The sequence below is a fragment of the Chryseobacterium sp. SIMBA_038 genome (genome assembly GCF_046535115.1).
GTDB lineage: Bacteria > Bacteroidota > Bacteroidia > Flavobacteriales > Weeksellaceae > Chryseobacterium.
This window is the reverse complement of record NZ_JAWRXH010000002.1, coordinates 461,371-519,041: the sequence shown is the minus strand read 5'-3', so window position 1 is coordinate 519,041 and position 57,671 is coordinate 461,371. Positions and strand designations below refer to the sequence as shown.

Here is a 57,671-nt window from a genome sequence, read left to right as displayed (position 1 = left end):
GGTAGCCATTGCCCATCCGTTGTTTTTACCCATTGATTTCCAAACTCAGCTTTTCTTCCCTGATAGCCGTTATCAGGAATAAAATTTTCAACAAAACTGTGCAAATTGTCTAAATAAGCTTTTGTATAAGGTCTTTTCCAACTCGCGATTAACAACCAGGAATTGGTTTCAGGAGTAAAAAACCAGGCTGTATAATCTGTTTTTCCTGTGCCATCAGGCTCTCCTTTTAATAGGAATTTGTACGTTACACCGGCTTTCCAATCGTATTGCAGGTAACTCTGTCCTCCAGAACCTTCATTTCCAAATTCTCCGGTCATCACATTCTTGCCTTTGCAGTTCAACTTGATTTTGTGATCTTCGGGAATAGCTTTTGGATCATCTGTAGAAAAAGGACTCCAGACAGAAAATAATACTCTTCTTTCAGTTTCAGAATTTACCTGAATTCCAAAATATCCATTCTGAAAACCATCAGCCATAAAATAAGAACCTATTTTGTCTTCTCCTTTCGGAATGGTGATTTCATTATAAAAATACAAAATATCTTTGCTGGTGGGGTTTGTGTACTTCAAATGGCAAGATGGTCCTCTTCTTCCCCAATAGTAAAAATTAGGATCATTACAGAAAATATTATCTTCCTCGGATAATGGATTTTCAAATATAATATGAGAAACATCCGCAAAATAATCTCCTGTCTTTTTTACACCTTGAAGATCCACTTTCACATATCCCGGAAGAACATTAAAATCTCCCACAGAATAGGTTTTATAAGAAGAATCTTTAATAGAAATCTTATGCGAAACGCCATTAACAGTAACTTTAATCACACTCTTTCCGGATGGAACTTTTGCTTTCAGGCTGAGGTGTAAAATCCCCCGATGACTTACTTTAAAATAAGTGCTGATTATCGTACCGGTACTTGTCCAATTCCCAAGACCATTTTTAGTAATTACTTCTGTTGAGCCTTTTGTTGAGGTTGTGATAAATGAATTTCCGGCTAAAGGAACTTCACCAGAGTAACGATGGTGATTCTGTATATTGGTTGCCATTACCATAGAAAATTTCAGGCATAAGAAAATAACATATGCACTGGTTAATAATTTTGTTTTCATTATTTGCTGTTTTAGTAAAAATAAAAACAAAACTTTCAAAATTTTTTATAGATAATTAAATTTTAATGATTTTGGTTAAATTCACAAAAGCACTGATTTTTTTGTTGAAGCCATTCATTGTTTTAAAAATAAATCTTTAAAATATTAATATTATGATCATTGTTTCTTTTACTGGTTTTTTATTTACTTTAGAAATATGAAACGAAATGAAAAAGAATATAATTTTCAATGCTATTGTTGTGGATATTTCACAATTGAAGAGAGAGGGAATTATTACATTTGTCGTGTTTGTTTTTGGGAAGATGATGGATGTAATGAAGCAGAAAGAATTAGTGGTCCAAATCACATGACTTTAGAAGAAGGACGAAGAAATTTTTTAAAATTTGGAGCTTGTGAAGAAAGATTTATAAAAAATGTTGAAAAAAATCCTGAAAATAAGTTTAGAAAAGATGATTTTTCAGATTAACAAAATAAACAAAAAACCACCGCAAAAAGCAGTGGTTTTTCTATAATAATTTAAATATTAAGCTTTTACAATATTGATAATAACCTCCATTGCTTTCTCCATACTTTCCAACGCAACATATTCGTAAGGTCCGTGGAAGTTCATTCCGCCCGCGAAAATATTTGGACAAGGAAGTCCCATGTATGACAATTGAGCACCATCTGTTCCTCCTCTGATCGCCTTAATTTTAGGCTCAATATTCGATTCTTTCATCGCTTTCGCAGCAAGGTCAATAATGTGCATTTTGCCTTCAAACTGTTGCTTCATGTTACGGTATTGCTCCTTGATCTCAACTTCAGCCGTTCCTTCACCATATTTTTGGTTGAATTCTACAACTTTTTGCTCCATGAATTTCTTTCTTGCTTCATATTTTTCTTCGTCATGATCACGGATAATGTATTGAAGTTTAGCCTCAGAAATATCAGCAGTAATATCCATTAAATGATAGAAACCATCAAAACCTTTAGTCGTAGCCGGAGTTTCATTTGCCGGAAGCAATTGAATAAATTCCGCAGCTAAAAGACCTGCATTCACCATTTTTCCGAAAGCATATCCTGGGTGTACACTCAATCCGTGGATTTTCACAACAGCACCTGCCGCGTTGAAGTTTTCATATTCCAACTCTCCAACCTCGCTTCCATCCATAGTATAAGCGAACTCAGCCCCGAATTTTGCAACATCAAATTTATGTGCTCCTCTTCCAATTTCTTCATCAGGTGTAAACCCAACTGCAACTCTTCCGTGCTTAATTTCCGGATGAGCGATTAAATATTCTGCTGCTGTTACAATTTCTGCACAACCAGCTTTATCATCAGCTCCCAAAAGAGTATTTCCGTCAGTTGTAATTAATGTCTGACCGATATATTGTTTTAAACTTTCAAATTTAGAAGAAGATAAAGTAAATCCTGTTGTTTGATTTAAAACTAAATCATTTCCATCATAATTTTCCCAAATCTGAGGTTTTACATTCTCGCCACTGAAATCCGGTGAAGTATCATAATGCGAAATAAATCCAATTGTTGGTTTGTCATCGTTTTCAAGGTTAGAGGGAACGTAGCCCATAATATAACCGTTATCATCAATCGAAACGTTTTCCAGACCGATCATTTTCAGTTCTTCAACAATGTATTTTGCGATGTCCCACTGTCTTTCTGTTGAAGGGGTAGTTTCGCTTTCTGCATCACTCGTTGAATAGATTTTTACGTAATTAATAAAACGGTTCAGTAATTTTTCTTTCCACAATTGGTTGAATTCTATTGTACTCATTAGATATCATAAATTTCAACAAAGTTAGCAAATTTGATGCTCAGAATACCTTATTTGGATTTGAATATAAGGTATTGAAAATATTAATCATATATAAAAGCTTGAAAATCAAAATAATGTTAGCTTTGCTTTAATCTTATATAAACTTGTTTAGTTTTATTATATTTGAGAAAATCAAAAAGTACCAATGTTTCTAACTGAATGTCCGAGAGATGCAATGCAGGGTTGGGGAGAATTTATCCCAACCGCAAAAAAAATAGATTATATCAACTCCTTGATGGAAGTTGGGTATGATATATTGGATTGTCTGAGCTTTGTTTCTCCAAAAGCAATTCCTCAGCTTGCTGATTCTGATGAGGTTGCCGAAAATATAGATAAATCTTTATCGAATACAAAAGTTTCTGCAATCATCGGAAATTACAGAGGTGCAGAAAAAGCGTTGAGGCATCAATCTGTTGATATTCTGGGTTTTCCGTTTTCTATTTCTGAAACTTTCCAGCATAGAAATACCAATAAAAGTCAGGAAGAAGCTTTTACTGAGATCATTAAAATGCTTGAATTGACGAAAAGTGAAAATAGAGAATTAAACATCTATTTTTCAATGGCTTTTGGAAATCCTTATGGTGAAATGTGGAAATGGGAAGATGTAGATTTCTGGGCACAAAGATTTTCAGAAATTGGAATTAAAAACATCTTACTTTCTGATACAACGGGAGTTGCAACACCAGAAACAATCTCTCTTTTATTCGATAAAATACCTTCAAAATACCCTGATATTAATTTCGGAGGACACTTTCATAACCGTTATGAAGATTCTTATTCTAAATTAAAAGCTGCTTACGATAAAGGCTGTAGAAGATTCGACAGTGCGATTAAAGGAATCGGCGGCTGCCCAATGGCGAAAGATGATTTGGTAGGAAATATGCCTACAGAACAGGTAATCAACTTCATGAGCGTTGAAAAAGTAGATCATAAATTAAATTTATTAAACTTCGAAAGTTCTTATAACAGAGCGAAAGATATTTTTCATTTTTGAGACATTGTTTCTTTTATTATGAGCGATTTCAGCCTGAGCTTGTCGAAGAATAATAAAATAAATATCAATAGGGGCGGGTTTTAACCCGCTCTCCTAGATTAAAAATTCAATTGGCTTTAGCCAAAACTTAAAAATTAACTCCAAAATCAACAAAAATGTCACCAATAATCTCACCATCCGAATTAAAAAATCTTCCAACTGAAAATCTCATCATCCTTGATGCAAGAGTAGGAAAAGACGTTTACAAAAACTACTTGGACAAACACCTCCAAGGAGCAAGATTCATCGATTTAGATAAAGACTTAGCTGAAATTGGAGAAGATGCAGCATTTGGTGGAAGACATCCGCTTCCAAGTGTTGAGAAATTTGCAGAAAAACTTTCAAATCTTGGAGTTTCGGAAGATTCTCATATTGTCATTTATGATGATAAAAACGGAGCAAATGCAGGTGCAAGAGCTTGGTGGATGTTAAGATCTTTTGGATTAAAAAATGTTCAGGTTTTAGATGGAGGTTTTCAAGCTGCTGAAAAAGAAGGATTAAAATTTTCATCAGGTGAAGAAATTTTTGAAAAATTTGATATAATTAAAAGAGAGAATTGGCTTCTTCCAACTTCGAGCTTAGAAGATGTTGAAAATGAATTAGTAAACAATTCTTCAACGGTAATCGATGTACGGGATGCTTACCGATATAATGGTGAATCTGAGCCTATTGATTTGGTGGCGGGGCACATTCCGGGAGCAATCAATATTCCTTTTTCTGAAAATCTTGATGAAAATGGAAATTTCCTAAAACCAGAAATTTTAAAAGAAAAATATTCAAAATTATTAGCAAACAAACCTGAAAATTTAATCATTCATTGTGGTTCAGGAGTTACGGCGTGTCATACGATTTTGGCTTTGGAATATGCTGGTTTTCATGTTTCTAAATTATATGTTGGCTCGTGGAGTGAATGGAGTAGAAGAGAAGGGAAAGAAATTGCAAGAGAGGTTTAATAAAAACATTTTCCGTCAAGTTTGTCATTCTGACGAAGGAAGAATCTCAATAGTAGTTGATAAATTCTTCACTCCGCTTTCGCTTCGTTCAGAATGACAAAACCTATAAACAAAATAAAAGGCTGCCAAAAAATTGACAGCCTAATTTATTTTTAATTCAATAATTAAAGCATTCCCAATTCAAACTTCGCTTCTTCGCTCATCATATCCTTATTCCAGCTCGGTTCGAAAGTAAGCTCTAAATCTACGCTTTTTACGTTTTCTGCTTCCGCTACTTTATCTTTTACCTCCTGTGGAAGCGTTTCTGCAACCGGACAGTTTGGTGTAGTAAGAGTCATAATAATTTTCACATCAGCATCTTCAGAGATCTGAACATCATAAATAAGTCCCAACTCGTAAATATCCACGGGAATTTCCGGATCATAAACGGTTTTTAGTATTCCAATGATTTCTTCTCCTATATCGGCAATTTGATCGTCTGTAAATTTCATTTTTTAATCTAGATTGATATTCCTTTTCAACAAATCTTCCTGACGCATTCGTCGGAAAACATTTGCCAAAGTTAAGACATCTTTTTCACAATAGTCAACTATTCTTTGCAAGTCTTTTTCTATGTAATAGATTGATGAAACCATTGAGCCGTCGATATCGTCTTTCGGAGTCGGAATTCCGAAAACGTGTGCCAGTAATTCTAAAGAAATGAAGCTTTTATAGTCTCCGAACTTCCATAATTCCATCGTATCAATATGCGGAATTTCCCACGGTTTTTTACCAAACATCTGGAAAGGAGTTGGAGGTTGCATTCCATTAATCAGAAATCGTCTTGCGATCCACGGGAAGTCAAATTCCTTTCCGTTATGAGCACAGAGAATCACATCACGAAGTCTTGGACTGTTAAAAATCTCGCCAAATTCTATCAGCAATTTCTTTTCATCATCGTTTGCGAAGCTTTTGATCTTTAAAGTATCGTTTTTTTCAACCATTCCGATGGTGATGCAGATGATTTTTCCGAATTCGGCCATAATTCCGGCTCTTTCGGGGTAAAATTCTTCTGCCGTTGCTTCATCTTTTCTCTGGAATCGTGTTTTTTTATCCCAAAGTTTTTGTTCTGTTTCCGGAAGTTCTTCCCAAGAACCTGTCCCCGGAACGGTCTCAATATCAAGGAATAAAACTCTTTCTAATGGAATGTTTTGTATCATTAAATTTTTTCTTTAACTAACTTAATCTAAACCTCATAGGTTTTTGAAACCTATGAGGTTTAATTTAAATCGGAATTTTATTAAATATTTTAAAATTAGCCAACCTGCATTCCATTTTTTGCGGGCAATGAAGGGGTTAAAAGTGTAACGTCTTTTTTATTTTCTCCATAAACTCCCAAAACCAGACACTCGCTGAAAAAATTGGCGATCTGTTTCTTTGGAAAGTTTACAATAGCTAAAATTTGTTGTCCAATAAGGTCTTCTTTCTGATAAAGATTTGTGATTTGGGCGGATGATTTTCTGATGCCTAAATCACCGAAATCAATTTCTAGCTGATACGATGGATTTCTGGCTTTTTCAAAATCATTTACTGAGATTATGGTTCCGCATCTGATATCTAATTTTTCAAAATCTTCCCAAGAGATTTCCGGTTTTACTATCATGATAATGAATTGATTAAGTTTTCTACTTCTGTTTTCTGTTCTGCATATTTGTGTTGAAGCTCAGAGTTTTCGCCCATTCTTCTGTAATATTCCAATGCTTTATTTCCGAAAAATTTTCTGTGAAAATCTGAAACATCAGGAATTTGTGGAAACACTTTATGAAAAAGCATTTCGTAATAAGCTTGAAATTCTCTTTCATTTTTATCCTCAATTACATTTCCGGGCGCTTTCTGTCTTACATGAAGCATTTCGTGGGCAACCATATTTAAGACAAGATTCAGATCAAAATCAAATATATTTTTAGGGATCATAACCATTTGAGGATGTCCCAATTCCCCTTCCGCTGTTAAAAGCATTGAGTTTGGTGAAAGTTCCTGTCTGAAACCAAAACCCGCAAAGTTTTCATGCTCTAAATCAAACGAGTGAATTAAATACTTTGCAGCGTCTAAAATTTGATCATGCTCTTTATAAGCTTCGAGATGTAGATTGATTTGTTCGAAATTCATTCAAAAATATGTTTTAACAAATGTATTAAAATATTAAAAACTTAAACAAGACTTCATGAAACATAATTTTTTCTTTTAATAATCAATTAGTTATAATTTTTTTTCATCTTTTTTCAATATTTCGTGCAAGATTTTTCGAAAAAGGGATTTATATAAATGAGTACTCAAAGTAAATAATGTATAATGAAATAATTAAAGTAATGAAGAAATTAACAGTACTTAAGGCTTTTATGGTCGTTTTGGTTGCATTTGCAGCGTTGTCTTTAACGTCGTGTAATAATGATAGATATGAACCTGTTCCTGTAAAGCTGGGAGATGTGAATGGCAACTATAAGGCAAGACTTTTTATACAGCAGGGAAGTAAAGGACCTATTGTTGAGAAAATTATCAACTTTTCGGCAAAGGATACGATAGTTGATTTTAAAGAGTTTCCGATCAGAGAAATTGTAAAATCTGTAGTAAAAGATCCTGTAAAAACGGATACGGCATTAGCCAAAATCGGTAAAGTTGAATATAAACTTAATTATACTTCAAAAATTAATACAGAACAGAATATTGTTGAGTTGACCTTTGCTCCTAAGAAATTGAATATCCAGATTCCTGTAGACGGAGTGACTAAAAATGCTGTAGTAACAGTTGTTGCTAAACAAAAAGGTTTTTTTGTAGGTCAAGATTGGTCGCTGAGATTCGGTTTGGTCGCAGAAAAGATAATAGTTGATGGTGTAGAATTAGCCCCCTTTGAAACCATTAAATATGATTTTCCGTATTCTATAAAAAATTAAGAGACGGATATCATGCAAGATAGGTTGTGCTTTGAAAAAAGGCAGCCTATTTTTGCATTACAATTAAATTAATCATAAAATCAGGATGTTATTGTAAAAATACATGGAAGAAAGTAAGGAGCAGATTTTGATAAAACGCCTTCATTTGAAGGAGGAAACTGCCTGGAAAGAGCTTTTTGAAGCTTATTCCGGAAACCTTACCTATGTGTGTTCGCGATACATTATCGGACAAGACGATGTGCATGATGTTTTACAGAACAGTTTTATAAAGATGTTCCGTTCGATTGATTCATTTGAATACAGAGGAAGTGGTTCTTTAAGAGCCTGGATAACCAGAATTGTGGTGACAGAATCATTAAAATATCTTAAGCAAAATTCTGATTTTAAAATAGTTGATGATGAATTTGAAATACCGGATCTCCCGGAAGAAGAACCCGATCTTCAGGAAATATCCCAAACAACGATCATGAAAATGATACGAACTCTGCCCGACGGTTACAGAACTGTTTTCAATTTGTTTGTGTTTGAGGAGAAGAGTCATAAAGAGATTGCCGGGATTTTGGGAATTGCTGAAAATTCTTCGGCATCACAGTTTCATAGAGCTAAAGCGATGCTTGGTCATAAAATAAAAGAATATAAAATGTCAAAAACAGCGCAATATGAGTAATCAGTGGTTGAATGAGATGCGCAGAAAAATGGAAGATCATACCGATGATGTTCCTGAAGGATTGTGGGACAATATTAAAGATGATTTGTTCTCCGAAGACGACAATGATAAAATTGCAGCATTTCCTATCATTGGAAATGATTTGAAAGCAAAAGACAAAAATACATCTACGTTTACATCTAAAAAAATAGTATACCGCATCAGTGCCGTTGCCGCTGTGATTGCAATGTTTTTTATTGGCGGAAAAATATTCGATTTTTATAATAATGAAAAGACAGATTCACCAAAAATTGCAAGTTCTAAGAAAGGAAATAAAGTAGAATCAGCGAGTTATTCTTCTGAAAATAAAAACTTGCCGAAAAGCGTTAATGATTTGATTGATAAAGATTTATTTAAACGAAATGCAATCTCAAATAATATCACATCAAATATAATTTCAACAAAAAATAGCTTTAATGAAATTTTTAAAAATGTAATTAATAATTCAGGAAATCAAAATCAAAATACGACAGCAGATTTAATTAATCAAAACAATCAAATTGCACAGCAGGAAAATGTAATTATTGATAATAATCAGACAATCAATGATATAAAAGAACCTGTTTCACAAGAAGAAAAAGATTTTAAAGATAAATTTGAGTCAATTCAAAAACAAAAAATCGCAAAAAAACAATCCAAAAAACCTTGGATGCTAAGTTTGCTGACAGGAAATACTTCAGGAAGTTCATCAGAACAATTTCCGGGATATGCTACCATAAGCGGAAGCCCGATGAATGTTGGTGATATGTTTTATGCAAGTAACGATGGAGATCCTTTTGTACAAGTTGTTTTGGCTAATCAAAATAAGGAAGTGGAAGCCAGAATAAGACATAAAGTGCCGGTTACTTTAGGCGTTTCAATGTATTACAGTTTAGGAAAAAAATGGGGAATAGGAACGGGAATTAATTATACAAAATTATCGTCCGAGCTTCGTTCGGGAAGTGATGCTAATTTAATAAAAAGCGATCAGTCGGTTCATTACATTGGTGTTCCGGTGCAGGTAAATTATAATGTAATTAAAAAAGGAGCTTTTACGGGATATGTTACTGCCGGAGCAGTTGTTGAAAAGGCGGTTGCAGGTGGTGTCACCACAAAGTATATTGTAAATAATGAAGTAAAAGAGGAGAAAAAAGAAGGATTGGAGGCAAAACCGGTTCAGTTTTCGGTTAATAGCGGGATTGGATTACAATTAAAAATTGTCAATAAAATAGGGATTTATGCAGAACCGGGCATCGGCTACCATTTCAAGGATGAAAGTTCACTCAATACAATATATAAAGAGAAACCATTAAATTTTAATGTAAAATTCGGGATTAGATTGTTGCTAGACTGATAGTTAATTCAGACTTCAAAAAGCAATATCTAAAAATAAATTAGGCTCATTAATTAATAAGCGCTATGGTTTTATTATGCCCAAATTTTAACCAAAATAAAAACTGATAAAATATTAAAAATCAATTCACTAAATAAATATTAACATGAAAACAAAACTAATTTTTTTAGCATTTTACCTATTTCTGAGCATTGTAAAAATACAGGCTCAATGTACCCCTACAATTACGAGTCCTAGATTGGGAACTATGTTTGCAGATAGAGTGGTTTTTTGTAATACAGAAACCGAAACGCTTTCTACAACTCAAACTTACGGAAGTTATCAATGGTACAAACAACAGTGGGACTGGCAATCTCCCAATCCAAATCCTTGGGTTCCGGTTCCGGGAGCAACATCACAAACATTGACGATCAATGGTGTAGATGATATGCTGTATTATTTTAAGGTTGAAGTTACAGACGGAGACTGCATTGCAGAAAGTCCGGCCATTCTTGCCGACGGATATGCTTATGGTCTGCCATATATGATGGCTAATTTTACACCCGGAACTTATGAAGAAGTCGGACCTGGAGAGTATAATGTTTGTCAGGGAGCAACTGTGCAACTTGATGATGGATTTCCTTTGTTGTATGGTGTTCATACTTGGTTTAAATGTGTCCCGAGCAGCAATCCTCCCTTGCCTACAGATCCTTGCATCATCAATGGAGCAACGGGCGATTCTTATATTGCTAATGCATCGGGCGAATATGGATTTTATGCTTGTACAGAATACTGTCCCGATCAATGTGAAATGTTGAGTGATTTCGCGTTTATCAAACTTAATTTCGGAAACTTTGGCTTCTGTAATCTCGCAACAGGTGAAATAAAACCGAAAGAAAACGCCCTGACATTATATCCAAACCCAACAACCCAATTTTTATATATCGGAAAAGAATCTGATAAAACATATAGTTCTATCTCTATCATCGATATGTCTGGAAAGCTTGTTTTACAGAAAGATAAGCATCAATATAATGTTGCCATTGATGTAAGCAGTCTTGTTCCCGGAACGTATATGATTGTCTCTAAAAGTTTAGACGGGAAAGTATATAAAAACAAATTTATAAAGAAGTAATAGTTAGTTTTTTAATAATTTATGTTTAGGTCGGTACAGAGTTCATCCCTGTGCCGATTTATTTTTTTAAGATAATGATGATTAAACCTAAATGTTATGAACTAAATGAAGTGTTTTCTAAAATAAAATATTAATTATTTTTACGGCAAAACACAATCATGCTGGTTAAAATTTACGGAAGTGCAATTCATGGTGTTGCAGCGCAGACGATTACTATTGAAGTCAATATAGATACGGGTGGAGTAGGCTATCATTTGGTAGGACTTGCCGACAATGCCATTAAAGAAAGCAGTTACCGAATTTCTGCTGCCTTAAAAAACGTAGGTTACAAAATTCCCGGAAAGAAAATCACAATTAATATGGCTCCCGCAGATCTTCGAAAGGAAGGCGCAGCCTATGATTTAAGTATTGCCATCGGAATTTTAACCGCTTCGGATCAAATTTTAGCTGAAAATATTCAGGATTATATTATTATGGGTGAACTTTCATTAGATGGAAGTTTACAGCCAATTCGAGGTGTACTTCCAATCGCGATTCAGGCGAGAGAAGAAGGTTTTAAAGGAATCATTTTACCTAAACAAAACACGAGGGAAGCTGCTATCGTTAATAATCTTGATGTGTATGGCGTTGAAAATATTAAAGAAGTCATTGATTTTTTTAATGAAGGAAAACCTCTTGAAAAAGTATTTTTAGACACCCGAAAAGAGTTTCAGGACAAAATTAATCTATTTCCTTTCGATTTTTCTGAGGTTAAAGGACAGGAAACTGCAAAACGTGCGATGGAAGTTGCTGCAGCAGGTGGTCATAATATTATTCTGATCGGGCCTCCCGGAAGCGGAAAAACAATGTTGGCAAAACGAGTTCCGAGTATTTTACCTCCTTTGACATTGAAAGAAGCGCTGGAAACAACAAAAATACATTCTGTGGCGGGAAAAATGGGAACGGAAACGTCACTCATGACTGTTCGTCCTTTTAGATCACCTCATCATACGATCTCGGATGTTGCCTTAGTTGGTGGCGGATGTGAATTTGCAAAGTAAATGCGATAACGCAAAGTAAATGCGAAAATTTGCAGACTAAGTGCGAATACAAATCCAGTTGAAAAAATCTGCTATTGAATTGGATTTTAATCCAACAAGGCATTTTTATAAGACGGTAGTATTTTGAGATTTTCAGCGATGGAGGTTTTAAAATTTCTTTATTTTAAATTTATTTCTCAAAATATCGTATCATTAAACAAAGTTTCATAAATTTACAATGTATGAGTTTAATGTAACAAAATATGAAAATAGGATATGCACGGGTTTCAACCAAAGATCAAAATTTAGATTTACAAATTGAAGCTTTAGAAAAAGCAGGCTGCGAAAAAATTTACCAAGAGAAAATTTCCGGCGCTACAAAAAATCGTCCGGAGCTCGATAAGATGATAGAGCAATTCAGAAAAGGTGACGAACTTTATGTTTGGAGATTGGACAGATTGGGAAGAAGTTTAAAAAATATTATTGATCTTGTGTTAAGTTTAAGCGATAAAGGAATTATTATAAAAGGTCTTGTGGAGGGTGTAGACACTTCCACTATTAATGGCAGATTATTTCTAAATCTCATGGCTTCTCTGGCTGAATATGAACGAGAGTTGATAAGAGAAAGAACCAATGCTGGCCTGCAATCTGCAAGAGCTAGAGGAAGAACGGGAGGAAGGCCAAAAGGTTACACTGCGGAAACAATATCCAAACTGCTAATTTTGCGCTCTATTTATAAAGATCCGACAATGCGTCCTGAAGATATTTATAAACCATTCGGATTGACTAGAGCTACGTTTTACCGATATGCCAAGATTCTTGATAATCATACGGATGAAGAAATAAAGAAGATGGCAGTAAAAAATGATCTACGTTAATACATTGCGTAGTAGCAACGTATTTTTGAATATTTTCTACCTTAAATAATATTATAGTGAAAAAATGGATTACCATAATTTTCCGAAAGATTTGTTAAAGTTCAAAGATCACGTCATGACAACACAAGAATTAGACGTTTTCTTTTCTGATAAAATTTATTTAATTTTTGAATGCTCTACTGAATTTTCTAAAAGTTCGACATTCTTTTCGTTCAATCTTTTTTCCAGCCATCTTTTGAGCTGCAGCTTGTTAACATCATTACCTGAATAAATGAGAACAAATTGTAGCCGCATACTGTCTGTATGGGAATACTGTTCTATTTTGCCGTAAGATACGTTGCTTATATCTGGGTATAAAATTTGAATTTCTTTCGACAAGGTAGAATCGGATACTTTATAACTATCAAGTTCAAGGCGGAGATTGGAAATGGCAATATCCTTTTCTGATAAGTTGTTGTTATTTTTATTAATCTCACTAAGAATTTCGGATTTTAAATCAGAATTGTTTTGTCGGATTGTAAGCTTAGTGTTGGCAAGCCCGTTATCTGTAAGAATCTTATTATAAGATTCAATCTCGCCTGCTGTAAATTTTTTGTTCAGAAATGCAACATCTATTGTTTTTGGATCTGTATTATAATTTAATTTTTTATAAATTAATGTATAACCATTTTTTTCAAACTCTTTCTGAAGGAAAATATCTGCGGTCTTAGTAAATTTCTTTTCATTAAAAAGGTTATATGCGAGATAAGAACTTGGTACAATCATAATGATGATAAGAAAATAGATGCTATATTTAATCCTTTTTTCGTACTTACTGTCAACAATTGAAGATGGATAATGCAGGTATTTGACTACCAAAAAAGTTGCGATGCAGATAAAAAAGCAGTTGATCGTGTATAAATAAAAGGCACCAAAGAAATAAGAAAAATTAAAAGTTGCCAGACCAAAGCCTGCTGTACACAGAGGAGGCATTAAAGCTGTTGCGATGGCTACCCCAGGAATTGGATTTCCTTTCTCAACTCTCGTTATTGCAATGACACCGACCAGACCTCCGAAAAATGCAATGAGCACATCATAAATATTGGGTGCCGTTCTGGCTAAAAGTTCTGATTGGACATCTTTAAAAGGACTTATGTAGAAATAAAATGCAGATACCAATAAGCTCACCACTGTTGCTATCAAAAGGTTTTTAAATGACTTTTTGAGAAGTGGAAAATTATAAGTTCCTAATGCAAAACCAGCTCCGACTATGGGACCCATCAAAGGTGAAATAAGCATCGCTCCAATGATCACTGCGGTTGAGTTTACGTTGAGACCAACGGATGCAATAATGATTGCACATGCCAAAATCCAAAGATTAGAACCTTTAAAAGAGATATTGGAAGTCACATTTTCCAATACTTTATCTTTTTTTTCTTCACCATTATGAAGATTGATAAAATTAAATATATTATTCATCTGTTTCTGTCGCCTTTATTTCTTTATTTAGAATTATGTAGCCAATTATTCCTCCGATAATAGATGCAGCGAATATACCAATCTTTGCCTGAGTCTGGTACTCTTCATTGCTAAATGCTAATGAGGTTATAAAAAGTGACATTGTAAAACCAATAGACGCAAGAAAACCTAATCCTAACAGATTGCGATTATTCATGCCTTCAGGCAATGCTGCAATCTTCAGTTTAACGAAAATCCACGAAAATCCCACAACGCCAAAGATTTTACCCAGTAGAAGACCTAATGCTACACCTACTGCAATATTCGTTTCGAAAAGACTGTTGAAATCAATATCCAGAGATACTCCTGCGTTGGCTATGGCAAATATCGGAATGATGACAAAAGTAACAATCGGGTGCATGGCATGTTCTAATCTTTGTAATGGTGGTGTAGCTGAAATAGTCGCTTCGCTTATTTCTTCCAGTACGTGCAACTGGTCATTAGTTAAAGTTGGCGTGTTTTCCGATGGGTCAATATTTTTAAATATTGTCAGATAGGAGTTTATTTTTGCGATAAAAACCGTCTCTTTTATTTTAACATCTGCAGGAATCGTAAATGCAGCTAACACAGCAGCAATCGTTGCATGAACCCCTGAAATTACGAAGCATGTCCATACTCCGCAGATCCCCAAAAACCCAAAAAAGAAAATAGATCTAATTCCCATCTTATTTCCCAAGTACATAATAGCTAAAATCAGTAAACCAATCCATAAATAAGTCATTTCAATGTTGGAGGTATAAAAGAATGCGATGACTAATACCGCTCCCAGATCATCTACAATCGCCAATGCAGTTAAAAACACTTTTAGGGAAAGTGGGATTTTTTTTCCTAAAAGAAAAAGTACGCCTAATGCAAAGGCAATGTCAGTTGCCATCGGAATTCCCCAACCTTTATGCATCTCTCCTGAAGGATTGAGGAATAGAAATATTAAAGCCGGCATAATCATTCCGCCAAAAGCCGCAATAATGGGAAGCATGGCCTTACGGGTATTTGAGAGTTCTCCACCTATGATTTCCCGTTTCAGCTCTAGTCCTACAACAAAGAAGAATATGGACATCAGACCGTCATTAATCCAGTGATGAATGGTAAAATTAAAAAAAATATTATCGTTCCGGCTAAAACCAAAATTTTGTTCCAGAAAATGATGATAAGCCACGGATAACGGTGTATTAGCTAGAATTAAGGCAATAACAACGCTTATACCCAACAGTAATGCGCCAGATTTTTCCTGCTGAATAAATCTTTGTACGGGTTGCGTTATTTTATCAATAGGTGTATTATGGTAATTGTTGGTCATGGTTTCTTTATGGGTATGGCAAATTTATGAATCTAAAATCTATTTCTACACGAAACACATTTTTTTATAATTTACTTGTTTATTATTATAGCCTTAAAATAGCGGTTTACAAGCATTTGGGGTTAACAAAGAATCTGCAACATAGTATCTATATATACTAAAATATATCTCACTAATAACATACTTCTAACTACTCTCAAACCCATGTAATCATTCCAAACGGGAAAATTTGGAGACAATAAAAAAGAGAGCCTACATTAGTAAACTCCCTATAAAAACACTAAGGATGAAAAATAATAATTTTATTTCCCAAAAATAAGCTTATTATCCGATACTTCTTTTACTGCATTTCTACTTACACTCCATTCTGTAGTTTTATTATTTTTTCTGAACTCTCAACTTCAATGCAACTATTGCTTGTTTGAATGATATATTATCCTAAAATCTAAATTAAAATTATTTGCACAGCATTTCAACTGTATAAATTAGAGTTATTTTAAAAATTGATAATTATTTCACAAATTGATTACTAAATCCACATGCTACAATAATACTCATTTTGTAATTTAAAACATTGATATTTATATACTTATAATTTGTAAGTAATTATGCAGTATACCTCCTTTACGATTTTGGAGTTAATTTTGCAGCACAGCTTTGGAAATTTAAAATTTTAGATATATTATTTCTCCTAACTGAGAAATTCTTGATTCTAAGGACACAATTCATCACTAAGAAAAAATTTATTAAACACTAAATTTAAGGAAATGAAAAAAAAAATTTTACTGCTATCAGCGATAGCATTTTCTGGATTATCGATTGCACAAGTAGGTGTAAATACTCCTGATCCAAAATCTACTTTTGATATTACTGCAAAAAATCCTACAGGTATTACCAGAACAGCAGAAGGACTTTTAGTACCTAGAGTTGACAGGCAAAGAGCTCAGTCAATGACAGGAGTTGAAACATCTACTCTAATTTATGTAAATAATGTTGCAACTGGTACGCAGACTGGAACTGCTGCCCAAATAGATGCCACAGGATATTATTATTTTAACGGGACAATTTGGACAAAGATGATTAATGATCCTGCGTTATTTGCAGACACGAGTATTTATGAAAATAATGGAACTCTTTCTGCAAATAGGACTGTTAATCAGACTGATAAAACATTAGCTTTTACGAATACAGCAACGACAGGAACAAGTCATTTTACAATTGATGGAGCTACTTTAAATGTTGATGCGGTAAGTAACAGAGTTGGATTAGGAACCAACGCACCCCAAAACAGGCTTCATTTAGGAGAGGATGCTCCAGCATCAGTTACCGATGCAGCGGGTAAGAAGCTGGCAGTTTATAATAGTGCAGCAGGAACATCTTTCTACGGTCTCGGAATAAGTTCAAATACTCTGCAAATGCATGCAGGCTCTTCGCAAGATGCTGCGCCAGCGATGGCACTGACAAGAAGTGGTTATTTAGGTTTAGGAACAGCCGTGCCTACAACTAAACTTGAAATAGTTTCAGATAACGAAGGAGGAACAGTAGGCAATGATGTTAATATCAGAGGGTATGGAACCTCTAAAAACCCAGGTATTTTCCTAAGTTCAGCCAATGGTACAGCAGCAGCACCGACTAATCTTGCCAATAACGACATTATCGGCACAATCCAGTTTAATGCTAGAACAAATAATACAACAACTACAGGTTCTTCTATTAGTTCAATATATAAAGGTAATGGGACAACCAATCTTACCGACCTTACTTTTAATACTTCAAATTCAGAAAGATTAAAGATTGATGAAACAGGTAAAATAGGTATTGGTATAAGTTCTCCAACAAATTTACTACATGTTAATTCCTCAACCTCAGGAGCTGTAAAAATTACAGATGGCACGCAAGGAAGCGATAAAGTTCTAACATCTGATGCAAATGGTGTGGGTACTTGGAAAGCACTTCCTGCTGCAACCGTAGATATAAATATTTACAAAGACAATGGTACATTAACTGGAAACCGAGTAGTTAGTCAAAATACAAATACACTTGCTTTTACTGCAAATGCTGTTAATGCATTTTCAGTTGACGGTAGTACACTCTCTGTAGATGCTTTAAATAACAGAGTAGGAATTGGAACTAACGCTCCTTTATCTGTATTGTCCGTATTAAATCCTACGCCAGGTAATACAATCGATGCTTTTTCTTCAGGAATAAATAATTGTGGTGCCCCGTGTGGACAGGGTACCGCAAGAAACATGACTTTATTTAATGCAAACGGTACCAATTCTCAGTTTGCAGGAATAGATTTTATTCCCGCTATAAACGCAAACGGTATTAGTGGCGCTTCTATTAAAGGGATCGACAGGAATGTAGCAAACGGATATGCAGGCTTAGAGTTTTATACAAGAAATGCATCTGGATATGCGCCAAGAATGACTATAAAATCATCGGGAAATATTGGTATAGGAACTCAGGCACCCACTAATCTGTTTCATGTGGAATCTACAACTAACGGTGCTGTAAAAATTGTAGATGGAACACAAGGCGCTAATAAAGTATTAACTTCTGATGCTAATGGTGTAGCAACTTGGCGGTCTCCATCTGCAACAACAGATACAAGTATATATGCTGGCAATGGAACACTTACTTCAAACCGTATTGTGTCGCAAGGATCAAACATTTTAGCATTTCTAGGAACTTCAATAAATGCTTTCTCTATTGATACTGCTACCTTTTCTGTTGATGCAGCCAATAACAGAGTGGGAATAGGTACAGTTACTCCGACTAATACGCTTGATATTCGCTCAACTACAAGTGGAGCTGTGAAAATTCAGGATGGAACGCAAAAGGCTGGTTATATATTGACATCTGATTCAAATGGCGTAGGGACATGGAAGCCAACAGCTATAGCTTTTGGTGCTTTATCAATACCTGCGATAACATATTCTCATCCTGCAAGTTATCCTACAGCAAAATATACGGGAGTACCTATAACTTTACCGCCAGGAAAATGGCTGTTAAATGTAACATTAGGAATTGAATTTATAAATTCGGCTACAGATTCATATGTTAAAGGAAGTAATTTTATAAGGTTTAGGTTAGGAAATACAACAGCAGACATGGGAAATTCAACGTTTTCGCCCGATGCAATTCAACCTAGATTAGCATCAGCAGGTTTTGCAAAATCTGAACAAAGAGGTATGGTAGTTGGTAATTTAGCTATGAACAATAATAGCGGTTCCAATAAAGTTTATTATTTATTTGTAGATAATGTCTCCAGTACGGGAGGTGCGGTAAATTTCGATGTCAGATTTGACTGGAATGAATCATCTATTACTTATCAACAAATACAGTAATAAAATAACAAAAAAAATTGCCTTGACTGTAATGTTCAGGGCTTTTTTTATTTCTATAGATTATTAATCCATATACTAAGATCTTCTTCGATCTCCAGATTCAGCTTCTTTTTTAGACGGTACTTCTTTGTTTGCACCGTTCTCACAGAAATATTTTCACAATCAGCAATGTCTTGTGTTGTGAGATTAAGCTTTATTAAAGCACATGTTTTAATATCTTTAACAGTCAGTAAAGGGTAGAGTGTTTTCAGTTTTTCAAAAAAATCAGGATACAAATCTTTAAAACGAGTTAAGAAAAATGGATCATTTTTTCTAGCAAGCTTTATTAAACCTTCAGTGTTTAGCGTAAGTTTATTTTTAAGAATATCAGTTTCTGCAACTTTTTTCTGTATTAATTGATCTTGATTATGATATTTTTTTTTGTATTCTTTGCGAATATAGTACAATGAGAAAAGTGAAATGACAATAATTAAAGATATTAGTAAATATAATTGTAATTCTTTATTTCTTCTTTTTTTATCTTTCTCTGCAATTACATTTTCTATGGGAATATTCAAACTGTTCCTTTCTGCAATATTTATGGTATCATTTATATTACTGTATTTTTCTAAATATTCATTTGCTTTTTCTTTATTATTGAGCAATTTATATGTTTCTGCAATAGTTTTATAAGCATCTCTACTGTCACTTTTACGCTTTGTTTTTTTAAACAGCTCTAATGCCTTTAGATAATATATGAGGGCATTTGCATAATCTTTTTTCTCAGTATATAGCTTGCCGTAGATAAATAATATTCTGGATTTTTGATATATTGGATATCGATCTGCAATCGTTAATGCCTTTTTTAAATAGTACTCAGCAGAATCTAGATGTTTCTTTTCCCTCAAATTTCTTGACGCAATAGTTACATAGAGTAATGGTTCAGGACCTAGTTTTATGCATTCATTTTGCATTATATACATAGAATCTACCATATTTAATTCCTGAAAATTATCGAGTTTCCAGGCATAATCATAATATAAAATACTGTTTCTACTTTTTTTCTCTTTTATTTTTTTTGCAAAACTAACTGACTTATTAAAACTTTTTAAAGATTCTATAAATAAACCTAAAGCATAATAATTTCGCCCATATTGTGCATATAATTTAGAATTGAGAAGATTATTGATCGTTCCATTCATTGCTCCTTTTGCTCTATCTAAATAAGTTAAGCTTTCTTTATATCTGTTTAATGTACATAGTGACTTTGCTATGTTGATATAGATTGTAGTAAGGGATTCACTATCATGATATTGCTTTGTTAATTTTAAATGATATCCAATATTATTTTTAGCATAAATAAGATTGATCATTATAATCTAATATAATATTTAAAGATAGTAAATAATACAGTATAAAAAATTTACATTTTTAAAATAAAGCTTAGAAATAAAGTACTACATTTACACTTAGAATAGATTTTAAGTTATTGAAAATTAATTATATATAGCTTATTAAGTAGAAATGCAGTATACTTTTTCTGACTCAATTGATTTATGTTTGCAAACTGAATAAACAAATACTAGGTAAGAATCATTATTTATATTATATACTTTAGATTCTAGAAACACAGTTTTATAAAAATTTATTAAACACTAAATTTAAGGAAATGAAAAAAACTATTTTATTATTGTCTCTGACAACATTTTCAAATTTATTAATTGCACAAGTTGGTGTAAACACTACTGTACCCAATGCAACATTGGATATCACCGCTAAGCAACCAACAGGAAACTCTTCTATTGTGGATGGGCTATTAATTCCAAGAGTAGACAGATTGAGAGCGCAAAGTATGATAAACATCCCATTATCTACTTTAATCTACATTAACGATATTTCAACAGGAGTTCAGGCTGGAATCACTCAAAATGTTGATACTATTGGATATTACTATTTTAATAATTTATCTCAGTGGACAAAACTTGAAATAAATACACCGTTATTAGATAATGCAGACGGAACCTATACTTACACTTCTGAAAACGGAATATCAACTACTATAAAAGGTAAGGGAAGCTTGACTGGAAATGGCGTTTTAGAGGTAAATGCAGGTGCAAATGCTCAGGAAGTTTTATTTAAAGATGCTTCTATTAGTATTAAAGGTGGAGCTAATGGTCAAGTACTAACAACAAATACAGGTGGTACTCCTTACTGGCAGACAGTGAGATCAGTAAGAAGAACAACATCAGCTCTCATTACCGTTGATATTGCAAATGATAACATTATATTGGTAGATGCTAGTACTTATAATGCCTCAACACAAGTGCAGGTAAGATTTATTTCCCTCCCATTCTATCAGGGCTATGTGGGGAAGGTTTTTACTATAAAAAGAGTAGATGATGGTCCTGCGACCGTTTATATTACTGGATCAGTTAGTGGAGCACCTACCATATTTGACGATATCGAATCGCAAGTTATTGTTCCACCTAAAACAGCAATTCAGCTGGTAATGGAATCAGATGCATTAACGGGATTTAAATATCAAACAATATCTAAAAATTAGTGACAATAATGTTGTAAAATGTAATCTGCAAGTTCATCAATTATAATATTCATATTTTGTAATTTATAACTGCAATATAATACATGTTTATTTTTTTTAGTTGTTGCTAATTTATAAGGGATCTAATTAAACATTAATCTCAAAATACGATGGTAACTATGTGGTGGGTGAACTTTTTTCAGCCAGCTGTTTACAGATCTTTTCGACGGTGTCAATACATTGATTGTAGCAGAAAATAGTGGCAAATCACAATTTTTCATTTTCAAACTTGCAAAGTCTTCCTGCAGCCAGCTGTTGCTTGAAGAAATATCAGCCGAAGCAGGGATCAGCATATATCCTAATCCCGTACAGAATATCCTAAAGATAAGCGGTAAGGAACCTCTCCGATCGTTGGAATCTACTCTTCAGCTGACCAACTTGTAAAAACAGACAGTTTAGGTTTGGAATAAACTTCAGTTGGTATAAGTCATTTAAATAAAGGTATCTATTATATAAAATTGAAAACCACCAAAGCTTCGGTAAGCGAAAAATTTATAAAGAAATAATCTAAGTCTGATTGGAATTAAAATGCTAATATAAAGTCCATGCAAATATTGTTTGAGCTGTATTTTCAAAATAAATACAGATGTTTGTCGTGTCCTAAAAACTTTTAAAATGTCGAAAATATAAATATGAATGAACCGGGAACTGTACTTGCTAGGAAGCGTAATTTGTTTCATTTGTAAAATTATCTTATTTCTATTTAGGGCCGTGGTGTATGCTAATTGTTTGGTATATAAATAAACCGATGTTTTAAATGACTAGGTAAGTTTAATACTTTCCACCATATGGAAAAACATTAATTTTTAATTCAGAAATCTTATGTTTTTTACCAATTTCTAAATCTCGGCCGGCAGATGGTTTTTATGTTAAAAAAAAATTATCTATCCCATCGACTTTAAAGAAGCTTTCACTAAGGACAACTAATTACAGCACTTACTTGTAAGCCACCCATATCATCTACGGTAATTCTCCTACAGTTATTTCCTGAATCTTTTATAATAATACCACTGCTTGGATTTGAAATGTAAAAATCACCATCTAAATGAAGCCTAGATTTAGGCTCATGAACACCAATTCCTACATTCTTTAAATTTGTAACTATCATTGCTTCTTTTGTCCTGTCATTGATATCAGATGGCTGTTCAATATAAAAAGAGAGCCCGCTAACATTCATATCATTAATATAACTAAACCCACCTAGTGATATTCCATTCTGTGCGTTTAACAAAGAATCTGAGAAGGCATATGTTCCAGTTACAGATCCGTTACCTAGATTAGAGGTAAGGATTGTCACTGCAAAAGGAGTAGTGGAGAATCCGTTAGAACTCGCTGCCTGAAGTGTAGGTATAGATGTATTTTGTGTACTAGGGGCAATATATAGTCTTGAAGTATTGATATCGATTCCATTTAATGATACCTGTCTGTTTGTATTGATGGACATTGCCAGATTATTATTTGTTTTCACATTAAAAGGTAGATTATTCGAGGTTCCTATATAATTACCTGCAATGGTTCCGATATTACCTCTTGAATCCCAGTTCGTCGCTGGAAAAAATATATCCTGTGTCCACTGATTTCCATCAAATCCCATAAATGAATTTATATCTTTATTATAGAGAAATAAACTAGTACTTGGATTTTGTATAGCATTTACTTCAGTATTACTAAGTTTTGGAAACAAAACTCCTTTGGACATTGTTGAAATATCCAATGCTGCGCTCTCGTCCGGACTGGTTGTTCCAATTCCCACTTGACCGAACGTAAATCCCCCAATCAAGATATGTATAAAGGTTAATTTAATTCTATTCATATTTAGGGACATGTTATTGAGGTGGTCTGTAAAACTCCTGCATTATCTATCGAAACTTTATAGCACGTACCGTTAGGTGAAGTCATCACTACTCCAGAACCAATTGCACTTAAGTAAATATCTCCGCCCGCTACATTGAGTTTTGATGAAGGCAACGAACTAAAACTACCGTATCCTATATATACATTTTTATTAGCACCAATAATCATAGCATCCTTACTTTGATCATCATGATTACCTGGATGGCCACCTGTATAAAAGACAATTCCCTCGGAACCTAATAAACTCGGCTGACGACTGTACGCTATACCGCCTATTGTATTGCCTGCATTGGGATTAGTAAAAGAAAATGCATAATTTCCCTGGATTCTACCGGAAGTTCCCGAATTATTACTTGTGATAATATTCACAGGATATGCTCCTGTAGAATCATTATTTACAGTAGCCAGAATGCTTGGATAAGACGTACCGGCATTTGATCTGCCTACAAAGAGTCTTGGTGCATTCAGATTTCCTCCATCTATATTTACTGCTCCGGATGAACTTATTGACATCGCCTGTTGATTATTTGTTCTGAAGGAGAGTGGAGTATTATCAGTGGTTCCAAGAAAATCAGTATTAGGGTTAGTATTCGAATTTCCCGAAGTTGCCCATTTTGTGGTTCCAAAAACGTCTTGTGTCCATTGTATACCATCATATCCAAAAAACTTATTGACATCATTATCAAAAACCAATAAACCGGTAGCTGGATTTATAATGGAGTTACGCTGAACTGTACCCATTCTAGGTAACAGAACCCCTTTTGTTGTAGATGCAATATCTAAAATTGAAGAATCATCAGGGGTGACTGTATTAATTCCTACTTGTGATAGTAAAAATAATGGTGTAAAAACAAAAATAGTATCATAAATTCGTTTAAAATAAATGTTTAATTTCATATTTTCAATTTAGTGTTATATAAAGTTAATAATTAAATTCTGAAGCTTATAATTTTAGATATAAAATTCTATATAAATATTTTCAGGAAAGGTTCAGGTTATCAATCTAAATCAAACTTTTTAAGTACACCTTTTGGAGTATGAATTCCAATTGGAGCAAATGTTTTAGTAGAAAATATTATCAGAGATAACAGTAATTTTTTTTTCATGCCTTTTAAATTTTTAGTGTGTTTAGAATCGTACCTCGATTTCGTTAATTGACTAGTATTTTTATTTTCGTCGAAATTATTGTGCAAATTTATATTTACTACCTCTAAAAAATACTACTTAATATATACTTTAAAATTTTTAAATGTTTGATATACAGATTCTTATTTATTAAAAATGAAGTTAATACGTAGTAGTTTGAATATTTATATTTTTTAATTTTATTAAAATTTAAACGAATGTTTTTCGCTATTTTTGAATGTCATGATTCAAATACTATGTTAAAAAATATATTTATCATCATATTAATTCTTACATCAATTTTTTATAAGTCTCAGAACTTGGAAGACCTAGACAGGGTAACAGAAAACTATATAGACAAAGCGAAATATCGGGAAGCTATAGATTTCAATATTGAAAATCTTTTAAAATTCAAAGGCAGCAAAAATAAAGAAGGTATTATCATGGTCTATATAAATATTGCCAAATTATTTTGTGTCTTAAATGAGTATAAGGAAAGTTCAAAATACTTTGAAGAAGCAAAGACTAATATAAAAAATGTTAAAAATCCTCTTTTAGCGGGAAAATTATATTTGGAATATGGGATTAGTAAATAGTTAATTAAATAACATTAGCGGAATTGTGTATTGCGTAAATTTTGACGTTATGTGTGATTTTGAACAACCAACACAAGAAAAGAGATTATTGTAAAATATTTTTTTTTATATAGAGTACAAGGATACTTCTTTAAGGGCTTTTACCTACAAGCGTTATTTTTTTTACTTATTAAAATATAAAACCAAAGATTAAACTAAAAAATCTTTGGCTTAAAATAATATTTTAATTGAAATAATTATGTGGTAAAAACTGGCAGTAACAAGTGAATGAAAACTTACTCTGCCAGTACAAACACAAAAATGAAAATAAAACATTTTTAAAAAAAGTATCTGAAATAAATTATTTCTTCATAAATATTCAATATATATATATCATTTAGCTTCCTATTTCATACGATATTTATAATCTGAAATTTGTATTTCCTGATCATATATTTTTAATAAGATTTAGTAAAAGCCAAAGGATTTAAAATTCCCTTTGGCTTTAGAAGATATTAAAATTTGTAGTATTATTTTTTATTTATATAATCTAAAAACTCATCAATAGAAGATGTTCTTACAAGAATTTTTCCTGTATTATCTAATAAGAAAATGGTAGGTGTCCCTGTAATCGCATATTTCTGAAAGTTTTCTCCTTTTATATTTTCATAATCCCAGAATTTATCTTCCCAGGGAAGATCTTTTGCTTTATTTTCAAATGTATACTCATCTGGGTCTGCAGAAACAGAGATAATCCTGATCCTTTTATTTTTAAGATCATTCATATAATCAGGCATCTGCATAAGAAGATGCTCACAAGGTCCGCATCCCGAAGCATAGAACAAAAGCATAGTTTGGGAAAAATTTCCATTGGCCATCTCCTTACTTTTTAAAACAACATTATTATCATGAACTTTAAAAATAAGTTCCGGAGCATAGGTACCCGGAGCAGCCTGCATATAAACTGCCAGAACGCCGTTAAAGTCTTTTATTTTTCCTGAATCTCTTACATGAGGTGCTATAGAATTGATGTAATGTGCTCTGTTCTGTCTCGTAAGAGCAAAAGCAGTTTTTCTTGCAAAATCAGCATATTGAGCCGGATCTGTTATTTTTTTACTAATCTTCTCAAAATCATCTGTAAAGGCAAAAACATCGTTGATCTTACTGCTATGCAGATTTACCCAGAAAGTAATGACCTTTGACCAATTTCCTGAATTATAAAGCGTCTGCCAATCTATTTCATCCCCAATAAATGAGACAGCTTTTTCTGCTTCTGCTTTAGTATAGTTTTTTTTAGTTTCGGATAGTAATTGATCGATGCTCATTGATTTTGAATCCTGAAGCGAGTCTATTTTTATCGTTTGATGAAAATTTTCATTATTTTGTTCTGCAAAATGAGTATTTACTTTCAGATTTTGAGCTTTTAATGACGAAAAAGAAATTCCTGATAATAAAAGAGTAATTGCTATTTTATTAAACCTTTTGTATGGTTTTGAAAAGTTCATAAATTTTAAATTTAATTTCTGTGTTTCAAATATTGTTTTTTAAATACCGGACAAACAATGTCACCTGTCCGGTATTTAAAAATATTTATATGAATTTATCCAAGAATTATGGATAGGCACACTGTTGAAGCGATTGCTTCCAGACTGTTCCATTAGGGCATGTAAAATATGTTGGAACAACTGTATCTATAGGTACCCCTACACAGTTAGGTGCACCAGGGCTTCTTTGACAAGATGCACAGACTACATATTTATGAGGGTTTTGAAGAGCAAATCGGCCTGGCTGTCCTTGGCAATTATATATTTCATATTCTGATACTATTCTTGTCAATATGCAGTTCTGTCCTCCGATATTAATTGTAAAACTTGCTGTACCTGCGGAAGATGGAGTTCCTGTAATGGTATATATTAACGTTCCATTTCCATTGGCAAAATTTCCCGCTAATAATGTAGCAGTTAATCCAGTTACACCTGTTGAAGTAACGATTTGTCCTGGATATGAACCACCATTTCCTCCTGTATATGATATTATAGAAAAAATATTTGATACTGCAACTCCTTCCAATAAACTTCCATTATTACTAGCTCCCGCACAATCCAGCGTTGTAATAGCTCCTGCGGAGGCTATTACCGCTCTTGTGATATTACAAGTTTGCCCTCCGATATTGATTGCAAAACTAGCCGTACCTGCAGAAGAAGGAGTTCCTGTAATGGTATATGTTAGAGTTCCGTTTCCATTGGCAAAATTTCCTGCTGACAAAGTAGCTGTTAATCCAGTTACACCTGTAGAAGTAACGATCTGCCCTGAGTGAGAACCTCCGTTTCCTCCTGTATAAGAGATTACTGATGAAACTCCTGAAGCAATTGTTCCGCTTGTTAAGGTTCCATTATTGGTTGCACCCGCACAATCCAGCGTAGTAATAGCTCCTGCGGGCTCTGTTACCGTTCTTGTTAAAATACAAGTTTGCCCTCCGATATTGATTGCAAAACTAGCCGTACCTGCGGAAGATGGTGTTCCTGTAATGGTATACGTTAGAGTTCCATTTCCATTTGCAAAATTTCCCGCTAATAATGTAGCTGTTAATCCAGTTACACCTGTAGAAGTAACGACCTGCCCTGAGTGAGAACCTCCGTTTCCTCCTGTGTAAGAGATTACTGAAGAAACTCCTGAAGCAGCTGTTCCGCTTGTTAAGGTTCCGTTATGAGTAGCATCTAAACAATTTAGGCTTACAATTCCTGAACATTTTGACACCCATCTTGATGCATTCCAGTTTTCCATGCAGTTGATCGTTGTATTATAGATCATCAATCCGGGAGGTGGTGATGTTATCGCATCTCTTTGTATCGTGGACAATCTGGGTGGCAGAAATCCCTTATAAGGAGAATCTTGCCCAAATATAATATTAGATACAAGTAATAAATAGAATATAATATTTTTTTTCATTCTAATATTTTTCTATTAATTATAATTTATCCATGTACTTCCGTTGTAATATTGCATCATATTATCAGTTGTATTATATACCATAAGCCCGGGAGGCACAGGTGATGTAATCTGATCTCTTTGTGCTGTAGTCATTCTTGGAGGTAAGAAACCTTGGGTCGTAGATGATAATTCTAAAATTGCATTTGGATTAGGTGTAGTGGTTCCTATACCAATATTGCCAGCAGATTTAATGGTCATTCTTGCATTAAAGTTTTCGGCATTTCTTGTACTGAACTCTAATCCTGAGTACCCGTTTGCTGCATTTCTATCTATTCCTTTAATTGATGCTCCTGTTATTCCTTCTGCTGTTATCGAAGGAATAAAATCTATACTTCCAAACTGCGAGTTAGTTCCATTCTTATTGAATATACTAATATTTCTTGCTGTTCCCTGTCCACATGGTGCCCCGCAATTATTTATTCCAACAGAAAAGGCGTCAACTGTATTTCCTGGTCTGGAATTCACCACAGACAAAATCGATGATGGTGACTCGGTTCCCATTCCAACTCTATGGCTAGCTGCATCTACAGATAAAGTAAATCCATCTACAGAAAATAAATTTTCTACTGATCCAGTGAACTTTAATGACTTATTTCCTTGTGTAACCGTACGGTTTTCTGAAAGAGTACCATCAGAATTATAGATATTAGTGTTAATCTCTGGATCTTGATTTAATTTGATCCATGCATTATCTTTGTAATAATAGTAACCAACCTTATCTATATTAATAGCATTTCCGGTTTGGGAACCTGTGGAAACACTATTAATATAGATTAAAGTAGGAACTTCTATATTTTGCATAGATTGGGCTCTTTGTCTGTCGACCCTTGGGATTAAAATACCTTCGGTAGAAGTTGATGTTCCTGTAGCATTTTTTGCGGTTATATCAAAAGTTGTTTTAGGATCTGGAGTATTTATCCCAATTTGGGAAAATGCAGCAGAAGAAAAAGTCAGCATTGATAGCAAAATTATTCTTTTTTTCATTTTTTTTTGATTTTTGCATTTGTTTTTAAAAGCTTTTCTCTGAAAATAACCGGTATCTTTTCTTTGAAATTCATAAGAGAATATTTTTTAATTTATATGATTTTTTATTCTCCTTTTTTTGTTAATTTTTTCTGTTAACCTTGTGTGTTTAGAATCGTATCCCGATTTCGAAAATTGACTAGTATTTTTTATTTTCATCGAAATTCTTGTGCAAATTTATATTTACTACCTCTGAAAAATACTACTTAATATATACTTCAAAATATTTAAATGTTTGATATACAGATTTTTATTTATTAAAAATGAAGTTAATACGTAGTAGTTTGAATATTTATCTTTTTTAATTTTATTAAAATTTAAACGAATGTTTTTCGCTATTTTTGAATGTCACGATTCAAATACTATGTTAAAAAATATATTTATCATCATATTAATTCTTACATCAACTTTTTATAAGTCTCAGAACTTGGAAGAACTAGAAAGGGTAACAGAAGACTATATAGACAAAGCGAAATATCGGGAAGCTATAGATTTCAATATTGAAAATCTTTTAAAATTCAAAGGCAGCAAAAATAAAGAAGGTATTGTCATGGTCTATATAAATATTGCCAAACTATTTTGTGTTTTAAATGACTATAAGGAAAGTTCAAAATACTTTGAAGAAGCAAAGACTAATATAAAAAACGTTAAAAATCCTCTTTTAGCGGGAAAATTATATTTGGAATATGGGATCTATTATTCCAGATTGGATTTGGATACAGAAGCTAATAAAAACTTAAATAAAGCGATTCAGTATTTTATAAAAGCAGAAGATTCTGAAAAAAAGCAACATTATCTATTTTCATGTTATATTTCAAAGTGGGGATATTTTGAATATATCAAGCAGAAGGATTCTTCCTTAGCAATTCAGAAGAAATGCCTAAAAGAATATCCGAAGGAAGCGATGGTATATAATTTAATTACTTATCGATATATTTATTCTGATACTAATGTGGATTCTGTTAAATATTATCTGAATAAGTCGAATTCTCTATCTCCGAAAGGATATTCGAAAGGTTTAGTTTTATTGTATACTGGTGAGTATTATACCTTGCAGGATGATTTTCAAAAAGCTCTTGATTACTATTTTGAGGCTTTGACTGTTTTCAAGCAATTAAATAGAAAGGTGAGTATGTTAGATGTTTACAAAAGAATCAAATTAACGTACAGTTATCTAAAAAACAAAGAAAAAGACGACGAATATGCTATTATATATGAAAGATTAGAAAAAGAAATAAGGAATGATAAAACAAATTCTGCCGGATATGCCATACAAAGATTAGTTTATGAACAGGAAGAAGAAGATAGATCGAAAAGAAACAAATTGTATATTGTAATTCTCGCAATGACGATATTATTTTCTGCAATTATCTATTTTCTGCGTAAAGTTTATTTAAAAATGCAAAAGAAAAAAGATGAGCTTCTAGAGAAGAAAGACGAACTTCTGGAGAAAAAAGATAAAACCCTCAAAAGAAAATCCATTGAAACCCAAAATCTTAAGAAAAGAATAAATGCATCTTTTGATAAACTTGTAGAATTAGCTAAAAGCGGGGATCCTTTTTTTCTTACAAAATTTAAAGAAGTGTATCCTGATTTTTATAAAAAATTGATCGCAGATCATCCTGATCTTACGGAATTGGAGATTAAATTCTGTGCTTACTTAAGACTTAATCTTAACAATAAAGAAATCCTGCAATACGAAAATGTAACCATCCGAACTTTGGAAACCAGACGATATCGACTCAAAAAGAAGCTAGGACTTTCAGCTGATGTAGATCTTGCAAAATGGATGATGGAATTATAGAAACTTTAATGATTATGATATTTTTAAAACATATAAATATTATAATTAAATGTCAAAAAACGGTCAAAGAATTGTAACTATCTTTTATAAAATTTTAGTAACAATCTTTAAGTTAGTATATATTACGAACTTTTGCGTTGTTTTGTAATAACACTATCATTATTGCAGGAGTATTCTTTAATTTTGTTCTAAATCTATAAAGTCTAGTATTTTGATATTTAACGAACATAAATTCTAGATTTTATATTTATTCTCTACTGACTTCATACTTATCATTATCATGCTCTGATAAAAATTTTATAATGACTTTCGTATTATTACACTATACTTTGAGCCTTCTTAAAGATACCCATGCATAGGCTCATTAAATTTATACATCACTTAAAGCATTATTTAAAATTACTACATATTTACTGCATTTTCAAATTTAATATTCTATTTATCAGTATTATATATTTATAAAGCATAATTGCAGTAGTTTATATCTCACCTAAGAAAGATAAATTTGTTTTATCATTATGTAAAACTTAGGGTTAACAAACAAATTATTTTAATGTTAAAATTATTCTTTAATAAATAGTATGCCAGCAGTAATATCTTCCGGACTTCAATTTAATTAAGACACGTTTTTTATTACTGCTTTTAATGGAATAATATTATATTTTCTTGAGTTTAATTCTAAGGATTTTGTTTTCCAGTTTTATTTATTTAAAATTGTTGTTAATAAACAAAGTCTCAAAAAACGATGGGTTCTCCAATTGGATAGATTGTCAAAGAAGTATAAGTAGAAACACAGAGTTTTCTGTGAATACAGCTATTCCGCTTAATTTTACAACTTGGTTGCATAAACAAATAAACAGGAATTCTCCATTAGGCGATTTAGCCAGAGATATGGAAAAAGATACTCACTGGCCATTATATGATGATCTTGAATCATATAATATATATCTATATTCTAAGGGTGTTTCCGGTATCGTCTCTATTGTTTTGAAAAATGCATGGAGAAGCTATAAAGCTTATTTGAAAAGAAATTTGCATCCAAAAGAAAAAAAAGCTTCTAAACCTTCAATCAGAAATTCTGATCCTAGGAAAATAACAATAGTGAAAAATGTTAAACCTATTCACTTTGATAAAAGAACACCCGAAAAATTTGATATTGGAGATAAAGCTTGGATATCATGGAATGGCAGAAAAGCTCTGCCAGTAACAATTACTGAAGTGACAGACCGTAATTACTCATTTAAAATTGAAAGACCATTAAAGAATAGAGGTGATATTCATTTTCTTTTTTTAGATGAAGTACGAAGTACTCCAGAACTTGCTTGTATTAATCATGTGACCTGATAAATATGTCAAGGAGTTAGATGATTTGAAGAATATTTTAATTTTTTCTAAATATCTTCAAAAATAGATTTCATATAAAAAGTCCTAACTTTCTAAGTTAGGACTTTTTATATATTCAGTAAAGTATATTTAATTTATCTTACACTGAAATTTTTAAATTATTTTAATAAAAAACCATATATGTAAAAAGATTGCGCAGCACACTGTTACCTTTGAGTATTATTTCAAATAAGATGAAATGGAAGTAGTAAATTTAATTAATGAGATTCTGAACGATTTTTACATAAAGACAGATGTAAAGTATAAAATACACAAATCTGTAAACTTGTCTTTAGTTAGATATTTTAATTTTAGATTAAAATATATTGCAAAAGTTCCAAGAAAAATAATGATTTCAAAGGAGCTTTTAGTATCAATTAAAAATCTTAAAAACTTAAATATTTTGTCTTTACTACAGATTTTTGATAGAGCGAGTAAAGGTCTGGATCTAAATCCATTTCAAAGTAAACAGTCTTTTAATAGTAATGTTCATGATAGCTTGTTTAATGATTGGGCGATACACCATCTCCATATTTCGCATGAAAAAGTTACTGATCAAGATTTCTTTAATAGGAGAACTGGTCCGCTATTATTTGTGAGATTTACTGATGATACTGCATACTTTATAGATATAAAATCTCATAATGATAAGAATGTTTGGAGTAATAGGGATTTTATTAGAATCTTAAAAAACAATTGGCCGAAAAGTATCGAAAGATTTGAAGCAGGCTTCAGAATTTATCCTGATTTAGATGACTCAGATATTGGTATTTTAAGAAAGAAAGGTTTTTTATTCGGAATAAATGTGGATGATAAGTCTTATCTTTTATTAGGACATGGTCAAGCAACTTTCGGCGATAATATGATGGCGAGTGAGCTCGCAAATAATGTTTGGAGGTGGGTAGGAGAAAATAGAAACTTAATTTAAAGCGATAAGTCATTATTTAAAAAAAAATTAATGGAGCAACTTTATATGAATTAGGAAGAAGAAATACTTCAAACTAAACAAACTAGACAAAGCTTAAAAAGCTTTTAATTACAGTATATGAATAGGTAATCTTGTCTCGTATAATACTAACAATAAATTATTATCAATGAAAAACACTAATTCAAAAGAGAATACCAAAGGTCTATTATATTCAGCTTATCATAAACTATATAGTGCTTTAAGCAGCTTGGAAAAATTTGAAAAAGGAACTAATTTTTTCGACAACATCTCTCACTTAGATAATTTTTTTTCTGAGTATAGGAATGTGACATTTATGTTGCAAAAGTCATTAGCACATACACAATTTCTCAAAGTTTATGAAGAAAACAGACAAAAATATCTGCTTAACGATGTATGTAAGTGGCTTATCGAAAAACGCAATGAGGTTTTGAAACAACAACCTTTTGATTTAGAGAAAAGAATACGAATTGTTGTGTATACTACTAATAACAATGTAGCTTTACCTGAATTGTCTTTTACAATAGAAAATGATGTAGAATTTTCTACATTGATTGACTCAATGCAAAATTTTTTCATAAAATTTAATTTGATTGAAGTAATGTTTTCTGCTGAATTCTCATTTTATGAAAGGGGCAGTAATGAAGAGTTATACGACAATTTCATATCCGGTATTAATAATATGAAATTATTTATGAAGGCAATGAAGGAAGCGCTAAACGAAAATGATACACTGTCTGACCAACTTGAAAAAAAGATTGATGGAATGAATTTTCATCGTATTCCGAAAAATATGATGCTGATTGATGACTATGTTTTTTATGCAAGACAAAATCGATTTAAAAAAGCTTCAAGAGCAGAGCTAAGCCTCGGAACAAATGATCAAAAAGTGCCGATAACCAATTTTGAAAAAATGTTTCCAGGCTCAAATGATTTATTTGACAATTTTATAATGATGCATCTAACTATCTTTCAAATGCAAAACGAACTTATGCCAACCTGCTTAATTTTCTACAAGGATCAAACAATGCAATTCATGTCATTCGATAGCTCCATAAAAACGACAGTCTACAGAAAACTTAATGAAATAGCAAATCGTATTGAAACAGAAGGAATTGTTGAAGTTTTTTATGTTGGTGAAATGTATCTGTATTCTAATAACGAAAATATTCTTAATTTGGAAAGCAGCGAGAGAATAAAGCATAAGCATTCCGAATCACTTATATTCTTCAAAGCAAGCCATGATGAGTTGACAAACTGTTGCTATTTGTTTGATTCAGACAAGATAGATGATATGGAATATATTGTTTCTATTTTGCATCAAAAGGAGTCTGAGATTAAAAGTTTAGCATTTATGAATCCGGTAATCAATGAATTTAAGCGGCTAAACGTTAAAAAATAAATATTACCCTTTTTAAAATTAGTAATATGAAAAGGGTCATCTACAATACAAATAATAAATGCTATTATGATTAAAGCTTTCTAAACTTTTGAAAATAATTCTTAAATAAATATTATTAATATGGATATTAAACATGAGAAAATTACAGTGCAAAAATTAGTTGATATGTATGAAGATATAAGATTTATCTTTTCAGATGCATTGAATATAGTTAAGTCTTATGGATATGATGAAAACAAAGATTGTCGAACTGTTTTCTATAAACTTGCAGGTCAAGCAACTCAAACGAATGTAATCTTATTTCATCTAATCGATGAACATTTTGGCGATCTTGAACTGTGGAATTTGCAAAAATTTGAAAATGAAGAACAAAAACAAATTTTCTTGAGAAATCAATTGGATTTTATTGTGTCTGATTTAAGAGAAAATTTATTTGTAAATATCTTTTTACGATTTGAAAACTTTATAAAACTAATAGCAAGAAGTCAAGGACTAAGCGGTGAAAAGTTGAATAAATTGGCAAAAGATTTAATTGATAAATTAGGAATAAATATTCAATACAAAGATTTAGTTGATTTAGTAACTTACATTAGAAATACTATCCACACAGAAGGATTTCATACGAAACCTGATGTTACAATTTCATACAAAGGACAAGATTTTGAATTGAAGCAAAATAATCCAGTTACATTCTATAATGAGGACTTTCTACATTTTTTGATAAGTGAAATTAGTGAATTTGTGATGACAGTTATTAATACAAAGGACATCAAATCTATTCCATTAATTGAGCATACTTATGTGGGATTGAATCATATTTATGATGACGAAATATGAATTTAGATATTATTAATAAAATAATTTTAAAAAATGATAATTCAAAATAGATTGTTAGAAGAACTAGATACCATATCCAGAATTATTTTAAACGCAAAATCAAGTTTTGATGTAGTATTATTTTTGAATAATGATAATCATAAAAAGGCTAATTTAATAAATCATGAAAAAATTTCAAGTGACTTCTTCAGGTTTGTTGAAGTGAATTTCCTTCGAATCACAATAATTGAATTATTTAAACTATTTAGTTCAAATAAGAATGATTATTACTCCTTTTATTCCTTAAGTACTAGATTTAATTCGGGACAGAAATATGACAAGCTAAGTATGTCTAATGACACTCTTAAAAGTATACGTCTGTTGCTTAAACAAGCAAAAAAAACGATTAAGAAGTTAATGGATTTAAGAAATAAAGTTTATGCTCATAGTGATCAGGATTTCAAAAATTACATTGGAATTATGGATGTCAAAGAAATTAACAATCTTATTTCAATTTCTAAAACAATATTTAATAATTTCTATTCTGAAACCTGTAAAAAAGAGTTCTTTTTTGACTTTCCTCTTGGTACACCTATTGATGATTTGGAAAAATTATTTTACAAAATTGAATTTCATACTTTAAATTATGAAAGCTTTATGCTGCAGCAATACGATCAAATGAATAAATTTATAGAATAGTGAATTTTGATCAAGCATAATTAATATTCCAATTAAAAACTAATATTAAACATAAATGGAGTTAAAACATAAATTAACCAGTACACCTGAGCTATTTGAAATTTATAAATCTGTATATATTAAAATCAGCACTTCCTCTCATTCTATTAATCGTTATCACTATAACGATTGCAGAACTCATTTTTATAATAGGCTGCTCACTGATGTTGAAACAACAATGCTTTTAGTTGAGTTGCTAGCTACACACTATCCTAATATCCCATCAATAGAAAAATTTGAGTTTAAAAGTAATGAAGAAATGGCTTATTTTTTAAACTTAAAACTTAGTGCAGCTACTACTACTATAAGGGAGAGTTTATTCCAAAAGGTATTTTTGAGATTTGAAGGTTTTGTCAGAACGATAGCAAAATACCAGAGTTTAGAGAATCATAAACTTCTTATAACTATTGAAAAACTTATTAAACATTTAGATATTAATACCAAGTTCTTAGAATTTTCAAAACTACTACTTTACACTAGAAATACTATCCATTTTGAAGGATTTCAGACTAATTCCAGTATTAATATAGAGTATAATGGAATAGAGTACCAATTTATAAAGGATAAACCATTAGCCTTTTATAATATTGAGTTTTTATCATTTTTAATTACAGAAATAGATTGTTTTATATTAGCAATCATAAATTCTGATTGTATTAATAAGGTAAATTTCATAGAGCATATATCAACTGGAATAACTCATAACTTTATAGATTAAAAAAAAATAACTTAATCCATAAACCAATTTACTGTTGCACTGATTGTAATTTCGAATAATACGAATTATCAAAAAGCTACGGCAATAGCTTATTTTAAACAAAATTTTGATGATAAATACAGGAAAAAAACTAGAGGAAATAATCTCAATGCTTAATAATTTCCGATCAGAGATAGGAGCTTTATCTAGCTTGGGTTTATTGAATATTAATAAACACGCTGAAAATTTTATTAAGCGAATTTTAAATCTTACATTCAATCTGGAGTTAGACAATTTAAATGATGGAAAATCTAACTACCCAGGATTAGATTTAGGTGATACATATCAGAGTATTGCATTTCAAATAACCGCTACTAAAACATCTGAAAAAATCGATGAGACACTTAAAACATGTTTAAAATTTAAACATTACGAAGTATTTTCAACAATAAAAGTTTTCATTCTTACTTCAAAGCAAACATCGTATACAATAAAAACGAATACAGAGCCACATTTTTTATTTTCTTTTGCTAAAAATATTATTGATTTTGATGACTTATTCAAGATTATTGAACATCTTGATCCTATAAAGATGAACGCATTATTTGAGTATTTAAAAACGGAACTTAAACAAACTGTAGACGCTTTACATGGGAATAATATTGAATTAAATGAATGCTTATTAGAGACGGTTAACACTAGAGATCAGCTAGGTTTAAATAATCATTGTCACTGGCAAGCAAATCTTAAACTAATTTCGGAAAAAATTTCAGTTCCTGAGATTTATAGACGGCTAAATGAATTTTTGCCAAATGTCGCTACAAAAAATATGTATTTACCGACGTTTGATGAAATATTAAGAAAAAGCCATTCACGTACAGAAATTGCTTACGAAAGTAATCCTGAAGGAACACATGATGAAAATTACTACTACGGAAATGCACTACAAATTAGGGAGTCTTCAATTTCAATTGAGAGAGTAAATTATACTGATCGTGAAATTTTTCTTAATCTTCTACCAGAAATGATTTCTTTGATAACAAGCATTTTATTTTTTGCAAAATATGCTAAAGGAAACTTTGAAATAGAGATCACGATTCAGTTTGAATCTAACACTACATTATATTTTAATCCTGTCCGTTCACTTGTTCATGAACAAGTTTTCAATACCTTTATTTTAGATAGTCCATTTAATTTAGCTTTAAGTATTTCTGATGTCCACGTAGAAACCCTAACTGATTTACTTCAGAAGATTATGGATGCTTTTATCGCAAAAGGAACAAGTATCATATCTTCAAATCCATTTTTTGAAGTAAAACGTGACATAACGGAATTTGTAATTGGAAATATAAAATCTGCCTTGGATGTACAGCAATGACAGTAAATAAAAATTCCTAAAACAGCAATTTGGCCTTTCGTTGATAACACTGGAAAGCTTTTTCTTAATAAACTTTCTTAGAATTATCGTTACTAGATAAAAGATGGCAGTGTTAAAAATCGATCTATCTAAACATCAACATTATGCATAAATGCCATGTGTTAGAAAGTATATGCATACTTATATATGTTTTATATAAACTCATTACGTAAATTTGGATATTAACTGTAATGTTAAAATAGATCATGATGATAAACAAACATAAACAGGATTACCTTAATAAAGAGGTTTTTAAGTATATATCAGCAATACAAGTTGTAACATTTGATTCAACTCCAATTTCACATAATGGTTCAATTTCACAACGTAATATTCAAAATTTTACTCCTTTTGAGAGTGAAGAAGTTATTATTTCTCAAAAATTAGGTCAAACGGTAGTTAGCAAAAGTTTTAATTTAGTAAAAGAAGGTATATCTTTTCATATTACTGAATCTGATTATCCAAACTATCTGAATTTTATTAATCAAATCTATAAAGACAAGAAAATTAGCGATTTAATAAGTTTTTCATTTTTAGAGAAAATTGTTTTTAAATATATTATAGATAGTAAAAGAAGTAATCAAGCTTCCAAAGACTTTTGCAATTACATTCTTGATGAAATAAACAATTCTGTAAAAGAATTTGAAGTTCATTTTAAAATTCTCTATTTAGATATTGAAAGTAACTTCAAGCTTGGGAATGTAAATTTCGAGTATGTAGGTGAAAATTATTTCAAAGGCAACAGACAACAAGAATATTACGAAGATTTCAGAGGAAATGTTCTTGTTTCTACATTAGTAAAAGCAGAAAAACAAAAAGCTCAAGAAATAGCATTTGAAAAGTGTTCATTAGCAGTCGATTGCCTTAAATTGTTTTTTGATATAATTATTTTCCCAGAAGAAAGACTTAGCTTTGATATTGATTCTAGAACTAAAGAAAGTGATGAAAATTAAGTAATTTTCTTTGAAAATTCGGACAGAAGTAAAATCTCAATTAACAATTTTAGAATTCCAACTCACCAAAATCTAAATAAACAGCAATTTGATATTTTCGAAAAAAGAGGAATTTCTAAATTTAATTTATTTCTTAAACAGATCGACGAAAAGGAAAATTTGACTGAACTGGATTTAACAATTGTCAATTCTATCACATTATTTGCAAAAGCACTTTATCAAAATAATTTGAACCAAAGAGTAGTTGAATTATTTACTCAATTAGAATCCTTAGTTTTATCAGATTCAAATGAACCTATTTTGAACAGCTTAACAAAATACATATCAAAATTAGTAACAAAAAATATCGAAGAGCGGAAATTTATTATCTCATTACTAAAAGAAATGTATGGAATCAGAAGCTCGTATGTTCATCATGCTAAACAGCGAGAAATAAACATTCAAAATTTAGGTAAATTTCAATATTATATTCATAATTTGATAACTGTATTAATCGAACTTTCTATATCGCATATCACAAAAGATACGATCCTAAAAGAAATTGATGATGCAATTCTAGCAGCCTACTAATAACACTAGGGTTAGCTGTGAGAATAAAATAGAAATAGGTAAATCTCAAAAAACCATCTTAAGCATGTAAAAATTGTTTAGGAGATATCATGTGACACATCCGTCTTTATCAAATATAATAATCGATCAATGAAAAGTTTTTCATTGAACATAGAGTTAATAGCATCATTACGTAATTGATTACTAAAAAAATATGAAAATATGAAAAATAATCTAGTCAACGATGAAATTTCAGCCGAATACTTTGGATATATTGAGCATATAATTATTGAAGAATTATCTGAAAAAAACGAAATAGATTTATTAACTAATTTCAAATTAAATAAATTTTTGCGAGAAAAAAATATTCGGCTAGATTTATCGGCATATATCGCTAAAATGAGCAAAAGCGGATTTGTTAGAGTCGAGGGAACAAAGCTGAGCTTAATGATGGATGATAATTTTATGGTGTAATTATTTGATATCTTTTAAAAATTTCATGGAAAATCAGGAATATAAACTTTTAACAGATGTTGGGAATAGTTTTCATACTGCACTTCCCATCTCAATAATTTGCAAATTGCGTTGGAATTTCAAATACTATAATGGAACTGAAACTATCTGTAAATATGGTTATTTAACAGAGTCTGTAGATATCCACAAGACATTCCTGCTAGTTACAAAATCTCCGATTATTATAAATTCTGTTCAATTTTTGAAGATACAATTCAAAATATCCATAAATTTATAACCAACCAATTTTAGCAATCAAATATAGAAGAGATTATTCAGAATCTAATCCATTCCTTTGATTGGGTCAAAAAAAATTATTATATGTACGACGAAATTATTAAGAAACTTGAAGTGGGACCAGCTGTCCTAATGCTGGGTCAAAAATATCTTTCCTTAGAAACTGGTGTAGACCCATTTCTAAAAATGATTTCGAAAAAATACAACAATCAAGATTTTACGGAATCCTACAGCTCCATCCTTGAGTGGAATATTAGTGAAGATACATCAACAGTATTAAGCTGGATGTATCGGCTCAGCAAGAGTATTCCAACTCCAGAATGGATAACATCAATTGCAAAAATTCCTTGGTCCTCCGTTTATACGTCAGCATTTGACACCATACCGACTCGGGCATTCGAAGCCGACTGGCGTACTGTTCAACCGATTTACGATGAAAAATACAGAGTTTCGGATCCGAGAGATAAAACAAGCCTTCACATAACCTATCTTTTCGGTGGAGTTGATGATCATGATATCAATAAAAGACCTCCATTAAAAAAAAGTGAATATTTAAGGAGAAAGCCTATTGTCAATGGCTTGCTAAATAGGCTACCTACCATTATAAGCCCCAAAGGAGTCTTAATAATTGATGGTTATGATCTGCATGATGAACTGCCTTTTGAGGATCTTGCAAGTATCTTATACAACTTAGGGCCACAACAGGCTCTACTTTGCAGCTGTGGAGATCTTTTAGAAAATGAAATTGTGCAAGACTTAGTTGCATCTGGAAAACTGCTTACATATCCCGGGAAATTCAGTGAATTGTTAAATGAATGGGTGTCAACAGGTACGATAGGAATATATAAGCCTACAGAGGAATACTATCTTGGCAGATGGCTAACTCTTTCGGAAAAACGCATAAATATCCCGCAAGAAGTCTATAATGCGATATCCAAGACCGCTACCATCATTGATGATGAAACTTTCAATCAAGAAATAGATATCGATGACAATGTTGAAGACTTTAGAAAATTTCTTTCAAACTCTAATGCAATCCCAGCCTGGTTTGGATATCCAAAAAATTATGCTTTCAAACGAACAGCCTATAAAACTCTAAAACAAAAGGTGCTAGAGAGAAAAAAAGATAGTGATTTAAAAGATATACCGATTATTTTTCATGGTCAATCGAGCAGCGGCAAAACCACATCATTGGGTCTATTAGCCTATGAATTAAGGACGGAGAATTATTATCCAGTTTTATATATAGAAAAGAGGTATCAGAAAATCGATGAAACAGAAATAGATAAGTTCTGCATATGGCTGGAACAAAACGGGGCAAAACAGACCATCATCATATGGGACGGTATGCAGGATAGGCTTTTTTACGAAGGTCTATTAAAGAAATTAAACACAAGAGGACGCAATATAGTTTTGGTTGGCAGCTCTTACAGTACAACTGAAATAGTAGGCAATAAAAATGCTGTGGGATTGGTGGAACTTCCTATCGCACTGAGTGCAGTAGAGAAAACCGAATTTCAAAAATTCCTCAGGAATTTTGACCCCATAATCAGCAATATTATAAGTGGAATAAATGAAACTAATTTTTTGGCGATGATGTACAGGTACATTCCTGAAGCCAAAGGAAAAATTTTTAGGGGATTAGCAGGAGAATATGAATTCTTCACTAAAATTCTTGAAACAAAAACGCTTGCAACCGAGCAACAAACCACCCAGTTATATGATGCAATGCAGGCTGCAGGATTTCAGATAGAGCCTGAATTATTGGATTTAAACCATAGTACCGAGATCGGTCAGGAGATGCTTACATTGGCAGACCAACTTATCTTTTCAGTGATGGTGCCAGGAAAGTTCGGCTTAAACGTCCCCTTTGAGCTTTTACTGCAAATAATTGGATTTGACACGTTCTATTCTTCTCTATTTAAAGTCCTTAATGAGGTTGATATTATTAAATGGTATGATGTTGGACCTGGAGAGTTGTTATTGGGGCCAAGGACCGCATTGGAAGCTACAATTTTATCCAGATATCTTGGTAAGATTGATGTCGAAGTGTCAATAATAAAGCTTCTACTAAGAAATATCAGATTAAGTTATGGGCAGTTTGGGGAGCCAAACTACCAGATCCAGTTTGCTATTGACCTCTTGGATAAGATTGGTCCAAATTCGGATAACAGTCCTTATAGGTCATATTTCTTTGAGATTGCAGAAGAGTTAAAAGAACTTCGGGAAACGGGATACGCTTACCATCCGAGGCTAATTTTAAAAGAAGCATTTTTTCTACGTGAACTTGTAAAGAAAATGGGGGACGAAACTTTTGAAGGTTTTAACCAACAACAATTATTAGATAGAGCAGGATACATAGTTACGGGTGCCTTGGAAGAGTTAAATTCATTTTCAGAGAAGTCCATACATATGTTCTTAACTGTAGAATTAGGTTCAATATACGGTACAAAGGCCTTCCAGTTCGCGAAGAATGGTAACCCTATTCTAGCTAAGCAAGCTTACTTCGAACTTAGAAATCTTTTAAGCATCGGATTTGCTTCTAATCCGGAAAATTACGGAGCCTTAGATGTTATCGCATGGTCAACAATGGATTTACTTGATCTGGAAGTCTTTGACGAAGAAGAAAAGCTCGAGGTACAGTCTGATTTGGCCTATTTATTTGAACGGGCTGAAGTTGAAGCGGTAAGTGAGCGGAATCAGAAAAGATTTGATGACTTACGTTTACGTTTCAATGATTTGATCAAAAATGAAAAAGTTGCAGAATCTGTCTTTGAAAAACTAAAAGCCGATGGCCACGCATCAGGATTTTACATGCGGGCAAAATCTATAATCGGACTTTATAAGCCCGAAGACCCAAATTTCACATTAAAAAACCAGCTTGTTTACGCATATTTAGAGGAAAACTTTAATTTTATAAAAAACGACAGCAAGTGTCTTTTTTTACTATTCAAGTCCTGGTGGTTCGTCAAAACGCAAGCCACATTCTTTACCAGAGAAAAGCAAACAGTAGCATTTTCGGAGGACAACTGGCGCTATTGCCTACATATCCTCGAAAAACTTGAAGGTGCCGAGACTAATTTTTCTACCACGACCCTTTACATTAAAGCAATAGCTCAGTTTCATCTGGGCCTTTACATTGATGCAAAAGAATCATTCACAATTTTAGAGACGGAAACGAGCTATTCGTTTTATGGCGGAAGAAGAATAAAAAAGTTCTATTTGGCTTCAAATAGCGATGGAACTCCTAAAAGATATTCGGGACGTGTAAGGGCAAATGTATCTGCTGCGATGAACGACAAAAGAGGGACAATGCATATACCTGATATAAACATGGACATTCCCTTTTTGCTTTATGATTTCAGGCAATCAAGTTATCAGAGGGGGGATAGAATCTCATCTCTATACATTGCATTTAATTTCAGAGGACCAGTTGCAATAGAATCTTAAATCTTAACCGATGACAAAACTGCAAACGTTACATGACAGGGTTAAGGTTCTTATCGATCAAATTAACTCTCTTACTCAGGAAAAAACTTCAAATACAATAGTATTTTTTGAGAACATTACTATAACTATAAATTTTAATTCTGCAGGCGCATGTTATAGCGAACTTATAAACTGGGCATACTCATTATTTATTGAGGTCTGTGGACCAAATGTTAAATTTTTTGAGGAAAGAATGAAAACCAATGATAAAGTTGGTAACTATTCTTCAACACCTAGATTGGTGCACACCCTACGTACCATTAAAAACCATAACTTAGATTGGGATAAGCCTGATGATTTCTCCAAAAAAAACTATGCAGAGGAGTGGTACAACAAAACTGTAGGGAAAACACAGCTCGTGACCGATGATGATTATATTGCGTGCTCAGAATCTATTCTTACACAGATCCTGGAATATCTGACAGCACTATACGAGTGCATAATAATAGATGTATCCAACGAATTTTACGGTGAAACAATTTTACCTGCATGGCAAAGGCGGAATGATAGGCACTTTAGCAACTTTGATTTTGAGCAGGTTTTATTGGATCAACTTCAACTTTATGGTATAGATGCTTTTCTTGATACAAACAAAATTACCAAGAGAGAAATTGATAAGTGGAGATCAGAAATCAAGGATCTTAGGGACGGTTTTGATTTTAAGATTGAGGCTGCCCGTATAATCACCAGATATATTTTGGACCAAAAATATTCTCCGGTAGATCAAAAAGACTTACTTGACAGCGGCGCTGAAAAAGGTAAAAAACTGATGGAAATACACAGTATTATTAGAGAAGAATTTTATAAGAACCCACGTTCAAAAACCGAATTGATCGATTGGGCTAAGGAAAAGAATTTACTCTGATAATGGTTGTTAGTCAATCTATAAACCAATCCAAAAGATACTTTTGGAAAGTATCTATACTTTTTCTTGTAGACAAATAGAATTACTCCTGTTATTTCTATGCCAAAAAATAGAGAATTAAATGATAAATTAAAAAAAAATCATGATGAATACTAATAAAATTTCAATCGGAAAAACCACTGATTCCTTCGAAGAACTTCAAATCTTAAGTCAAAAAGAGGCTGAGAAAATAGCGGAAACACTTGAAATTAAAGAAGGAGAAAAACACATATTTCAATTTTGGACTTCCGATTTTCCAGAATTAATTTGCGAAGCTGTATTTCATAAAAATATAGAAGGTAATATAGAATGCAAACTTGATTTTGAACAAACAATCTTGTAAGCAAATTATGCTTGAGAGAAACGCAAAATCAATCATAACAAATAAAAAAAACGATACAATTTAGAGATATATAATTATTTGATGTCTTTTAAAGATTTCATGGAAAATCAAGAATATATAATTTTAACAGATGATCGACCTCCAAAAAGTGCCTTATGAAAAATAGCCCTAAAGCATAGTTTTAAGCCACTTTAAATTGTCTTTCAAAACGGTAAAAGCATTTACTGAATCTATTAATACGCTGAAAGTATAGCTAACCAAGGAAAAGTACAAGATCAATATGGAACAATAAATTGAAAACCTCTACAGAATTGAGACGGTTTTCATGTTGAATTCGTAAAATAAGTGCTTCCAAAAGAATAGAGATATTCTAATAACTATGGTTCAGTTTCCTCAAATCCTTCAGCAAAAAAATCTTTCATAGTAATTCCAAGCGCATTAATCACTTTAGCTAATGAGCTGAAACGCAAGTCCTCACCTTTTTCATATCTGCCATATTGAGCTCTGGAAATATTATGTTCATATGCGAAATATTCATAGCTTGAATAACCTTTGGCAATTCTCAGTTCCTTTATTCTTTTCCCTAGCTTTATCAGAACTTCTTCTTTTGAAAAATCGCTTTCTTCCATGCTTGTCTACTTAGAGACTACAAATGTTAGAAATAAGCACTGAATACGTTACCACTAAAAAGATGTATCTAATTAGTGGCTTTTTTAATTTTAATTTTTATATTTGAGATATATTTTAATTAAAGATCCTTGAGTAGGATATTATTTTGTAACAAATCAAATGCTTTAATATGTTATTATTACTTTCTACTGCAGCTACAAAAACTGATGGTTCATTGTTCTTCAAGATAATTTTATTTATATATTTTATTCCCTCAATGATTGCTTTAATTAGAATACCGCTTATAAAGTTTAGATTTATTACGGTCTTACTTATTAATCTCTTTTTTGGATGGAGTGTTTATGGATGGTGGATAGCATTTTACAAAGCTGTGTCAAGTTCAAAAGAATAAATTTTAGTTCGACTTTTTGAGAGAAAGTTATTTATTCAAATAAATTAAAGTACTTGTTGAAATATGGTAAAAGTGGTCTTAAAAATACCTGAAAGCGAAATTAATCCTCTATTAAGTAAACTTGTAAAACTGGGGGTTAAGGACATAAAAATTAAAGAGAAGAGAAAAAAAATAAACATTTTTCGATATAAAAATATGGTTGAAAATCTGGCTAATCACGTGGGAAAGTAATTCTACTATCATTCATAAGAATATGAGAAAATAGCCTCTAATTTTTTTTGAACGTTGCGATAGCATAAGTCAGATACTCTTTTTTCAAACACGGTACCATCTTCTTTAATTTCTTTCTCTTCTAATCGAGTTCCCCCTTTGTTATAGTTAGTTGATTGTGCGAGCAATATTCCAGAAGACTCTTTTGAATCGACTATCTTTTTCCAGTTGTAGCTAAAATCCTTTACAATTTTTGAGATATTATTTAGTGCAATATTATCTATCTCGCTTAAATTAGCTTTGTAAAAAATTTGAATGCGATCACTATAGCAATCAGATCCTAAATATGTGGTGTAACCGGAATGATTTATCAGTTTATAGATTTTAATTTTTTTATTATCAATCTCTTCTCTAATTACCTGAAATCTTACTTTCAATTTTTCCACAATTGATTTTATCATAAGAAATGAATTTTCATAATCATCATTTTTATCATTATTTTCTTCTTCTTTTTTACCTCCAGAAAGACCTCCGGAATTTGAATTTGGATCTGGAATTCTTCTATTAAATGTACCAAATTGAGAGTCTTTCGGGTAAAGAGGAGGATTGCCGTTTCCTTTTTCTGAATTTTTATGAACTATTGAAAGGTTTACAATTTCGCTTAAAAGGTTGTTTCCGGATTGGATGAAACTTTCGGCTAAGTCGTTGTTTATCCCTTCATTTGTAACTGTGGAGCTTTTTTTCTTCTTTTTTCTTTTTATAGGAAAACTCGCTGTATTTAATTTAGATGGATTGTCCGATGTTTCATTGGACTGTGAGCTGTCAAAGAAAACAATATTGTCACTTTCATAAAGATCTTTAAAATTATTCTCATGTTTGATTCCAACTATTTCACTTGCAATAAAAAATGTTTTATCACCTACATTTTTGTAACTACCAGTGATGATTAGCTCTAATTTTTCTTTTATAGGGACTATAAAATTGTAAATATTTTTAGTTCTGTCAGATATAACTTTTTGATAGAGATTAGCTTGCATTTTAGTTAAGTTCATCATCAAATAATCATCTTTTGAAAATAAGAAAAATGACAGTGCTTTTGCCATTGATTTTACTTCATCAGTGCCAGTCTTTTTTAATGAAATTTCACCAATTTTCAAATTATCTATTTCCTTTGTGTTCCATTCAACTAAATCTGTTAAACCTGTTAAATCTGCCTGAAAGAGATTCTTTATTATTAAACTATTTACCAAGAAAAAAGCTTGACCAATTACTACAGATGGAATAATTACATTTATTGGCTTATTCTCTTTATTATTTTTTTCAAAAGCATAATATTTAGTTCCGATCGATTTTGGTGAATTGAATAATAAATCATCCTTTTGAGATGTCACAAAATTGCAGTTTTGATAGCTTTCAAGTGAAACTGTAAAAAAGTAGTTTTTTTTCTTTAATTTTTTGCCTTTAAAATTGAATTTATCTCCAATTTTAAGAAGTAATAAGTTTTTAATATTTACTCTATCATAATCGACATATTGAGTTTTTTCAATAGGATATCCGTTTTCATACTCTATGATGATGTGTTCAAATTCAATCTCGGTATAAATCTCAAGATTAGAATTCTTAAACCAATAAGGGAAGTTAACTATTTTGTAATAACCTTCAGAAATTGGAGGGAGATCAAATGTGAAGTTCATAAGATAAACAATTAGATTACTATAGATGATTTTGAATTTTATAGCTATGAACTCTAGCTCTACAATTTTCGTCGGTTATGCAATTTTCCACAGGAATTAAATTACGATCCAATAAATTTGCTGTACCCCACAATTCAATATCCAAAATGGGTAATTTATAGAGATAAATCTTTCTGCATTTTTCAAGTTCTCTTAACACTAAATCTACCTCTTCCGCAGTAAATTTTATATCATTTTTTTTAGCAGAAAGTATTGAAAAAATTTGATCGGCTGTAAGGAATTTTTCACCTTGCTTTATCAGATATTTGATGTAGTTTTCAAGTGAGTAAACATACAATTCGTTATCTGAAATTACACTTTTAATCTTCTGATTATTAGTTAATAAACTTAAATTTCTTTGTTTGTTCTCATAGCAGAACCTGATTGAATTTCTTAAACGAGAAATAATTGATTTTTTTTGTAAAAATTGTTTGAATTTTAGCATAATATATTTTTTTATTGATTTTAAATCTATATATTTGCTACAACAAAATAAGGGTGACGGATAAAAGATTTTTCCTTTACCATTATTTAATGTAACATAAAATCCACTATAGTAATTTGCAGTTCTTTTAGTGGGTTTTCTTTTTTTATTTATTCTTATATATTCTAATTGTGAATTACGCAAATGTACTGAATAATTTCTTTCAAAAAAATAGTAAATCAAATTTCTCTATTTCGAAATAAAATTTTAAAACATTATTTATATTATTTATATTATTTCAATTATACTAAATATATCCAATATTTAATATTGCTTATATTGCTTATGGTTAAAATTAATAAGTTGTTGTATTTTAAATTTTTAATATATTTTGAGCTGTGTTTTAATCAAATTAATAATTTGAATCTTAGGCGTTCTCTTTTGAAGTTTTTTTGATGTTAGTAGTCCTTAAAAATCTTTTCAAATGAATAGGGGAGCTTATAATCTTTACTAAATTCACTAAGTCTTAGATTATAATTGACTATTAGGTATTTCAAGAAGCTATGATCGTTTGTAATTTTACATGCAATTTCAAATAATGGTAGTCTTTCTTCGACAGACCAAAAATAAAAATTTTCTTCCCTTTCCGGAAGTGGACCAAATTCAAATTCACATGCTTTACGTAATCGTCCCCAAGTATTATTTCTCCGTGATAAAAGATTGGTAATATTTTGAAAAAGATGGAAGTAATGAAAGCTATACTGAATATGGTCTGAATAACCAACTTGTAGAATGTTATTAATATTTGATTGATTTAAAAGTTGAATTTGTGTTGCTTTGACTGAATTCTCTGTCAAATCATAATTGCAATGTGAGCATAAACTTAAAGATAATATTGTTACTTTATTTTTATCGCCTTGTTCTAATCGGTGAAAAACGATTGGGTTTTTGCATTCAGGGCAGCAATCTTTGAGAAGTACTCCGCAATCGCAACATACATAAGAAATTGTCAGTCGCCATTTCTTCTTGTAGTAGGGGTTGTTTTTTAAACAGTTTGGACAGTAAAGAAGTCCTTTATGTTTACGTTTTCTGTGAACAATTCCAAGAGGTAATATTCCTGAAGTAAATCCATTAGGATTGTGATTTTCAAATAAATAACTCTGATAGCTAGTTAAAAATAAACTTTCAATTGTATTATAAGTTAGGGGTGTACTATCAAATATAATCTTCCGTAAGTAATCCGTAGGCATATTGTCAACATCTCGTGTCCAAAATTGTTGACCTGGGAAATAATACTTTCCAAAGGAATGACTCTTCACAGCGTGAGCCTGTGTTAATCTTAAATACCAGCTACTGAAAAGTTCATCAGGGAATGGTGGTATGTATAACGCCCAAATATTTTTTTGAAGAGAATCTATAAAAGGCATTACAAAATATTTCTACGCAATATTTTTTTTCGATCTTCGGGCGAAACATAATCAATATTGTCCAAAATCTTATGGTCTATTTTGTTAAGCCCACTTTTAAGGGCTAACTCTCCAGCTTTAATTAATATGGTGTTAATCTCACCAATTAGTCCATCTGACATTGCTAAAATTTTTGAGGCAATAGAGTTTTCTGTAAGATAGGAAGGGTTTTCAAGTGGTAACAAAGCTTCATAGTTAATTAAAAGTTGAAGGAACGATTGGTTGTTTTTCCATCTTTCCAGAATCATTGTCTCAAATCTATTAGCGAGCTGTGAATCAGATTGTATGACATTAAACGCATCTCTAATACCTACGCAAATTATTGAAATCTTGAGCTCATTACTTAAATATTTTAGAACATTTAAAAAGACTCTTTGCTTAAGAGGACTTCCTGCAAGCACATGATGTATCTCGTCTATGATAATAAGCTTAATCTCAAGCTTTTTAAATAAGGAAATTATACGACGCAATTTGAAATCTGGATTTTCACTCTTAATTACTGGGGCATTCAACATTTCCAATATCTTGTTATAAAAGCTTTTCTCATCTGGCTCCGCTGGTGCTTGTACAACAATCACAGGAGCAACAACGATGTCATATTCCCCTTCACGTATGTAAGGATTATTTTTTTTGTAAAATTTATTAATGAGTGCCGTCTTTCCATTATTAGTCTCCCCGACAATAAGTAGATTCGGCATTCTATCAACGGTGGGGTAATTTTTTAAATCTTCCAGCTTTGCCATAATCTTGTCTGCCTGAGGATAAGGAATCCATTTTTGCTTTCTTAAATAGGATATCTTCTCTTCTAAGGTGCTATTAAGTACTAGTTCTTTTGTTTTAGCTGTCAAATGCTTCATCATCTAAGTTTTCAAATGGTTTTAAATTCGTCTCAGTTGCACTCACAGTATCTTCGCCGGAGTTTTTATAGTTTGGAGAACCTTTAGTCAGTTCGAGATCCTTGTTTAGTTTGGATATACTTTCAACGAGAAATTCCTTACTTGTAAATTCCTTATTTATTATTCTTCTGGAATTTTTTGACAACTTTTTAGTTGACTTAATTGCTTTTAACTCTATTTCTTCTAATTTTTTATACGTCTCAAATATGTGATCTTGATTGATCGGTCCTTTGTTGTCTTCTTTCCATTTTTTAACAGCTGCTCTATATTCCCATACAGACATTGGGGGATGCCTTGCGTCCCTGTATGGTATTTCAAAATATTCATTTGTATCAGGGTCAAAAAAATATATTACGCTAATATCTTTCGGATTTATTCTAAATGAATATTTCTTTTGACTTTGCTTTTTATTTTCTATATTTATGTATTTTCGAAGTACTTCATCATAGTAATGAATGTGATCAATCACTACGCCGGTTGCTTGGATTGTCCTTTCTGTGTATGGCATGAAGTCTAATCTAACTTTTCGTTCATTATGAAATCTTGGTGGCAATCCAATTCCCTTAATGTCATTATTACCAAATATCCCATCAATGTATTTTTCTTCAGGTGTCATTCCAATACCTGAATGAATTGATTTATGGTATATATTAACAATGTAGGTTACCATCCACTTTTCAAATTCAGCTAATGTAAATGATGCTTTTTTTTCTGATTTGTAAGAAGATCTTTCATTAATATTTGAAAATGTAGTGCCTGGAAGATCATGAACTGCTTTTGAAAATGAACCTAAAAATCTTTCAATGTGTCCACCATAATGTGGTGTTGCAACAGGGCGAAATTCAATATTCATTCCGTAATTTTCACATGCTCTTTTTAGCATATTACCTCTGAATTCTTTTGCGTTGTCAACATGGATTGTTTCCATAACTCCCCAACAGGGCCATGACCCATCGATATTGAGTTTACTAAGATAATTTTCTTTACCTAAAATAGCATTAGAAACACATAATCCTGTACCCATTGCACCGGGAGGATCAAATGATATATTAATACCTAAAATCATCCTGCTGTAAACATCAATGGCAACAGTAAGGTATGGTCTGTTAAATGGTTGACGAAAAACTTCATCTACTAATATAATATCAACTGGAGTATGATCTATTTGAACAACGGATAATGGGTGATTTGCGTGTGGAAAGCTTCCTCTTATGGGTTTAAAATTATTGTCAGAGATCTTTTTTCCATATCGTTGCTTGATTTTTTCTTCTTCTGAAATTTCATTTATTCTCCTTCTAATTGTCGTTGAGTGTGGGATCTTAATTCCAGATGTTTTACATTCAAACCCAATTGCTCGTATTAGAAAGTTTATAGATTTCCTTGAGGATGTAAGGTAAATTTCTTTAATGCATTTTTGAATAATTTGCTCCAGCTCTTCAGGTAATCTCGATTTTCCTCTACCTCCATTTTTCTTTTTGCCTAAAATAGATATGATGCTTCCTGTCTGTTCATATCTATTGATCCATCTATAAACTGTTGCTTTATCAACCTTTGCTTCTTCGGCAGCCTTTTCTATGAACTTCAAATTACCACGATTTTCAATAGCAGCTCTTATAATTCGGAATCTGTTTTGTGCAATTTCCCATTCTTTCTCGGAAATTTCAAGTAGATTCCTATTGATAATTTCTTTGTCAGATTCAGCTGGAGAAACTTCTCCTATATTTACAGTATGTATAATACCACTTGCATTTTCCTCAATGCTTATCCTGCGTACATCGACATTGCGAATAATTGTACATAAAATATCATTGTAAATGATTTGCTGACCTACATTCAAATAAAAAATTTCCTGTTTCATTTTGGATAGTAGTTTTCATATAGTTCGTCAAGCCAAATAGAAGAGTCCATTGTCAATGGATATTCCCAAAGGCATCTAATTATATTTTTTGATACCATATACCATATATAGTATATAAGCTCCATTTGTTTGTACTTGTCTCTTGCGCTCACTTGAATAAGTTCTCTTGGGGTAGTAGAAATTAATTCACACATATTTTTTAACAATAGCTGAATATCAGGATGATTATTATCAAAGCTATTTTTTTTATATCTATGGAGAAACTTGCAATTTTCTAAATATTCAGTTCTGATATCCTTCTCTGTAAGTACTTTAAATTCATATCCGTTTAAGGTGCAAAATTCTTCAGCAGCAATAAACTTAGGCTTGTATTCAAGCTCTTTTTTCTGTAAATCATCAACGTACTTAATTTCAACCAATACAGGCTTTGCACCCTTCGAAGAGAATCGGTGGTGCCAGTAAAATAGGAAATCTGGTGTGTATGAACGTTGTTTGTTTTCTGCATCAGAATAATAAATAGTTACAGGTTGCTCATAATACGATTCTATAATCCAATCCATTTCGAGCAGATAAATAAAATCCCTTTCTAATGAGGATTCAAACTGAACTTCTTTATTATTTTTAGCACTGAAAAAACTTCCAGAAAGTGAGCTGTGCTTTAATCCAATTTTTCTCACCTTATTTTGTATGAATTGTTTCATCTAAGGTAAGAAATTAAATTTGCTCGCGCTTACTTTGTGAATAAATTTGCAAAGTAAGTGCGAATGTGAGCGATTTTGCCATAACATTTTGCATTTACTTTGCAAATATACAGCGGAAGTTACCCTCAACCCGGCGAAATTTCTCTTGCTCACAACGGTGTTTTATTTTTAGATGAAATGCCGGAATTCAAAAGAACGGTTCTTGAAGTGATGCGACAACCCTTGGAAGACCGTGAAGTAACCATTTCCAGAGCCCGATTTACGGTAAATTATCCTTCGAGTTTTATGTTGGTGGCTTCCATGAACCCAAGTCCGAGCGGGTTTTTCCCTGATGATCCCAACAATACCTCATCTGTCTACGAAATGCAGCGATATATGAATAAACTTTCCGGACCGCTTTTAGATAGAATTGATATTCATATTGAAGTTCAAAAAGTTGAATTTGAACAACTCGCAGAAAAAAGGAAAGGCGAAAAAAGTGAAGATATCAGAAAACGTGTTTTAATTGCCCGTGAGATTCAGGGTGAACGATATAAAGACCTGGAAATTAGTTATAACGCTCAAATCGGACCAAAGGAAATTGAAAAATTCTGTGAACTGGATCAATCCTCATTTAATCTCATAAAATTAGCCATGGAAAAACTGAATCTTTCCGCAAGAGCCTATGACCGAATTCTAAAAGTAGCCAGAACAATTGCCGATTTGGAAGAGTCTCAAAATATTTTGTCTCATCATATTTCTGAAGCAATACAGTATAGAAGTTTAGATAGAGAGTTTTGGAATGTGTAGTTAAAAAATCTATATTCTCTATTTAAAAAGGAAAACCGTCTCGTTTTTTATTATTGCGAGACGGTTTTTATTATTGATTTTGAATGTTTTTTAGATTAATTAATTGTCACTTTCAAAACATTCTGAACACTTGGATTCGGAAACTGATTTCCTACTTTAGAAATCGCGGCGTTCTCAGCTTGTGGAGTTCCTCCAAATAAAGCCTGATGATTTCCTGCTCCGGGATATTGATCGATACCTGTTCCCGAATCAAATAAAGATGTCTTAGAAGTTAGATCACCTGCTGCGTTGGCATCAATACTTTGTTCGTTAGCATAAAACCAGTCGTTAGAAAATCCAAACATGGTTACATAAGCAATCTTATCTCCTGGATTTACCTGAATTTTGGTACTTACTTTATTTCCGGGTGCAACTGGCGCGCTTCCGGCAACATAAATTCCTTTCACATTCGGAACAGATTTTAAGCTGTTTTGAAGCTTCATTGCATTTCCGAATTGTGCAATTTCTTTTAATCCTTTTCCGTCATCTACTTTTCCTAATTCATAAATTGGATTTTTATCACCGCTGTAAACAATAACCAAAGCAGGTGACAGTCCGGTTATAATTCCTGTATTGGCATTCAATTTCGTGATCATTTTATCGATGGTGCCTGTTTGTGCGATATCTGTAATTTCAGGATTTGTTAAAGCGTTTGGCGTAAAAAATGGTGCTGAATTTACCAATTGTGAACCGTTGTAATTAGAAACTGCCCAAACACCCGGAGAAAGAGGAGTTTCGTTTGCGGTACCTGTGGAAGTGTTGGTAATGGTTAATGTAAATCTAGAAGTAACATCATTGTAAGCAAGGTTTAGTTTTACAAGTTGAGACGCATTTATACCGGGAACCAATGCGATAGGTAAACTTTCCGGCTGCCCTGAAGTATTAGTTTTACTTCCGTTGTCCCATAATTGAACTTCCGAAGAAACGTCTCCGGTTATGGCATTTCCGTTACTGTCAAATAGTTTTATACCGGGTTGTTTCGAAGCAAAAAACCAATCTTTTGAAGCTCCGTACATGGTTGCAAACATCAATGCCTGAGCTTTTCCTGCGCTGAAGGTTATTGTTTGAGATTCTCCGGGTAAAATAACTTTATGTCCGGCAGGAGCAAAAAAAGTAACTCCTGGAATTTCTCCGCTTTGTACAAAATCTTTTGGTGTTACAACGTTCTCAAAAGTGATGGTTTTTTCTGCCGAATAATTTTCTATTATATCTCTGTTATCACAAGAGGTAAGTGCGAATATTGTCATAATACCTGTTGATAATGAAGCGATTTTAAAGATGTTTTTTTTCATAATAATTTTTTTATAGTTATAATTATATTCTTACAACCATAGACGAGGGCTTTTTAAAAACCTGACAAAAAAATTATATTATTTTCTTTTTTATTTGTTTAATTGATTCAATTTTAAATATTTAGGACTAAAAAAACCGCGAAATAAAATTTCGCGGTTTTCAAAAATATATTCAATGAAGATTATTTTTTGCTTTTACCTGTTGTTTTTGCATGCTCAGGTTTCGCAGCTTTTGTTTTTGTATCAGCAGGAGTGTTTTCGTCTCTTACTAATTTTAGCTCGTCGATCAATCTTCTTGCACCAGCGTACTTGTCGATTGTCCAAAGAACAAAACGAACGTCAACGTTGATTGTTTTTTGCCACTCTTGTTCGAAAACGATGTCACCACTTAAAGCTTCACTGTTTCCGTCGAATGCGATACCGATAAGATTTCCGTCTCCGTCAATTACAGGAGAACCAGAGTTACCACCCGTAATATCATTGTTTGAAAGGAAGTTTACTGGCATGTAACCTTTAGCATCAGCATACTGACCGAAGTCGCTCATGTTGTAAAGGTCAATAACTCTTTGTGGAAGGTCAAATTCTTCATCACCTTTCTTGTATTTACCTACAAGACCAGCCATATCTGTATAATAGTTATCAGTAACACCGAAATAGTTTCTATCTGTTCTGATTGGCAATTTATCTACAGTTCCGTAAGTTAATCTCATTGTAGAGTTAGCATCCGGATAGAATTTTTTCTCAGGCATAGCCTTCATTAAACCAGCTAAGAAAAGACGGTTGTTTTTAGCAAAATTGTCATCAATTTTAGAGAATCTCTCTCCAGATAATCTTTGATCTGTTGCTACACCGTTAGCGATCTTAAGAAGCGGATCTGCATCTAATTTTAAAGCATCCGGTTTCAAAACAAAGTTCGTAGCAGAAGTTTTGTTAGCGAAAATAGATGAATAAGCAACGTTTGATAAGTTCTTAGCATCCAATCCCATAATGGTAGCAGAAGCAACATCTTTATCTACTCTTGTCTGGTAAAGGTTAACCATAGAGTTTAACATTTCACCTTCAAGGTTTGTATTGATGTTTTCGTAAGCAGCTTTTACAGCAGCATCTACTTTAGGCTTCATAGCCAATCTTCCTGCCATATCTTGTGCAGCGTAAGCTTTAAGAACAGCTCCTAACTGGTAAGCAAGACTGATATATTTTGAGTTTCTTGAAAGCTGAGACATATAATTTCTCTCAACATTTCTTTTAGAAACCTGCTTGTAATAAGTAGCGATATCATCTAAGACAGTTTCGTTTTCTGCAACGTTTGCAGGCTGTACAGCCCATGTTTTGAATGCTTCTTCTACTTTTTGCTTGTCTGTAATTGTTCCGTTTTTGATAACGGCATCAATTGTTCCTTGTCTGTTTTTCCAGTAGTTGGCAACAGAAGCGTACTGAGAAGCATAGTTTAATTGAGTTCCTTTGTCTTTATCCATGTACTTCTTCATAACGTCCATCGCTAATTTAGAAGCCTCAACCCAAGCCGGGTAATCTTTATTAACCATTTGCTGAATTCCGTAAGAAGTCAAATAACGGTTTGTTCTTCCCGGGTAACCTAGGATCATTGAGAAATCACCTGGCTTAACTCCTTTAAGAGAAACAGGTAAGAAATGTTTAGGTTTTAAAGGAACGTTTGTTGGAGCAAATTCCGCAGGGTTTCCTGCAGCATCAGCATATACTCTGAAAACTGTAAAGTCTGCAGTATGTCTTGGCCATTCCCAGTTATCTGTATCACCTCCGAATTTTCCTAAAGATGATGGCGGTGCACCTACTAATCTTACATCTTTGTAATCTTGGTAAACGAAATAATAGAATTCGTTTCCGTTGAAGA

Annotated in this window: 50 protein-coding genes and 2 pseudogenes (2 of these 52 only partly in view); 29 read left to right on the top strand and 23 right to left on the bottom strand. The window is 32.2% G+C overall.

Annotation, left to right across the window (positions count from 1 at the left end; genetic code table 11):
• Nucleotides 1–1,109 carry the 5' portion of a DUF3472 domain-containing protein gene (locus tag SB689_RS08510; RefSeq protein ID WP_410691690.1) on the bottom strand. It extends 217 nt beyond the left edge of the window, so 1,109 of the gene's 1,326 nt are visible here — the first part of the coding sequence; the start codon lies at nt 1,107–1,109; its stop codon lies beyond the left edge, outside the window.
• A gap of 196 nt (nt 1,110–1,305) precedes the next feature.
• On the opposite strand from SB689_RS08510, the gene SB689_RS08505 reads away from it, so the two are divergent.
• Nucleotides 1,306–1,575 carry a CPCC family cysteine-rich protein gene (locus tag SB689_RS08505; protein ID WP_410691689.1) on the top strand — a complete coding sequence of 90 codons (270 nt, stop codon included), beginning with the start codon at nt 1,306–1,308 and terminating at the stop codon, nt 1,573–1,575.
• 57 nt (nt 1,576–1,632) lie between these two features.
• Here SB689_RS08505 and pepT read toward each other — a convergent pair whose 3' ends face one another.
• Entirely contained in the window at nt 1,633–2,880 is a 1,248-nt protein-coding gene (gene pepT / locus SB689_RS08500) for a peptidase T (RefSeq protein WP_410691688.1), read from the bottom strand.
• 187 nt (nt 2,881–3,067) lie between these two features.
• Here pepT and SB689_RS08495 point away from each other — a divergent pair, with 187 nt between their 5' ends.
• Together SB689_RS08495 and SB689_RS08490 are read left to right on the top strand one after the other, a co-directional pair.
• Nucleotides 3,068–3,916: a hydroxymethylglutaryl-CoA lyase gene (locus SB689_RS08495; RefSeq protein ID WP_410691687.1), complete on the top strand. Its 849-nt coding sequence runs from the start codon at nt 3,068–3,070 to the stop codon at nt 3,914–3,916.
• Between the two features lie 155 nt (nt 3,917–4,071).
• On the top strand, nt 4,072–4,908 hold the full coding sequence (locus tag SB689_RS08490; protein ID WP_410691686.1) for a sulfurtransferase: 837 nt from the start codon (nt 4,072–4,074) through the stop codon (nt 4,906–4,908).
• Between the two features lie 164 nt (nt 4,909–5,072).
• Here the strand turns inward: SB689_RS08490 and SB689_RS08485 are convergent, their stop codons facing one another.
• The 4 genes from SB689_RS08485 to SB689_RS08470 form a co-directional block, all read right to left on the bottom strand.
• Complete coding sequence (locus SB689_RS08485) at nt 5,073–5,399, bottom strand: iron-sulfur cluster assembly protein (RefSeq protein ID WP_066753828.1); 327 nt, start codon at nt 5,397–5,399, stop codon at nt 5,073–5,075.
• Between the two features lie 3 nt (nt 5,400–5,402).
• On the bottom strand, nt 5,403–6,107 hold the full coding sequence (locus tag SB689_RS08480) for a 3'-5' exonuclease (protein ID WP_410691685.1): 705 nt from the start codon (nt 6,105–6,107) through the stop codon (nt 5,403–5,405).
• A gap of 95 nt (nt 6,108–6,202) precedes the next feature.
• Entirely contained in the window at nt 6,203–6,550 is a 348-nt protein-coding gene (locus SB689_RS08475) for a tRNA-binding protein (RefSeq protein ID WP_410691684.1), read from the bottom strand.
• The gene (locus SB689_RS08470) at nt 6,547–7,056 is read right to left on the bottom strand and encodes a hypothetical protein (RefSeq protein WP_410691683.1); all 510 of its coding nucleotides are present in this window, start codon (nt 7,054–7,056) and stop codon (nt 6,547–6,549) included. Before SB689_RS08470 ends, SB689_RS08475 begins: the two co-directional genes overlap by 4 nt.
• A gap of 200 nt (nt 7,057–7,256) precedes the next feature.
• Between SB689_RS08470 and SB689_RS08465 the strand changes: the two genes are divergently transcribed.
• The 6 genes and pseudogenes from SB689_RS08465 to SB689_RS08440 all read left to right on the top strand — a co-directional run bounded on the left by SB689_RS08465 (nt 7,257) and on the right by SB689_RS08440 (nt 12,888).
• Complete coding sequence (locus SB689_RS08465; RefSeq protein WP_410691682.1) at nt 7,257–7,838, top strand: DUF4840 domain-containing protein; 582 nt, start codon at nt 7,257–7,259, stop codon at nt 7,836–7,838.
• Between the two features lie 103 nt (nt 7,839–7,941).
• Nucleotides 7,942–8,505 carry an RNA polymerase sigma factor gene (locus SB689_RS08460; RefSeq protein WP_410691681.1) on the top strand — a complete coding sequence of 188 codons (564 nt, stop codon included), beginning with the start codon at nt 7,942–7,944 and terminating at the stop codon, nt 8,503–8,505.
• Nucleotides 8,498–9,877 (top strand): outer membrane beta-barrel protein, encoded by a 1,380-nt coding sequence (locus tag SB689_RS08455; protein WP_410691680.1) that lies wholly within the window; start codon nt 8,498–8,500, stop codon nt 9,875–9,877. Before SB689_RS08460 ends, SB689_RS08455 begins: the two co-directional genes overlap by 8 nt.
• A 145-nt stretch (nt 9,878–10,022) precedes the next feature.
• On the top strand, nt 10,023–10,991 hold the full coding sequence (locus SB689_RS08450) for a T9SS type A sorting domain-containing protein (RefSeq protein WP_410691679.1): 969 nt from the start codon (nt 10,023–10,025) through the stop codon (nt 10,989–10,991).
• A gap of 158 nt (nt 10,992–11,149) precedes the next feature.
• Nucleotides 11,150–12,013 (top strand): annotated as a pseudogene (locus SB689_RS08445) (YifB family Mg chelatase-like AAA ATPase); the annotation flags it as partial.
• 260 nt (nt 12,014–12,273) lie between these two features.
• The gene (locus SB689_RS08440) at nt 12,274–12,888 is read left to right on the top strand and encodes a recombinase family protein (protein WP_410691678.1); all 615 of its coding nucleotides are present in this window, start codon (nt 12,274–12,276) and stop codon (nt 12,886–12,888) included.
• 156 nt (nt 12,889–13,044) lie between these two features.
• Here the strand turns inward: SB689_RS08440 and SB689_RS08435 are convergent, their stop codons facing one another.
• Entirely contained in the window at nt 13,045–14,346 is a 1,302-nt protein-coding gene (locus SB689_RS08435; RefSeq protein ID WP_410691677.1) for a DUF389 domain-containing protein, read from the bottom strand.
• The gene (nhaA, locus tag SB689_RS08430) at nt 14,339–15,682 is read right to left on the bottom strand and encodes a Na+/H+ antiporter NhaA (protein WP_410691676.1); all 1,344 of its coding nucleotides are present in this window, start codon (nt 15,680–15,682) and stop codon (nt 14,339–14,341) included. Before nhaA ends, SB689_RS08435 begins: the two co-directional genes overlap by 8 nt.
• Nucleotides 15,683–16,449: 767 nt before the next feature.
• Between nhaA and SB689_RS08425 the strand changes: the two genes are divergently transcribed.
• Entirely contained in the window at nt 16,450–19,032 is a 2,583-nt protein-coding gene (locus SB689_RS08425) for a hypothetical protein (protein ID WP_410691675.1), read from the top strand.
• Between the two features lie 53 nt (nt 19,033–19,085).
• On the opposite strand, the gene SB689_RS08420 is transcribed toward SB689_RS08425, so the two are convergent.
• Nucleotides 19,086–20,384, bottom strand: a complete 1,299-nt coding sequence (locus tag SB689_RS08420; protein ID WP_410691674.1) for a tetratricopeptide repeat protein — start codon at nt 20,382–20,384, stop codon at nt 19,086–19,088.
• A gap of 317 nt (nt 20,385–20,701) precedes the next feature.
• Here SB689_RS08420 and SB689_RS08415 point away from each other — a divergent pair, with 317 nt between their 5' ends.
• Both SB689_RS08415 and SB689_RS08410 read left to right on the top strand, forming a co-directional pair.
• Entirely contained in the window at nt 20,702–21,574 is an 873-nt protein-coding gene (locus SB689_RS08415; RefSeq protein ID WP_410691673.1) for a hypothetical protein, read from the top strand.
• Between the two features lie 461 nt (nt 21,575–22,035).
• Nucleotides 22,036–22,119 (top strand): T9SS type A sorting domain-containing protein, encoded by an 84-nt coding sequence (locus tag SB689_RS08410; protein ID WP_410692137.1) that lies wholly within the window; start codon nt 22,036–22,038, stop codon nt 22,117–22,119.
• 407 nt (nt 22,120–22,526) lie between these two features.
• On the opposite strand, the gene SB689_RS08405 is transcribed toward SB689_RS08410, so the two are convergent.
• Entirely contained in the window at nt 22,527–23,426 is a 900-nt protein-coding gene (locus SB689_RS08405; protein ID WP_410691672.1) for a hypothetical protein, read from the bottom strand.
• A gap of 2 nt (nt 23,427–23,428) precedes the next feature.
• Complete coding sequence (locus SB689_RS08400) at nt 23,429–24,364, bottom strand: hypothetical protein (RefSeq protein WP_410691671.1); 936 nt, start codon at nt 24,362–24,364, stop codon at nt 23,429–23,431.
• A gap of 446 nt (nt 24,365–24,810) precedes the next feature.
• Here SB689_RS08400 and SB689_RS08395 point away from each other — a divergent pair, with 446 nt between their 5' ends.
• Entirely contained in the window at nt 24,811–25,188 is a 378-nt protein-coding gene (locus SB689_RS08395) for a hypothetical protein (RefSeq protein WP_410691670.1), read from the top strand.
• 509 nt (nt 25,189–25,697) lie between these two features.
• Here the strand turns inward: SB689_RS08395 and SB689_RS08390 are convergent.
• From SB689_RS08390 to SB689_RS08380, 3 genes are all read right to left on the bottom strand, one after another.
• The gene (locus tag SB689_RS08390; protein ID WP_410691669.1) at nt 25,698–26,672 is read right to left on the bottom strand and encodes a TlpA family protein disulfide reductase; all 975 of its coding nucleotides are present in this window, start codon (nt 26,670–26,672) and stop codon (nt 25,698–25,700) included.
• Nucleotides 26,673–26,778: 106 nt separating this feature from the next.
• Nucleotides 26,779–28,116, bottom strand: a complete 1,338-nt coding sequence (locus SB689_RS08385; protein WP_410691668.1) for a hypothetical protein — start codon at nt 28,114–28,116, stop codon at nt 26,779–26,781.
• Nucleotides 28,117–28,131: 15 nt separating this feature from the next.
• Nucleotides 28,132–29,142 carry a hypothetical protein gene (locus SB689_RS08380; protein ID WP_410691667.1) on the bottom strand — a complete coding sequence of 337 codons (1,011 nt, stop codon included), beginning with the start codon at nt 29,140–29,142 and terminating at the stop codon, nt 28,132–28,134.
• A gap of 403 nt (nt 29,143–29,545) precedes the next feature.
• Between SB689_RS08380 and SB689_RS08375 the strand changes: the two genes are divergently transcribed.
• From SB689_RS08375 to SB689_RS08310, 14 genes are all read left to right on the top strand, one after another.
• Nucleotides 29,546–30,985: a helix-turn-helix transcriptional regulator gene (locus SB689_RS08375; protein ID WP_410691666.1), complete on the top strand. Its 1,440-nt coding sequence runs from the start codon at nt 29,546–29,548 to the stop codon at nt 30,983–30,985.
• An 804-nt stretch (nt 30,986–31,789) separates the two neighbouring features.
• Nucleotides 31,790–32,329, top strand: a complete 540-nt coding sequence (locus SB689_RS08370; protein ID WP_410691665.1) for a YozE family protein — start codon at nt 31,790–31,792, stop codon at nt 32,327–32,329.
• A 238-nt stretch (nt 32,330–32,567) separates the two neighbouring features.
• Nucleotides 32,568–33,296, top strand: coding sequence for a hypothetical protein (locus SB689_RS08365; protein ID WP_410691664.1), 729 nt, complete (start codon nt 32,568–32,570; stop codon nt 33,294–33,296).
• Nucleotides 33,297–33,462: 166 nt separating this feature from the next.
• Nucleotides 33,463–34,716 (top strand): hypothetical protein, encoded by a 1,254-nt coding sequence (locus tag SB689_RS08360; protein WP_410691663.1) that lies wholly within the window; start codon nt 33,463–33,465, stop codon nt 34,714–34,716.
• A 120-nt stretch (nt 34,717–34,836) separates the two neighbouring features.
• On the top strand, nt 34,837–35,553 hold the full coding sequence (locus SB689_RS08355; protein WP_410691662.1) for a hypothetical protein: 717 nt from the start codon (nt 34,837–34,839) through the stop codon (nt 35,551–35,553).
• Nucleotides 35,554–35,586: 33 nt separating this feature from the next.
• A complete protein-coding gene (locus SB689_RS08350) occupies nt 35,587–36,231 on the top strand; it encodes a hypothetical protein (protein WP_410691661.1) in 645 nt (214 codons plus the stop codon).
• 55 nt (nt 36,232–36,286) lie between these two features.
• On the top strand, nt 36,287–36,988 hold the full coding sequence (locus SB689_RS08345; protein ID WP_410691660.1) for a hypothetical protein: 702 nt from the start codon (nt 36,287–36,289) through the stop codon (nt 36,986–36,988).
• 109 nt (nt 36,989–37,097) lie between these two features.
• A complete protein-coding gene (locus SB689_RS08340; protein ID WP_410691659.1) occupies nt 37,098–38,345 on the top strand; it encodes an SMEK domain-containing protein in 1,248 nt (415 codons plus the stop codon).
• A gap of 248 nt (nt 38,346–38,593) precedes the next feature.
• Nucleotides 38,594–39,337, top strand: a complete 744-nt coding sequence (locus SB689_RS08335) for a hypothetical protein (protein ID WP_410691658.1) — start codon at nt 38,594–38,596, stop codon at nt 39,335–39,337.
• A 159-nt stretch (nt 39,338–39,496) separates the two neighbouring features.
• Nucleotides 39,497–39,907, top strand: coding sequence for a hypothetical protein (locus tag SB689_RS08330; protein ID WP_410691657.1), 411 nt, complete (start codon nt 39,497–39,499; stop codon nt 39,905–39,907).
• Nucleotides 39,908–40,108: 201 nt separating this feature from the next.
• Complete coding sequence (locus SB689_RS08325) at nt 40,109–40,360, top strand: hypothetical protein (protein WP_410691656.1); 252 nt, start codon at nt 40,109–40,111, stop codon at nt 40,358–40,360.
• Between the two features lie 360 nt (nt 40,361–40,720).
• Nucleotides 40,721–44,086: a hypothetical protein gene (locus SB689_RS08320; protein WP_410691655.1), complete on the top strand. Its 3,366-nt coding sequence runs from the start codon at nt 40,721–40,723 to the stop codon at nt 44,084–44,086.
• Between the two features lie 10 nt (nt 44,087–44,096).
• On the top strand, nt 44,097–44,990 hold the full coding sequence (locus SB689_RS08315; RefSeq protein ID WP_410691654.1) for a hypothetical protein: 894 nt from the start codon (nt 44,097–44,099) through the stop codon (nt 44,988–44,990).
• Nucleotides 44,991–45,132: 142 nt separating this feature from the next.
• The gene (locus tag SB689_RS08310) at nt 45,133–45,372 is read left to right on the top strand and encodes a hypothetical protein (RefSeq protein WP_410691653.1); all 240 of its coding nucleotides are present in this window, start codon (nt 45,133–45,135) and stop codon (nt 45,370–45,372) included.
• 377 nt (nt 45,373–45,749) lie between these two features.
• Here SB689_RS08310 and SB689_RS08305 read toward each other — a convergent pair whose 3' ends face one another.
• Entirely contained in the window at nt 45,750–46,001 is a 252-nt protein-coding gene (locus SB689_RS08305) for a helix-turn-helix domain-containing protein (protein ID WP_410691652.1), read from the bottom strand.
• A 170-nt stretch (nt 46,002–46,171) separates the two neighbouring features.
• Between SB689_RS08305 and SB689_RS08300 the strand changes: the two genes are divergently transcribed.
• Nucleotides 46,172–46,393 carry a superinfection immunity protein gene (locus SB689_RS08300; RefSeq protein ID WP_410691651.1) on the top strand — a complete coding sequence of 74 codons (222 nt, stop codon included), beginning with the start codon at nt 46,172–46,174 and terminating at the stop codon, nt 46,391–46,393.
• Nucleotides 46,394–46,632: 239 nt separating this feature from the next.
• Here the strand turns inward: SB689_RS08300 and SB689_RS08295 are convergent, their stop codons facing one another.
• The 6 genes from SB689_RS08295 to SB689_RS08270 all read right to left on the bottom strand — a co-directional run bounded on the left by SB689_RS08295 (nt 46,633) and on the right by SB689_RS08270 (nt 53,681).
• Nucleotides 46,633–48,297, bottom strand: coding sequence for a hypothetical protein (locus SB689_RS08295; RefSeq protein WP_410691650.1), 1,665 nt, complete (start codon nt 48,295–48,297; stop codon nt 46,633–46,635).
• A gap of 19 nt (nt 48,298–48,316) precedes the next feature.
• Nucleotides 48,317–48,781 carry a hypothetical protein gene (locus SB689_RS08290; RefSeq protein ID WP_410691649.1) on the bottom strand — a complete coding sequence of 155 codons (465 nt, stop codon included), beginning with the start codon at nt 48,779–48,781 and terminating at the stop codon, nt 48,317–48,319.
• Nucleotides 48,782–49,218: 437 nt separating this feature from the next.
• A complete protein-coding gene (locus SB689_RS08285; protein ID WP_410691648.1) occupies nt 49,219–50,187 on the bottom strand; it encodes a TniQ family protein in 969 nt (322 codons plus the stop codon).
• Nucleotides 50,187–51,083: a TniB family NTP-binding protein gene (locus SB689_RS08280; protein ID WP_410691647.1), complete on the bottom strand. Its 897-nt coding sequence runs from the start codon at nt 51,081–51,083 to the stop codon at nt 50,187–50,189. The genes SB689_RS08285 and SB689_RS08280 overlap by 1 nt, the downstream gene beginning before the upstream one ends.
• Entirely contained in the window at nt 51,064–52,980 is a 1,917-nt protein-coding gene (locus SB689_RS08275) for a helix-turn-helix domain-containing protein (RefSeq protein WP_410691646.1), read from the bottom strand. The genes SB689_RS08280 and SB689_RS08275 overlap by 20 nt, the downstream gene beginning before the upstream one ends.
• On the bottom strand, nt 52,977–53,681 hold the full coding sequence (locus SB689_RS08270; RefSeq protein WP_410691645.1) for a TnsA endonuclease N-terminal domain-containing protein: 705 nt from the start codon (nt 53,679–53,681) through the stop codon (nt 52,977–52,979). Before SB689_RS08270 ends, SB689_RS08275 begins: the two co-directional genes overlap by 4 nt.
• Nucleotides 53,682–53,795: 114 nt before the next feature.
• Between SB689_RS08270 and SB689_RS08265 the strand changes: the two are divergent.
• A pseudogene (locus SB689_RS08265) lies at nt 53,796–54,470 on the top strand (ATP-binding protein); the annotation flags it as partial.
• A gap of 95 nt (nt 54,471–54,565) precedes the next feature.
• On the opposite strand, the gene SB689_RS08260 reads toward SB689_RS08265, so the two are convergent.
• Together SB689_RS08260 and SB689_RS08255 are read right to left on the bottom strand one after the other, a co-directional pair.
• Complete coding sequence (locus SB689_RS08260; RefSeq protein ID WP_410691644.1) at nt 54,566–55,801, bottom strand: spondin domain-containing protein; 1,236 nt, start codon at nt 55,799–55,801, stop codon at nt 54,566–54,568.
• A 182-nt stretch (nt 55,802–55,983) separates the two neighbouring features.
• A protein-coding gene (locus SB689_RS08255; RefSeq protein ID WP_410691643.1) for a S46 family peptidase crosses the window boundary here: on the bottom strand, nt 55,984–57,671 show its 3' portion. Its footprint extends 523 nt past the window's final position; the window shows 1,688 of its 2,211 coding nt (coding positions 524–2,211); its start codon lies off the right edge, out of view — the gene reads right to left on this strand; the stop codon is at nt 55,984–55,986.

Excerpts from the sequence above, each read along its gene's own strand:
- SB689_RS08435 (WP_410691677.1), bottom strand. The coding sequence starts at position 14,346 with ATGAATAATATATTTAATTTTATCAATCTTCATAATGGTGAAGAAAAA.
- SB689_RS08305 (WP_410691652.1), bottom strand. The coding sequence starts at position 46,001 with ATGGAAGAAAGCGATTTTTCAAAAGAAGAAGTTCTGATAAAGCTAGGG.
- SB689_RS08260 (WP_410691644.1), bottom strand. The coding sequence starts at position 55,801 with ATGAAAAAAAACATCTTTAAAATCGCTTCATTATCAACAGGTATTATG.
- SB689_RS08455 (WP_410691680.1), top strand. The coding sequence starts at position 8,498 with ATGAGTAATCAGTGGTTGAATGAGATGCGCAGAAAAATGGAAGATCAT.
- SB689_RS08310 (WP_410691653.1), top strand. The coding sequence starts at position 45,133 with ATGATGAATACTAATAAAATTTCAATCGGAAAAACCACTGATTCCTTC.
- SB689_RS08440 (WP_410691678.1), top strand. The coding sequence starts at position 12,274 with ATGAAAATAGGATATGCACGGGTTTCAACCAAAGATCAAAATTTAGAT.
- SB689_RS08295 (WP_410691650.1), bottom strand. The coding sequence starts at position 48,297 with ATGAACTTCACATTTGATCTCCCTCCAATTTCTGAAGGTTATTACAAA.
- SB689_RS08465 (WP_410691682.1), top strand. The coding sequence starts at position 7,257 with ATGAAGAAATTAACAGTACTTAAGGCTTTTATGGTCGTTTTGGTTGCA.
- SB689_RS08485 (WP_066753828.1), bottom strand. The coding sequence starts at position 5,399 with ATGAAATTTACAGACGATCAAATTGCCGATATAGGAGAAGAAATCATT.
- SB689_RS08495 (WP_410691687.1), top strand. The coding sequence starts at position 3,068 with ATGTTTCTAACTGAATGTCCGAGAGATGCAATGCAGGGTTGGGGAGAA.
- SB689_RS08275 (WP_410691646.1), bottom strand. The coding sequence starts at position 52,980 with ATGAAACAGGAAATTTTTTATTTGAATGTAGGTCAGCAAATCATTTAC.
- nhaA (WP_410691676.1), bottom strand. The coding sequence starts at position 15,682 with ATGACCAACAATTACCATAATACACCTATTGATAAAATAACGCAACCC.
- SB689_RS08470 (WP_410691683.1), bottom strand. The coding sequence starts at position 7,056 with ATGAATTTCGAACAAATCAATCTACATCTCGAAGCTTATAAAGAGCAT.
- SB689_RS08460 (WP_410691681.1), top strand. The coding sequence starts at position 7,942 with ATGGAAGAAAGTAAGGAGCAGATTTTGATAAAACGCCTTCATTTGAAG.
- SB689_RS08315 (WP_410691654.1), top strand. The coding sequence starts at position 44,097 with ATGACAAAACTGCAAACGTTACATGACAGGGTTAAGGTTCTTATCGAT.
- SB689_RS08325 (WP_410691656.1), top strand. The coding sequence starts at position 40,109 with ATGAAAAATAATCTAGTCAACGATGAAATTTCAGCCGAATACTTTGGA.
- SB689_RS08365 (WP_410691664.1), top strand. The coding sequence starts at position 32,568 with ATGGAAGTAGTAAATTTAATTAATGAGATTCTGAACGATTTTTACATA.
- SB689_RS08475 (WP_410691684.1), bottom strand. The coding sequence starts at position 6,550 with ATGATAGTAAAACCGGAAATCTCTTGGGAAGATTTTGAAAAATTAGAT.
- SB689_RS08290 (WP_410691649.1), bottom strand. The coding sequence starts at position 48,781 with ATGCTAAAATTCAAACAATTTTTACAAAAAAAATCAATTATTTCTCGT.
- SB689_RS08505 (WP_410691689.1), top strand. The coding sequence starts at position 1,306 with ATGAAACGAAATGAAAAAGAATATAATTTTCAATGCTATTGTTGTGGA.
- SB689_RS08400 (WP_410691671.1), bottom strand. The coding sequence starts at position 24,364 with ATGAAATTAAACATTTATTTTAAACGAATTTATGATACTATTTTTGTT.
- SB689_RS08320 (WP_410691655.1), top strand. The coding sequence starts at position 40,721 with ATGTACGACGAAATTATTAAGAAACTTGAAGTGGGACCAGCTGTCCTA.
- SB689_RS08355 (WP_410691662.1), top strand. The coding sequence starts at position 34,837 with ATGGATATTAAACATGAGAAAATTACAGTGCAAAAATTAGTTGATATG.
- SB689_RS08385 (WP_410691668.1), bottom strand. The coding sequence starts at position 28,116 with ATGAAAAAAAATATTATATTCTATTTATTACTTGTATCTAATATTATA.
- SB689_RS08340 (WP_410691659.1), top strand. The coding sequence starts at position 37,098 with ATGATAAATACAGGAAAAAAACTAGAGGAAATAATCTCAATGCTTAAT.
- pepT (WP_410691688.1), bottom strand. The coding sequence starts at position 2,880 with ATGAGTACAATAGAATTCAACCAATTGTGGAAAGAAAAATTACTGAAC.
- SB689_RS08345 (WP_410691660.1), top strand. The coding sequence starts at position 36,287 with ATGGAGTTAAAACATAAATTAACCAGTACACCTGAGCTATTTGAAATT.
- SB689_RS08390 (WP_410691669.1), bottom strand. The coding sequence starts at position 26,672 with ATGAACTTTTCAAAACCATACAAAAGGTTTAATAAAATAGCAATTACT.
- SB689_RS08300 (WP_410691651.1), top strand. The coding sequence starts at position 46,172 with ATGTTATTATTACTTTCTACTGCAGCTACAAAAACTGATGGTTCATTG.
- SB689_RS08425 (WP_410691675.1), top strand. The coding sequence starts at position 16,450 with ATGAAAAAAAAAATTTTACTGCTATCAGCGATAGCATTTTCTGGATTA.
- SB689_RS08335 (WP_410691658.1), top strand. The coding sequence starts at position 38,594 with ATGATAAACAAACATAAACAGGATTACCTTAATAAAGAGGTTTTTAAG.
- SB689_RS08270 (WP_410691645.1), bottom strand. The coding sequence starts at position 53,681 with ATGAAACAATTCATACAAAATAAGGTGAGAAAAATTGGATTAAAGCAC.
- SB689_RS08280 (WP_410691647.1), bottom strand. The coding sequence starts at position 51,083 with ATGAAGCATTTGACAGCTAAAACAAAAGAACTAGTACTTAATAGCACC.
- SB689_RS08480 (WP_410691685.1), bottom strand. The coding sequence starts at position 6,107 with ATGATACAAAACATTCCATTAGAAAGAGTTTTATTCCTTGATATTGAG.
- SB689_RS08395 (WP_410691670.1), top strand. The coding sequence starts at position 24,811 with ATGTTTTTCGCTATTTTTGAATGTCATGATTCAAATACTATGTTAAAA.
- SB689_RS08405 (WP_410691672.1), bottom strand. The coding sequence starts at position 23,426 with ATGAATAGAATTAAATTAACCTTTATACATATCTTGATTGGGGGATTT.
- SB689_RS08450 (WP_410691679.1), top strand. The coding sequence starts at position 10,023 with ATGAAAACAAAACTAATTTTTTTAGCATTTTACCTATTTCTGAGCATT.
- SB689_RS08350 (WP_410691661.1), top strand. The coding sequence starts at position 35,587 with ATGATAATTCAAAATAGATTGTTAGAAGAACTAGATACCATATCCAGA.
- SB689_RS08420 (WP_410691674.1), bottom strand. The coding sequence starts at position 20,384 with ATGATCAATCTTATTTATGCTAAAAATAATATTGGATATCATTTAAAA.
- SB689_RS08380 (WP_410691667.1), bottom strand. The coding sequence starts at position 29,142 with ATGAAAAAAAGAATAATTTTGCTATCAATGCTGACTTTTTCTTCTGCT.
- SB689_RS08490 (WP_410691686.1), top strand. The coding sequence starts at position 4,072 with ATGTCACCAATAATCTCACCATCCGAATTAAAAAATCTTCCAACTGAA.
- SB689_RS08285 (WP_410691648.1), bottom strand. The coding sequence starts at position 50,187 with ATGCCTTTTATAGATTCTCTTCAAAAAAATATTTGGGCGTTATACATA.
- SB689_RS08360 (WP_410691663.1), top strand. The coding sequence starts at position 33,463 with ATGAAAAACACTAATTCAAAAGAGAATACCAAAGGTCTATTATATTCA.
- SB689_RS08375 (WP_410691666.1), top strand. The coding sequence starts at position 29,546 with ATGTTAAAAAATATATTTATCATCATATTAATTCTTACATCAACTTTT.